The 57,671-nt window shown below is 63.4% G+C and carries 52 protein-coding genes (1 of these 52 running past the window's edge); 33 read left to right on the top strand and 19 right to left on the bottom strand.

Translation table 11 applies throughout. From position 1 onward, the window contains the following. Positions 1–201: 201 nt before the first annotated feature. Both L981_RS00050 and L981_RS34935 read right to left on the bottom strand, forming a co-directional pair. Positions 202–2,139 carry a tetratricopeptide repeat protein gene (locus L981_RS00050; protein ID WP_156133925.1) on the bottom strand — a complete coding sequence of 646 codons (1,938 nt, stop codon included), beginning with the start codon at positions 2,137–2,139 and terminating at the stop codon, positions 202–204. Between the two features lie 111 nt (positions 2,140–2,250). After that, positions 2,251–2,406, bottom strand: a complete 156-nt coding sequence (locus L981_RS34935) for a hypothetical protein (RefSeq protein ID WP_090299729.1) — start codon at positions 2,404–2,406, stop codon at positions 2,251–2,253. Positions 2,407–2,699: 293 nt separating this feature from the next. On the opposite strand from L981_RS34935, the gene L981_RS00055 reads away from it, so the two are divergent. From L981_RS00055 to L981_RS00070, 4 genes are all read left to right on the top strand, one after another. Further along, on the top strand, positions 2,700–4,001 hold the full coding sequence (locus L981_RS00055) for an MFS transporter (RefSeq protein WP_043610753.1): 1,302 nt from the start codon (positions 2,700–2,702) through the stop codon (positions 3,999–4,001). Further along, positions 3,988–4,176, top strand: coding sequence for a DUF1192 domain-containing protein (locus tag L981_RS00060; RefSeq protein ID WP_043610601.1), 189 nt, complete (start codon positions 3,988–3,990; stop codon positions 4,174–4,176). The genes L981_RS00055 and L981_RS00060 overlap by 14 nt, the downstream gene beginning before the upstream one ends. A gap of 354 nt (positions 4,177–4,530) precedes the next feature. After that, on the top strand, positions 4,531–5,049 hold the full coding sequence (locus L981_RS00065) for a DUF1465 family protein (protein ID WP_043610604.1): 519 nt from the start codon (positions 4,531–4,533) through the stop codon (positions 5,047–5,049). 125 nt (positions 5,050–5,174) lie between these two features. Then, positions 5,175–5,828, top strand: coding sequence for a hypothetical protein (locus L981_RS00070; protein ID WP_043610607.1), 654 nt, complete (start codon positions 5,175–5,177; stop codon positions 5,826–5,828). Positions 5,829–5,933: 105 nt separating this feature from the next. On the opposite strand, the gene rpmE is transcribed toward L981_RS00070, so the two are convergent. Further along, entirely contained in the window at positions 5,934–6,155 is a 222-nt protein-coding gene (gene rpmE, locus L981_RS00075) for a 50S ribosomal protein L31 (protein ID WP_034806140.1), read from the bottom strand. Between the two features lie 206 nt (positions 6,156–6,361). On the opposite strand from rpmE, the gene L981_RS00080 reads away from it, so the two are divergent. Both L981_RS00080 and L981_RS00085 read left to right on the top strand, forming a co-directional pair. Next, positions 6,362–8,164: an ABC transporter transmembrane domain-containing protein gene (locus L981_RS00080; RefSeq protein WP_043610608.1), complete on the top strand. Its 1,803-nt coding sequence runs from the start codon at positions 6,362–6,364 to the stop codon at positions 8,162–8,164. Positions 8,165–8,300: 136 nt separating this feature from the next. Beyond that, positions 8,301–9,293 carry a tripartite tricarboxylate transporter substrate binding protein gene (locus L981_RS00085; RefSeq protein ID WP_043610610.1) on the top strand — a complete coding sequence of 331 codons (993 nt, stop codon included), beginning with the start codon at positions 8,301–8,303 and terminating at the stop codon, positions 9,291–9,293. A gap of 97 nt (positions 9,294–9,390) precedes the next feature. Here L981_RS00085 and L981_RS00090 read toward each other — a convergent pair whose 3' ends face one another. The 6 genes from L981_RS00090 to L981_RS00115 form a co-directional block, all read right to left on the bottom strand. After that, entirely contained in the window at positions 9,391–11,037 is a 1,647-nt protein-coding gene (locus L981_RS00090) for an FAD-binding dehydrogenase (RefSeq protein WP_043610614.1), read from the bottom strand. 162 nt (positions 11,038–11,199) lie between these two features. Further along, positions 11,200–12,231 carry a peptidoglycan -binding protein gene (locus L981_RS00095; protein WP_043610615.1) on the bottom strand — a complete coding sequence of 344 codons (1,032 nt, stop codon included), beginning with the start codon at positions 12,229–12,231 and terminating at the stop codon, positions 11,200–11,202. A 3-nt stretch (positions 12,232–12,234) separates the two neighbouring features. Next, the gene (locus L981_RS00100) at positions 12,235–13,332 is read right to left on the bottom strand and encodes a MotA/TolQ/ExbB proton channel family protein (protein ID WP_043610616.1); all 1,098 of its coding nucleotides are present in this window, start codon (positions 13,330–13,332) and stop codon (positions 12,235–12,237) included. Positions 13,333–13,584: 252 nt separating this feature from the next. Continuing rightward, positions 13,585–14,385 (bottom strand): inositol monophosphatase family protein, encoded by an 801-nt coding sequence (locus L981_RS00105; protein WP_034806132.1) that lies wholly within the window; start codon positions 14,383–14,385, stop codon positions 13,585–13,587. Positions 14,386–14,655: 270 nt separating this feature from the next. Then, positions 14,656–15,795, bottom strand: a complete 1,140-nt coding sequence (locus L981_RS00110) for a tetratricopeptide repeat protein (RefSeq protein ID WP_043610619.1) — start codon at positions 15,793–15,795, stop codon at positions 14,656–14,658. A gap of 9 nt (positions 15,796–15,804) precedes the next feature. Continuing rightward, positions 15,805–16,452 (bottom strand): thiamine phosphate synthase, encoded by a 648-nt coding sequence (locus L981_RS00115; RefSeq protein ID WP_043610620.1) that lies wholly within the window; start codon positions 16,450–16,452, stop codon positions 15,805–15,807. Positions 16,453–16,558: 106 nt separating this feature from the next. Between L981_RS00115 and L981_RS00120 the strand changes: the two genes are divergently transcribed. Together L981_RS00120 and L981_RS00125 are read left to right on the top strand one after the other, a co-directional pair. Continuing rightward, positions 16,559–17,338 (top strand): sulfite exporter TauE/SafE family protein, encoded by a 780-nt coding sequence (locus L981_RS00120; protein ID WP_043610622.1) that lies wholly within the window; start codon positions 16,559–16,561, stop codon positions 17,336–17,338. A gap of 100 nt (positions 17,339–17,438) precedes the next feature. Continuing rightward, on the top strand, positions 17,439–17,699 hold the full coding sequence (locus tag L981_RS00125) for a helix-turn-helix transcriptional regulator (protein WP_034806124.1): 261 nt from the start codon (positions 17,439–17,441) through the stop codon (positions 17,697–17,699). Between the two features lie 155 nt (positions 17,700–17,854). Here L981_RS00125 and L981_RS33555 read toward each other — a convergent pair whose 3' ends face one another. Further along, positions 17,855–18,028, bottom strand: a complete 174-nt coding sequence (locus tag L981_RS33555) for a YdcH family protein (RefSeq protein ID WP_034806123.1) — start codon at positions 18,026–18,028, stop codon at positions 17,855–17,857. A 213-nt stretch (positions 18,029–18,241) separates the two neighbouring features. Between L981_RS33555 and L981_RS00135 the strand changes: the two genes are divergently transcribed. The 7 genes from L981_RS00135 (at position 18,242) to L981_RS00165 (ending at position 22,574) form a co-directional block, all read left to right on the top strand. Beyond that, positions 18,242–18,445 carry a YdcH family protein gene (locus L981_RS00135; protein ID WP_034806122.1) on the top strand — a complete coding sequence of 68 codons (204 nt, stop codon included), beginning with the start codon at positions 18,242–18,244 and terminating at the stop codon, positions 18,443–18,445. A gap of 53 nt (positions 18,446–18,498) precedes the next feature. Continuing rightward, positions 18,499–18,963 (top strand): 5-(carboxyamino)imidazole ribonucleotide mutase, encoded by a 465-nt coding sequence (gene purE / locus L981_RS00140; RefSeq protein ID WP_034806641.1) that lies wholly within the window; start codon positions 18,499–18,501, stop codon positions 18,961–18,963. Beyond that, on the top strand, positions 18,960–20,015 hold the full coding sequence (locus L981_RS00145) for a 5-(carboxyamino)imidazole ribonucleotide synthase (RefSeq protein WP_043610625.1): 1,056 nt from the start codon (positions 18,960–18,962) through the stop codon (positions 20,013–20,015). Before purE ends, L981_RS00145 begins: the two co-directional genes overlap by 4 nt. Before the next feature lie 171 nt (positions 20,016–20,186). Next, positions 20,187–20,312: a type B 50S ribosomal protein L36 gene (gene ykgO, locus L981_RS00150; RefSeq protein ID WP_034806120.1), complete on the top strand. Its 126-nt coding sequence runs from the start codon at positions 20,187–20,189 to the stop codon at positions 20,310–20,312. Positions 20,313–20,390: 78 nt separating this feature from the next. Next, positions 20,391–21,005: a tetratricopeptide repeat protein gene (locus L981_RS00155; RefSeq protein ID WP_043610627.1), complete on the top strand. Its 615-nt coding sequence runs from the start codon at positions 20,391–20,393 to the stop codon at positions 21,003–21,005. A 199-nt stretch (positions 21,006–21,204) separates the two neighbouring features. Next, positions 21,205–21,564: a hypothetical protein gene (locus tag L981_RS00160; protein WP_156133927.1), complete on the top strand. Its 360-nt coding sequence runs from the start codon at positions 21,205–21,207 to the stop codon at positions 21,562–21,564. Positions 21,565–21,569: 5 nt separating this feature from the next. Then, positions 21,570–22,574: an alpha/beta fold hydrolase gene (locus tag L981_RS00165; protein ID WP_052201490.1), complete on the top strand. Its 1,005-nt coding sequence runs from the start codon at positions 21,570–21,572 to the stop codon at positions 22,572–22,574. A gap of 148 nt (positions 22,575–22,722) precedes the next feature. On the opposite strand, the gene pyk is transcribed toward L981_RS00165, so the two are convergent. Together pyk and L981_RS00175 are read right to left on the bottom strand one after the other, a co-directional pair. Continuing rightward, entirely contained in the window at positions 22,723–24,162 is a 1,440-nt protein-coding gene (pyk, locus tag L981_RS00170) for a pyruvate kinase (RefSeq protein WP_043610631.1), read from the bottom strand. Continuing rightward, positions 24,162–24,638 (bottom strand): DUF1036 domain-containing protein, encoded by a 477-nt coding sequence (locus L981_RS00175; protein ID WP_051659725.1) that lies wholly within the window; start codon positions 24,636–24,638, stop codon positions 24,162–24,164. Before L981_RS00175 ends, pyk begins: the two co-directional genes overlap by 1 nt. Positions 24,639–24,830: 192 nt before the next feature. Here L981_RS00175 and L981_RS00180 point away from each other — a divergent pair, with 192 nt between their 5' ends. The 3 genes from L981_RS00180 to L981_RS00190 all read left to right on the top strand — a co-directional run bounded on the left by L981_RS00180 (position 24,831) and on the right by L981_RS00190 (position 26,441). Next, positions 24,831–25,640: an N-formylglutamate amidohydrolase gene (locus tag L981_RS00180; RefSeq protein ID WP_043610632.1), complete on the top strand. Its 810-nt coding sequence runs from the start codon at positions 24,831–24,833 to the stop codon at positions 25,638–25,640. Further along, on the top strand, positions 25,637–25,945 hold the full coding sequence (locus L981_RS00185; protein ID WP_043610634.1) for a DUF1244 domain-containing protein: 309 nt from the start codon (positions 25,637–25,639) through the stop codon (positions 25,943–25,945). Before L981_RS00180 ends, L981_RS00185 begins: the two co-directional genes overlap by 4 nt. Positions 25,946–26,177: 232 nt before the next feature. After that, positions 26,178–26,441, top strand: coding sequence for a DUF2312 domain-containing protein (locus L981_RS00190; RefSeq protein ID WP_034806111.1), 264 nt, complete (start codon positions 26,178–26,180; stop codon positions 26,439–26,441). Positions 26,442–26,607: 166 nt separating this feature from the next. Here L981_RS00190 and L981_RS00195 read toward each other — a convergent pair whose 3' ends face one another. Together L981_RS00195 and L981_RS00200 are read right to left on the bottom strand one after the other, a co-directional pair. Then, positions 26,608–28,464 carry a DUF882 domain-containing protein gene (locus L981_RS00195; protein ID WP_043610637.1) on the bottom strand — a complete coding sequence of 619 codons (1,857 nt, stop codon included), beginning with the start codon at positions 28,462–28,464 and terminating at the stop codon, positions 26,608–26,610. A 180-nt stretch (positions 28,465–28,644) separates the two neighbouring features. Further along, positions 28,645–30,189, bottom strand: a complete 1,545-nt coding sequence (locus L981_RS00200) for a sigma-54 dependent transcriptional regulator (protein WP_043610639.1) — start codon at positions 30,187–30,189, stop codon at positions 28,645–28,647. A gap of 188 nt (positions 30,190–30,377) precedes the next feature. On the opposite strand from L981_RS00200, the gene L981_RS00205 reads away from it, so the two are divergent. Genes L981_RS00205 through L981_RS00215 form a run of 3 tightly spaced genes read left to right on the top strand, consistent with a single transcriptional unit; the run spans position 30,378 to position 34,117 of the window. After that, complete coding sequence (locus L981_RS00205) at positions 30,378–32,237, top strand: M3 family oligoendopeptidase (RefSeq protein ID WP_043610641.1); 1,860 nt, start codon at positions 30,378–30,380, stop codon at positions 32,235–32,237. A 45-nt stretch (positions 32,238–32,282) separates the two neighbouring features. Then, positions 32,283–33,482 carry an aminodeoxychorismate synthase component I gene (locus L981_RS00210; protein ID WP_052201491.1) on the top strand — a complete coding sequence of 400 codons (1,200 nt, stop codon included), beginning with the start codon at positions 32,283–32,285 and terminating at the stop codon, positions 33,480–33,482. Beyond that, entirely contained in the window at positions 33,479–34,117 is a 639-nt protein-coding gene (locus tag L981_RS00215) for an aminotransferase class IV family protein (protein WP_043610643.1), read from the top strand. Before L981_RS00210 ends, L981_RS00215 begins: the two co-directional genes overlap by 4 nt. Here the strand turns inward: L981_RS00215 and L981_RS00220 are convergent. After that, the gene (locus tag L981_RS00220) at positions 34,082–35,032 is read right to left on the bottom strand and encodes a sensor domain-containing diguanylate cyclase (RefSeq protein ID WP_043610644.1); all 951 of its coding nucleotides are present in this window, start codon (positions 35,030–35,032) and stop codon (positions 34,082–34,084) included. The genes L981_RS00215 and L981_RS00220 overlap by 36 nt on opposite strands. Positions 35,033–35,185: 153 nt before the next feature. On the opposite strand from L981_RS00220, the gene L981_RS00225 reads away from it, so the two are divergent. The 8 genes from L981_RS00225 to L981_RS00260 all read left to right on the top strand — a co-directional run bounded on the left by L981_RS00225 (position 35,186) and on the right by L981_RS00260 (position 44,731). Then, the gene (locus L981_RS00225) at positions 35,186–36,064 is read left to right on the top strand and encodes a DUF3445 domain-containing protein (protein ID WP_043610757.1); all 879 of its coding nucleotides are present in this window, start codon (positions 35,186–35,188) and stop codon (positions 36,062–36,064) included. A 192-nt stretch (positions 36,065–36,256) separates the two neighbouring features. Then, entirely contained in the window at positions 36,257–37,708 is a 1,452-nt protein-coding gene (locus L981_RS00230) for a homospermidine synthase (protein ID WP_043610646.1), read from the top strand. A 173-nt stretch (positions 37,709–37,881) separates the two neighbouring features. Then, positions 37,882–38,253 (top strand): outer membrane lipoprotein Omp10, encoded by a 372-nt coding sequence (omp10, locus tag L981_RS00235; RefSeq protein WP_043610649.1) that lies wholly within the window; start codon positions 37,882–37,884, stop codon positions 38,251–38,253. 230 nt (positions 38,254–38,483) lie between these two features. Further along, entirely contained in the window at positions 38,484–40,361 is a 1,878-nt protein-coding gene (locus L981_RS00240) for a bifunctional UDP-sugar hydrolase/5'-nucleotidase (protein ID WP_043610650.1), read from the top strand. 123 nt (positions 40,362–40,484) lie between these two features. After that, a complete protein-coding gene (gene hemH / locus L981_RS00245; RefSeq protein WP_043610759.1) occupies positions 40,485–41,522 on the top strand; it encodes a ferrochelatase in 1,038 nt (345 codons plus the stop codon). Between the two features lie 196 nt (positions 41,523–41,718). After that, a complete protein-coding gene (locus L981_RS00250) occupies positions 41,719–42,714 on the top strand; it encodes an SPFH domain-containing protein (protein ID WP_156133928.1) in 996 nt (331 codons plus the stop codon). Between the two features lie 3 nt (positions 42,715–42,717). Next, positions 42,718–43,188, top strand: coding sequence for an NfeD family protein (locus L981_RS00255; RefSeq protein ID WP_043610654.1), 471 nt, complete (start codon positions 42,718–42,720; stop codon positions 43,186–43,188). A gap of 94 nt (positions 43,189–43,282) precedes the next feature. Beyond that, a complete protein-coding gene (locus tag L981_RS00260) occupies positions 43,283–44,731 on the top strand; it encodes an outer membrane beta-barrel protein (RefSeq protein ID WP_043610657.1) in 1,449 nt (482 codons plus the stop codon). A gap of 75 nt (positions 44,732–44,806) precedes the next feature. Here L981_RS00260 and galU read toward each other — a convergent pair whose 3' ends face one another. Continuing rightward, on the bottom strand, positions 44,807–45,694 hold the full coding sequence (gene galU, locus L981_RS00265) for a UTP--glucose-1-phosphate uridylyltransferase GalU (RefSeq protein ID WP_043610659.1): 888 nt from the start codon (positions 45,692–45,694) through the stop codon (positions 44,807–44,809). Positions 45,695–46,092: 398 nt separating this feature from the next. On the opposite strand from galU, the gene L981_RS00270 reads away from it, so the two are divergent. Together L981_RS00270 and L981_RS00275 are read left to right on the top strand one after the other, a co-directional pair. Further along, on the top strand, positions 46,093–47,313 hold the full coding sequence (locus tag L981_RS00270) for a lytic murein transglycosylase (protein WP_043610661.1): 1,221 nt from the start codon (positions 46,093–46,095) through the stop codon (positions 47,311–47,313). Between the two features lie 136 nt (positions 47,314–47,449). Beyond that, on the top strand, positions 47,450–48,700 hold the full coding sequence (locus L981_RS00275; protein ID WP_052201492.1) for a DUF459 domain-containing protein: 1,251 nt from the start codon (positions 47,450–47,452) through the stop codon (positions 48,698–48,700). 87 nt (positions 48,701–48,787) lie between these two features. Here the strand turns inward: L981_RS00275 and L981_RS00280 are convergent, their stop codons facing one another. Both L981_RS00280 and gltB read right to left on the bottom strand, forming a co-directional pair. Further along, the gene (locus L981_RS00280; RefSeq protein WP_043610662.1) at positions 48,788–50,245 is read right to left on the bottom strand and encodes a glutamate synthase subunit beta; all 1,458 of its coding nucleotides are present in this window, start codon (positions 50,243–50,245) and stop codon (positions 48,788–48,790) included. A 108-nt stretch (positions 50,246–50,353) separates the two neighbouring features. After that, positions 50,354–55,078 carry a glutamate synthase large subunit gene (gene gltB / locus L981_RS00285; RefSeq protein ID WP_043610663.1) on the bottom strand — a complete coding sequence of 1,575 codons (4,725 nt, stop codon included), beginning with the start codon at positions 55,076–55,078 and terminating at the stop codon, positions 50,354–50,356. Positions 55,079–55,632: 554 nt separating this feature from the next. Here gltB and L981_RS00290 point away from each other — a divergent pair. After that, the gene (locus L981_RS00290) at positions 55,633–56,679 is read left to right on the top strand and encodes a low specificity L-threonine aldolase (protein WP_043610666.1); all 1,047 of its coding nucleotides are present in this window, start codon (positions 55,633–55,635) and stop codon (positions 56,677–56,679) included. 9 nt (positions 56,680–56,688) lie between these two features. Here L981_RS00290 and L981_RS00295 read toward each other — a convergent pair whose 3' ends face one another. Next, positions 56,689–57,546: a LysR family transcriptional regulator gene (locus L981_RS00295; protein ID WP_043610668.1), complete on the bottom strand. Its 858-nt coding sequence runs from the start codon at positions 57,544–57,546 to the stop codon at positions 56,689–56,691. A gap of 95 nt (positions 57,547–57,641) precedes the next feature. Between L981_RS00295 and L981_RS00300 the strand changes: the two genes are divergently transcribed. Beyond that, a protein-coding gene (locus tag L981_RS00300; protein ID WP_043610670.1) for a bile acid:sodium symporter family protein crosses the window boundary here: on the top strand, positions 57,642–57,671 show its 5' portion. Its footprint extends 963 nt past the window's final position; the window shows 30 of its 993 coding nt (coding positions 1–30); its start codon is at positions 57,642–57,644; its stop codon lies off the right edge, out of view.

A 57,671-nucleotide genomic window follows, 5' to 3' on the forward strand; every position in this document is an offset into this window, starting at 1 on the left:
CGAGCGAACTGGTGACCCGTGCCCGCCTCTCCTTCGAAGGAGCGTTTACCGCGGTCGTGATGGTGGCGACAGCCATGCTGTTTGTGACCGGAGCGGCCATCTGGTGGCTGACCGCCGGGCGCGTCAGCGCCCCTCAGGGATCCCGCCAGGGTCACCACTAAGCAAGTGCGAGCCGCCGGATGGCAACGACTGTCCGGCGGTTCAGCGCAATCCGGCCTCGCATTTTGCGATCGCCTCGACCATCGCCTGGAAACGGACATGGTGGCGAACGGCGTCGAGGTCTGAATCCTGCTTGAACCAGAGCAACTGGTAGCAGGAGCTCTGCGGCAGCAAGGTCTCGAGAAGATCGAGCGCCGCGTCGATATCGCCGAGGATGCAATAGACACAGGCCGTGTTGTAACGGGCGACCACGTCATCGGGATCGATCGCCAGCGCCCGCGCTGCCCATTCGCGCGCACGGTCGGCCTCGCCCATATGGGCAAGCGCCAGCGCGCCGCGATGGGCCGGGCCCGAGTTTTCCGGATTGAGCTCCAGCGCCCGCTCCGCCCGGGCAATGCCGATGCGCGCCCACTGCTTGCGTTCGCTGTCGCGGCCGAGCGTGCGATAGGCGCTCATCAGGTGGATCGGCGACAGGTAATCGTCCGGCCGGATGTCGGCGGCACGCTTGAAGAACTGGATCGCCATTTCGAACGCGCCCTGCATGAACAGGAAGCGGCCATAATGGAAGTTCGCCTCGTAGAGCCCGGCATCGAGCGTCAGCGCCTGCTCGAAGGCGGCAACCGCCTCCTCGCATTGGCCGTCCTGGTGAAGCACCAGACCACGGGATGCATGGGCCTCCGCGAGGTCTGGATCGAGCGCCAGCGCCCTGTCTGTGATGGACAGGATGCTTTGCAGCGGAAACTCGTCCTCGTGCCAGTCACGCAGCGCCGACTCGCAATCGGCGATGCCGGCATAGGCGCGGGCAAAATCCGGATCGAGTTCCACCGCCTTCATGAACATGCGCCGCGCGAGCAGGAGATAGGAGCGCGTCCAGGCATGCGAAAACTGCCGGCCGCGCAGATAGTAGGTGTAGGCCTCGACGCTTGTCGTCGGGTCGCTCTCGATCGCCCGCCTTTCTGCCGGCAACAGCTTGATCTTCAGCTGGTCGACGATCGCATGGGTGATTTCGTCCTGGATGGCGAAGATGTCGGTCAGGTCCCGGTCGTAGCGATCGGCCCAGAGATGCGTGCCGGTCAGCGCATCGATCAACTGGCCGGTGATGCGCACCCGCGCGCCCGCCTTGCGTACGCTGCCTTCGAGGATGTAGCGGACGCCGAGTTCCTGGGCCACCTGCTTCACCTTCACCGATCGCCCCTTGTAGGTGAACACCGTGTTGCGGGCGACGACGTGCAGCTTCGATATCTTCGAAAGATCGGTGATGATGTCTTCGGTGATGCCGTCGGAGAAGTACTCCTGCTCCGGATCGTGGCTCATATTGGTGAAGGGCAGTACGCCGACCGAGAGCCCGTAGCCATCGTCGAGCACCACCGGACACGATCCGTTCGGCGCCGACGCGACCTTGGTCGGTGCACCGAGCGCCACCGAATAGACATGCACGCCGGCGGCGATGTTCTTCAGCGTGTGTTCGCCCTTGTCGATGAAGCCGACATCCAGGCGCGCGCCGACATGGTCGCGCACGGAAGCCGAGACGGCGATGCCGGAGGGTTCGGCCAGGCCTTCGAGGCGCGCCGCGACATTGACGCCATCCCCGAAGATGTCGCCATCTTCGACGATGATGTCACCGAGATGCACGCCGATCCTGAGTTCGATGCGTTTGAGCGGCGAAACGCTTTCATTGCGCAGCAGCATGCCACGCTGGATATCGACGGCGCAGGCGACCGCGTGCACGACGCTTGCGAATTCGACGAGGATGCCATCGCCGGTGAGCTTGACGATGCGTCCCTTGTGACGGGTGATCTTCGGATCGACGAGTTCGCTCTTGTGCCGTTTCATCGCGGCCAACGTACCGGTCTCGTCAGCGCCGATCAGGCGACTGTACCCCACGACATCGGCAGCGAGAATGGCAGCAAGCCGGCGTTCCAAGAAACCCTCGAAGTCATCTCCCGAATGAGGCTCGCACTTTAGCGCTTTCTTTCCCATCTGTCCTGCGCCCTTTTCTGGTTGAAACGACAGGTTTCGCAACCAAGGTAGCGGTGAGCCGCAGGCGATGGAGTTCCAAAGGTAACGGGGAGTTGCGGCGCGGCGGCTGCGTCAGGGACGGATCAACACTGTCACCATCATCATCACGATGGCGAAGACCGCGATCTTCCAGAAATCGCGACGGCGGCGCAGCCCCGGAATGCCGATCGGCCAGAGGAGCTGAATGGCCATGATCAGAAGCAGAAAAAGGGCGATCGCCTTCTGCATGTTGCCCTCGTCTACCGGGAGGCTGCCTCGACCGGTGAAGCGTTCGCAACACCGGCACTCTTCGTCGCACGCAGCACCGCCTCCCCCGAGGACTAGCGATACGTTGCGCCTAGCAAAAAGGGCTAGTGTTTCCGCGGGCGATTTGCAATGACCGGCCGCCGCATGTTGCGTCATTCGTCTCCGATCGAAGGACAAAACCTGCGGCAACGCCAGGCGCTGCAATCACAAACCGGCTGGCAATTCACGAGGCACCGCCCTAACTTGCTGACGGCAGAACGAATTTCGGATGAATGATGAGAAAGAACCTGCTCCCTGTCGCCGCCCTCCTGCTCGGCACGCTGTTTCTCTTTCTGGGCAATGGTCTGCAGGGGCTGCTTCTTCCGGTGCGCGGCACCGCTGAAGGTTATCCCACCACCATCCTCGGCCTGATCGGCACATCCTGGGCTGCCGGCTTCGTGCTCGGCTGCTTCTTTGCGCCCACCGTCGTCAAGCGCATCGGCCACGTGCGCGCCTTCAGCGTCTTTGCATCGCTGATCGCGATCGTCGCGCTGCTCACCGGCATCCTGATCGACCCGACCTGGTGGCTGATCCTGAGGGCCTTGACCGGCTTTTCCACGGCCGGCACCTCGATGATCATCGAAAGCTGGCTGAACGAGCGCGCCACCAACGAGAGCCGCGGCGTCATCTTCTCGCTCTATATCGCCATCACGCTCTTCGGCGTCGTCGGCGGCCAGATGATGATCCCCTTCGGCGATACGTCGACCAGCATCTTCTTCATGATCTGCGGCATTCTCTACTGCGTCGCCATGCTGCCGACGCTTATGTCCAAGGCCGCCTCGCCGCAACCGTTGAAGAAGGTGAGCCTCGACCTGCGCGGCCTCTACAAAAACTCGCCGGTTTCCTTCCTCGGCATCCTGCTCGTCGGCATCGCCAACGGCGCCTTCGGCACGCTCGGCGCCGTCTTCGGCCGCCAGGCGGGACTTTCCGACAGCACCGTGGCGGCCATGATGAGCGTGGCGATCTTTGCCGGCGCCGTCATGCAGTTGCCGGCCGGTCGCCTCTCCGACCGCATCGACCGGCGCTACGTTCTCGCCGCGCTTGCCGGCATCGGCGCCCTTGCCGGGCTCCTCATCTTCCTGATCGAGCCGAGCCAGGTCTGGATCGTGCTGACGCTGATCGCGATCTACGGCGCTGCGGCCAACGCGCTCTACCCGATCGCCGTGTCGCACGCCAACGACTTCGCGACGGCCGAAGACTTCGTCAAGGTGTCCGGCGGCCTGCTGCTGCTCTACGGCATCGGCACCATCATCGGCCCGACGATCGGCGGCCCGGTCATGACCGCGGCAGGCCCCTACGGCCTGTTCATGATCACCGCCTGCGCCCATATCCTGATCACGGCCTATGCCATCATCCGCAGCCGGATGCGCGCACCGGTTCCGGTCTCCGACCGCGACGCCTTCTCGCCGGTCAATGCCGGTGCGCCGACGACCCCGGAAAGCCTGCAGCTTTCGCCGCGCGCAGCCCCGTTCGAAGAAGCACACAACGAACCGGACAAGCGTCCGGAATGGGAGGATCAGTCGGATGAGCCTGTTTGACGACGACCGGCCGCAGAAGAAGGTGGCCCATGAAATCGGCAGCGATCTCGCGCTGCTGTCCGTCGATGAGCTGACGCAGCGCATCGCGCTTCTCACCGAAGAGATCACTCGGCTGGAGGCGGAGCGGACACGCAAATCCGCCAGCCGCTCGGCCGCCGAGAACCTGTTTCGCTGATCCGGCGGCGTAAGGTCGCACCGCAGCAAAACGGAGCGCGTTTAACGCGGCATTAAGCATTATCTGCGATTGTCAGGGCATCCGGAGCTTTCCGGTTTCAGACAATTTCTCCGACTGGCGAATGGGTCTGATTTTTCTCCCTGTTTTACCTTGAGAGCCGCTTTCCGCGGCTCTTTTTTTGTTTTGGCATAGGTTTATCTAAAGAACTGTGGAGATTAACCCTTTCTTAAGAATGCCCTTGCGCGAAATGCGCTATCGGATCATTCTTCAAGCATAGAGACGGGCAAGGATTTATTTCCCATAACCGTCCCCTACCTGACTGTCGTGATGCGTTTGAACCAGGGAAAACAGGTCATGTCCGAGAGAGGATTGAATACGGTCAGTTTCGCAGGACACGCGGCGTCCTCGGCACAATTCAAGACACTCTATTCGGAAGGCATGGGACTGGTCGAAGAAACGGCCACCTATCTTGACGGACCCGGCCGCGCTGCTTCCAAGGTCCTGCCGCGCATGGCGTCGGTGCTCTATGCAGCCGAATCCATGCGACTGACCACCCGCCTGATGCAGATGGCCTCCTGGCTGCTGCTGCAGCGCGCCGTCAACAACGGCGAGATGAGCCGCGACCAGGTGATGTCGGAAAAGAGCAAGGTTCGCCTCGACAGCTTCAACGTCGACAAGTCCGCTCCGGGCTGGGCCGAGCTGCCGGAATCCTTCCGCGACCTGATCGAGCGGTCGCTGCGCCTGCAGAACCGCGTCGCCCTGCTCGACCGCGAAATCTATCGCCCGCACGAAGCGGCCGCGATCGTTCCGGACAACCAGAACGGCGTCAAGGCGCAGATCAAGCTGCTGCAGACGGCCTTCGGAACCAACTGACGCCGCGCAAAAAACAAATCTGAGAAACCAAGCCCGCCGTAACAGCAATTGCCGGCGGGTTTTTCTTTGCGACCGGCAGCGGCGGCGGCCGCCCGTCGTCATCGGCAAACAGCGACTTATCGGACATGATCCTCACCGAAGCCGACTTGGCTCCCTTCCGCGACGCGAACGGGCTTGCACATCTGGAACCGCTTCCCGGGTTCCTCGAGAGCGCTGCGGCGCTACTCAGCCCCGGACGCGTCGTCCTGCCAAGCCAGATGCTGACCCCGACCCGCAAAGCCTTCGAGACCGAATGGAACGCCTTCGATTCCAGCAGGGCGCGAGAGACGCTCCAGGCGATCCCCGTCCTTGCCTTCCGACGACACGTCCCTTTTCTCAACCCAGCCGTGGAATGGCGCGGACTGGTCCATCAGTGCTCCGGATTCTATTGCCAGCAGATGAGGATGATCGCGACGCGTCTGAGGCCGAGGCCGGCGATCGCTGCGCATTTGAACGCCATCGTCCGAAAACACTATGACGCGGACGCCGGTTTCCTTCATCCCGACAATCTGCGCGCATCGCAGGTCGTGTCTTACGTCGAAACTCTGGCACGCCTGGGCCTCGACTGCGACGTTTCCTGGAGAAACCTCACCGAGGGCGCTTATCCGATCGACGCCACGCAAAAGCATCTCGATCTTCTGACGGAAGAGGCGTTGCCACTTGCGGAAATCGCCGACTGGTCGGATCAGGAACCGCGACATAACGCCGTCATCCTGCTCCTTGCCTGGAACAGCGACTGAGCGCCGCTGCCCGCAGCGCCGCGCCCGGCGTATCTCCCAAAACCAAGACAGCAAAAAGCCCGGGCCAATGACCCGGGCTTTTTGAAATGCCGAAGAGGCGTTCGATTAGAGGCCGAGGCCTTCGAAGCGCTTCTTGAACTTGGAGACGCGGCCGCCGCGGTCCATGAGCTGCTGGTTGCCGCCCGTCCAAGCCGGGTGCGACTTGGGGTCGATTTCCAGGTTCATGGTGGCGCCTTCAGAACCCCAGGTCGAGCGGGTTTCGTATTCGGTGCCGTCAGTCATGACTACCTTGATGACGTGGTAATCGGGATGGATGTCTGCCTTCATAACGATCTTCCTAGAGTTCCAGGGTCCAATTGTCGCAAGGCATTGCGACTTCGAGACCGAACACGTAAATGAAGCCGCGTACCGGCTGAACGGCCACGGCTTCCCAATTCGATGCCGTGCCTATACATCAAGGTCTGCGGGATAACAAGTGCCGCACGGAAGACTCATGGGCAATCCCTTCCTCCGTGTTTGGCGAAAGGGGTCAAGTGTCGTCAAGAGAAAACCAGGCGCCAACGCGCAAATCCATTCGCCCGCTCGCCACGCTGCTTCCCTATCTCGCGCGCTATCGTCATCTGGTCGTCGGCGCCAGCATTTCGCTGATCCTTGCCGCCGTAACCACGCTGGCGCTGCCGCTCGCCGTCAGGCGGATGGTCGACAACGGCTTCTCCAGTCCCGATAGCGGCTTCATCAACACCTACTTCGCGATGCTGATGATGCTCGCCATCGTGCTCGCGCTGGCGAGTGCGGCGCGCTACTACTTCGTGATCACGCTCGGCGAACGCATCGTCGCCGACCTGAGGCGCAGCGTTTTCGACCGCGTCACCCGCCTTTCCGCCTCCTTCTTCGACGTCAACCAGTCCGGCGAGATCGTCTCGCGACTGACCGCCGATACGACGCAGGTGAAATCCGCAGTCGGCGCCACCGCCTCGGTCGCGCTGCGCAACCTGATCCTGTGTCTCGGCGCCATCGGCATGATGGTCTATACCAGCCCCAAGCTGTCGAGCCTGGTTCTGATCGCTATCCCGATCATCGTCTTCCCGCTCGTCGGCTTTGGCCGTTCCGTGCGCCGCCGCTCGCGCCAGGCGCAGGATACGCTGGCTGCCGCCTCGGCCTATGCCGGCGAGGCGATCGCCGCATCGCGCACCGTGCAGGCCTTCAACGGCGAAGGGCTTGCCAACAGCCACTTCGGAGCCGCCGTCGAGGATGCCTATGGCGCGGCGCGCGCGGCGATCAAGGCGCGCTCGGTGCTCACCGCTTTCGCCATCACCATGGTGTTCGGCAGCGTTGTCGCCGTTCTCTGGTTCGGCGCGCACGACGTGCTCTCGGGCAATCTCTCCGCCGGCACGCTCAGCCAGTTCCTGCTGTACTCGGTCTTTGCCGCAGGCAGCCTCGGCTCGCTCTCGGAAGTCTGGGGCGAGCTTTCGCAGGCAGCCGGCGCTGCCGAGCGGCTGAACGAACTTCTGACCGAAGTCCCCGAGATCCAGGCGCCGGAAAATCCGGTCGCCATGCCGGTGCCGGCAACCGGCGCCATCACCTTCGACGACGTTCATTTCGCCTACCCGTCGCGGCCCGACTACAAGAGCCTCAATGGCCTCAGCTTCAACATCGCGCCCGGCGAGACCGTTGCGATCGTCGGGCCGTCCGGCGCCGGCAAGAGCACCGTCTTCTCCATGCTGCTTCGCTTCTACGACCCCGCCAAGGGCGCGGTGAGCGTCGACGGTGTCGACATTCGCACCGTCGACCCCAAGGATCTGCGCGACCGGATTGCGATCGTGCCGCAGGACGTGACGATCTTCGCTTCGTCCGTGCATGACAACATCGCCTTCGGCATGCCGAATGCCAGCCGCGAGGCGGTGCGCGCCGCCGCCGTCGCCGCGCAGGCGGACGAGTTCATCGGCAGGCTCGACAAAGGCTACGACACCTATGTCGGCGAGCGGGGCGTCACGCTGTCCGGCGGCCAGCGCCAGCGCATCGCCATTGCCCGCGCCATCCTCAAGAACGCACCGGTGCTGCTTCTTGACGAAGCAACCTCTGCCCTCGACGCCGAGAGCGAGACGCTGGTCCAGAAGGCGCTCGACAGCCTGCTGCACGAGCGCTCTACCATCATCATCGCCCACCGCCTGGCGACCGTGCTGAAGGCCGATCGCATCCTGGTGCTGGATCATGGCCGCATCGTCGAAGAAGGAACCCACGCCTCCCTCATCCGCCAGGGCGGGCTCTACGCCAAGCTGGCGCGGCTGCAGTTCAACCATGGCGCCGAGGCCCTGTTCGTCAACGCGCAGAGCTGAACGCACCGCACGGCGCGAAAAGCGTCCTCCGATTTGCCGTAAAGCGGTTGCCGACGGAAGGCCGAGCCCTATTGTTATGGGGCCGGCCGAGGAGGCCGGTATCGCTTTCTGCTGAATTGATCGGGAGGACTACCGCATGGCATTTTCGCACCTGACCCGGCGTGCCACTCTGGCGCTGGGCCTGATGGCGCTGACGGCGCTGCCCCTTGGCTCGACGGCACTGGCTGAGGGCTTTCCCGACCGGCCGATAACGCTCGTCGTTCCCTTTGCCGCCGGCGGTTCCACCGACGTGGTTGCCCGCATCGTCGCGCAGAAAATGTCGGAGGACCTCGGCGAGCAGGTGATCGTCCAGAACGTCGCCGGCGCCGGTGGCAATCTCGGCGCAGACAATGTCGCCCGCGCCGATCCGGATGGTTATACGATCCTGATGGGCACGGTCGCCACCCACGCGCTCAATCCGCTGATCCTGAAGACCAAGCCCTATGATCCCGAGAAGGACTTCGCGCCGATCTCCCTGCTCGTGGTCGTGCCCAACGTGCTCGTCGTCAACCCGGAACTCCCTGCCAAGAACGTCGCGGAACTGCTGGCGCTCCTGAAGGCCAAGCCCGACGAGTATAGCTACGCGTCTTCCGGCAACGGCACGCCGCTGCACCTCTCCGGCGAACTCTTCAAGAAGATGGCCGGCGTCAGCATGCAGCACATCCCCTACAAGGGCGCAGGCCCGGCGCTGAACGACGTCATCGGCAACCAGGTGCCGATCATGTTCGACAACCTCCCCTCCTCCTCCAGCCACATCAAGGCGGGAACGCTGAGGGCGCTCGCGGTGACCACGGCGGAACGGACACCGTCCTTCCCGGATGTGCCGACGGTCGCCGAGGCCGGCATTCCGGGCTACGAGACCTACACCTGGAATGCGCTCTTTGCCCCGGCCAACACGCCTCAGCCGGTCGTCGCTCGCCTCAACGAGGCGGCCAACAAGGCGCTGAAGGATCCCGCCGTCGTCGAACGCATGAAGGAATTTAGCGCCACGATCGTTGGCTCGACCCCGGAAGAGCTGCAAGCCCATGTGAAGGCGGAACTGGCGAAGTGGACGCCGGTCGTGCGTGACGCCAACGTGCAGATGGATTGACGAGCAGGCCGAGCGGAGCCGTCATCGGGCTGCCGCCACCTCTCCCCGCCCGCGGGGAGAGGGCTAGGGTGAGGGGCCGCCTCAGCTAACAACCACGTCACGCCCCGGCAGCACCCCGCCCCGCAGCCCGCCCGGAAAAGATGCAGCCGCCGAGGAAGGTGCCCTCAAGCGCATTGTAGCCATGCATGCCGCCGCCGCCGAAGCCGGCGACTTCGCCGGCAGCGTAGAGACCGGGCACCGGCTCGCCCGATTGCTCCAGCACCTGGCCTGACAGGTTGGTTTGGAGCCCGCCGAGCGTCTTGCGCGTCAGGATATGCAGGCGGACGGCAATCAGCGGTCCGGCCTTGGGATCGAGCAGCCGATGCGGTTTGGCGGTGCGCAGCAGCCGATCACCGCGATAGGCGCGTGCGCCGCGGATCGCGGTCACCTGCGCGTCCTTGGAGAAAGCGTTGGTGATTTCCCGGTCGCGCGCTTCGATCTGCTGCCGCAGATGCTCCAGCGACAGCCGGTTCTCGCCGGTCAGCGCATTCATCGCCGGCACCAGGTCGTCGAGCCGATCACGCACGATGAAGTCTTCGCCCTTGTCCATGAACGCCTGGACCGGCCCTGGCGGGTTCTTGCCGAGCCGCTTTAACAGAAGGGCGACGCTCTTGCCGGTGAGATCGGGATTCTGCTCCGAACCGGAAAGCGCAAATTCCTTCTTGATGATCGCCCGCGTCAGCACGAACCAGCTGTAGTCATGGCCGCTGTCGCGGATCGCCTTCAACGTGCCGAGCGTATCGAAACCGGGCATGGCCGGTGCCGGAAAGCGGTTGCCGTCGGCGTCGCACCAGAAGGACGAAGGCCCCGGCAGGATGCGGATGCCATGGTCCGGCCAGATCGGATCGAAGTTCTTCAACCCCTCGGTATAGTGCCACATGCGATCCGCATTGATGACGGCGCCGCGCGCCTGGCTGGCGATCTCGAGCATGCGACCGTCGACATGATGGGGTACGCCCGCGACCATCGTCGCCGGCGGCTGGCCGAGGCGCTTGCGCGGCCAGTTGCGGCGGACCAGATCGTGGTTTCCGCCGATACCGCCTGACGTGACGACGACCGCGCCCGCCGAAATCTCGAAATCGCCGACCATCTCGCGCGAACTGCGTTCGCCGCGCCCGACCGGATCGTCCTTGAGCAGCGCACCGCGCGCGCCCGTCACGCGGCCGTCGGTGGTCACGAGCTCATCGACCCGGTGGCGGAAACGGAAGCGCACGAGACCGCGGCTTTCCGCCTCCCGCGTCAGCCGGATGAACGGTTCGAGCACCGCCGGGCCGGTGCCCCAGGTGACGTGAAAGCGCGGCACCGAATTGCCGTGGCCGTGGGCAAGGCCACCGCCGCGCTCCGCCCAGCCGACCACAGGAAACCAGCGCATGCCGAGCGAGTGCAGCCAGGAGCGTTTCTCGCCCGCGGCAAAATCGAGATAGGCTTCCGCCCAGAGCCGCGGCCAGTGATCCTCAGGACGGTCGAACTGCGACGAGCCCGCCCAGTCCTGCCGGGCAAGCTCGCGGGTGTCGCGGATACCCATGCGGCGCTGTTCGGGGCTGTCGACGAAAAACAGACCGCCCAGCGACCAGAAGGCCTGTCCGCCGAGGTTCTGCTCCCCCTCCTGGTCGAGCACGATGACCCTGCGCCCAAGTGCTGCCGCCTCCGCTGCGGCGACAAGCCCGGCAAGGCCCGCGCCGATAACCAATACATCGCAATCCATGAAATGCTCTCCCCCTCGCATCCCATCCGGCACCCCACGCCCTGACACGCAAAAGTTGCCGCAGCCATCGAAATGGCTGCAGCAACTGTTACGCGTACGTCAAGGTCAATTCAAGGGCCGGACTGGCGTCACCGACGACGGGACGCTCGCGGGGCCGAAAGCTTACTTCTCGGTCAGCTTGAGCTCGATGCGGCGGTTCTGCGCCCGCGCTTCCGGGCTTTCGCCCGGCGCGATCGGCTGGTACTCGCCAAAGCCTGCAGCAACCAGGCGGTCCGCCGGTACGCCCTTCGAGATCAGGAACTTGACCACCGAGGTCGCGCGCGCCGACGAGAGCTCCCAGTTGTCGGCAAAACGCCCGGCGCCGGAAAGCTGCACATTGTCGGTGTGGCCATCGACACGCAGCACCCAGTTGATTTCGGCGGGGATTTCCTTGGCGAGATCGAGCAGTGCGGTGGCGAGCTTGGCCATTTCCGCCTGCCCCGCCGGATTGAGGTCGTTGCCGCCGGACGGGAACAGCACCTCCGACTGGAAGACGAAGCGGTCGCCGACGATGCGGATGTTTTCGCGGTCGGAGAGAATTTCCCGAAGGCGTCCGAAGAAGTCCGAACGGTAGCGATTAAGTTCCTGCACCCGCTGGGCCAGCGCCACGTTCAGCCGCCGGCCGAGATCGGCGATCTTGGTCTGCGACTGCTGGTCCTTGGCTTCCGATGCCTGAAGCGCCACCTCGATGGCGGCAATCTGGCTGCGGAGCGCCGCGATCTGCTGGTTCAGGAGTTCGATCTGGCTCATCGCCCGCGCGCTGACTTCGCGCTCGGTCTCAAGCTCAGAGCCGAGACGGCCGATCTTCTGGTTGGCGGCGTCCGAGCTGCCAGCACCCTGGTCGAGCAGGGCCTGAAGCCGCGAGCGTTCGCCCTCGGAGGTGGCGAGCGACGCCTGCAGATTGGCAAGGGAATCCTCGAGATCCTGCTTGCCGCTCTTTTCGAGCGCAAGAAGCTGGGTCAACTCGTTGATCTGGCTGTTCAGTCGCGTGAGTACCTCGTCCTTGCCGCTGATCTCACGGCTGAGCAGGAACTGTGCGAGGACGAAGACGGTCAGCAGGAACATGATCGACAGCAGCAGCGTCGACAGCGCGTCGACGAAGCCCGGCCAATAGTCGATCGTGCGCTGAGAGCGGCCTTTTCGCGCGAGCGCCATGGATCATTCCCCTCCGGTCTCTTCCACGCGCGCCTTGGCCGGCACGGCCGGCTTGTCATGCGCAGACGAGCGGTCGGAGATGCCGACACGCGACGCCAGCTTGTCGAGCGTCTTGCGCATCGCCTTGGCTTCGTCCTGCTGGGCTTCGATCCAGTCCCGCAGCATCTGCTGCTCGCCGCGCATGTTCTTGACCAGCCCCTGAATACCTTCGGCGAGGCTTGCCATGGCGGCGGTCGTGCGCTGGTTCGCGCCGCCCTCATGGTTGAGGCGGACGAGCTGGTCGGTGAGCCTCTTCAGCTCCTCGACCGGCGCGCCGGCGGGCAGGTCGAGCGCCGGCGAAAGCTCCGAGCCAACATCGGTCACGGAGGAGAGCCAGTTTTCAAGCTCGGTGTAGAAACGGTTCTGCGCCCGCCCGGCCTGCAGATCGAGAAAGCCGAGGATCAGCGAACCGGAAAGGCCGAAAAGCGACGTCGAAAACGCCGTGCCCATGCCGGTGAGCGGTGCCGACAGGCCGTTCTTCAGTGCCGAGAGAATGTCTTCCGTCGTACCCGATCCGGCATCCAGGGACTGGATGACCGTATTGATCGAGCCGATCGTTCCAAGCAGACCCCAGAAGGTGCCGAGCAGGCCGAGAAACACCAGAAGCCCGGTCAGGTAACGCGAAATGTCGCGCGATTCGTCGAGGCGGGTGGCGATGGAATCGAGGATCGACCGCAGCGCCGTGGTCGAGATCGCCGTCTGGCGACCGCCGATCAGGGCCCGCATCGGCGCGAGCAGCACAGGATCACGCCCGACCTTGTCGGCGCTGCCGGCGGCACGAAACGAATTGAACCAGCGCACTTCGGGACGCAAACCCAGCACGTGGTTGAAGACGAGCAGGATGCCGATCAGCAGGACGCCGAGGATCAGGCCGTTGAGGCCAGGATTGGCGAGAAAGGCATTCTGCGCCTGGCGGAAGAGGATCGCACCCACGAAGCCGACGATGATGAGAAAGACCACCATCGTCCAGAAATAGTGCATGGGGCTCGAGAGCTTATGCGGGTTGTAGCCGTCTTCCATGCCTTCCCGACCGTTCCATCCGGACAGATGCAGTTTCGTCATGGGTATGAGTATCTCCGCTTCACTTGACGGAACGGCGCCGCGCCGGCCCGGAGCCTATCGCATAATTCCTGAAACCGAAATCGATTCAAGGGCCAATTTGTGCATGCAGCCGCGATCGCGTCGCGGCCTGCAGGTCGCCAGTTAGGCACGGGCCTGTGGCAGTGTCGTGTTGCTCCGCCCAGCTTCGCACCAAAAACAAAGCCCCCGATGCGGGCTGCGCGTCGGAGGCTTTGAAACGAAAGGGATGGCGACTTACTTCGTCGGCACCGGGCGGTGAACGACTTCCGTCAGCGCCTTGACGATGTATTCGTTGCCGCAGATGACCGAACCGTCATCGACCGGGCGGGCGCCGCCGTTGATATCGTGCGTCCAGCCACCGGCTTCGCGAATGAGAAGCACGCCGGCGGCGATGTCCCAGGCGGCAAGGTCGCGCTCCCAGTAGCCGTCGAAACGGCCGGCAGCGACATAGGCAAGGTCGAGTGCAGCCGACCCCATGCGGCGGATGCCGGCGACTTCGCCCATCACGTGACGCAGTTCGATCAGGTACTTGCCGTGGTTGCCGCGGCCGAGATGCGGCGTGCCGGTGGCGATCACGGCATCGGAAAGATGCTTGCGCGCAGCAACGCGCAGACGACGGTCGTTGAGGAAGGCGCCACCGCCGCGCTCGGCCGTGTAGAGTTCATCGGTCGCCGGATTGAAGACGACAGCGCCGACGATCTCGCCCTGGCGCTCCAGTGCGATCGAAACGGCGAAATGCGGGATGCCGTGCAGGAAGTTGGTGGTGCCGTCGAGCGGATCGACGATCCAGCGATGGGCGCCGTCGGTGCCGATGATCTCTTCGCCTTCCTCGCCGAGGAAGCCATAGGTCGGACGAGCCTTCAGGAGTTCTTCGCGGATGAGCTTTTCGGCCTTGCGGTCGGCCTGCGAAACATAGTCGCCGGGTCCCTTGAGCGAGACCTGCAGGTTCTGGACTTCGCCGAAATCGCGGGACAACGACTTGCCCGCCTTGAAGGCGGCCTGAACCATGACATTGAGAAGTGCTGAACGGGCCATTTGGCGATCCCTTGAAAACGAAGGCCGATCGAACGCGTTCGATCGGACGTTGAACCTGCTTGACGAAACATAGGCGCATCGCCGGCCCCAAGGGCAAGCTGCAAACCGTGTTCCGTCGTCAAAAAACCGAGTGAAGTCTCACTCCGCTCGCGCATTGCAGCCACTGTCGTGGCGCCACGAGCAAAACCGCGGCTTCAGAACCACAAAAGCCCTGCGAGTTCAAGCGAAATAGCATGTTTGCCGGCCGGCGGCGACGGGATTCCGCCGCGCTCAGCTCCGGCGATACCTGTTGGCCGCACTCAGCGCCTGCTTCTGCTGCTCTTCGTTCAGGCCGAGGTAGAAGTCCTCGAGCGCATCGTCCTTGAGACCGGCGCGGCGCGACAGCACATACCATTTCGCCGCCTCGACCGGGTTGGGCCGCGTGCCGATGGCATTGACATAGAGATGCGAGAGCCGGTTCTGCGCCACCACGTTGCCGCCCTCGGCCGCCCGGCGCATCCAGCCGAAGCCGTCCTCCAGGTTCCGATCACCGGCAATGCCTTCGATCATCCAGATGGCGATGTCCAGCTGGGCTGTGTCGAAGCCCGCCCGCGCCGCACGGATCAGCCATTCGCGGGCACGCGCCCGCTTGCTTTCCTCGATGCCGTCGACATTGACCAGGATCTGCGACAACGCATATTGCGCGTCCGCAATGCCCTGCTCGGCCGACTTCTCGTAATAGGGCATCGCCAGCTTCAATCCCTTCGGTCCGGGATTGTCGGCAACGAGCGTTTGCCCATAGTTGAACTGCGCCGAGCCGTTGCCGAGATCGGCCGACTTCTTCATCAGCTCTTCGGACTTCTTCCGGTCACGCTTGGCGTAGCGCCCCTCCATCAGGATCAGGGCATATTTGAACATCGCCGCCGGATCGCCTTTTTCCGCCGCCTGGCCATACCAGAAGGCAGCCTGCTGCGGGTTGCGCACGACGCCAAGCCCCTGCTGCAGGATTTCGGCAATCAGCGTCTGCGCCGCCGGATCGCCGAGCTGCGCCCGCGGCAGCGCCAGATCCATCGCGGTCAGGTAATAGCCGCGCTGGAACGCGCCATAGGCCTCGTCGACCTTGCCGGCGAAGGGTTTTTCGGCCGGTAGCGCCGGCAATTCCGCACCCATGCGATCGAAAACGCCCACGCCCCCGGACGGCGCCGTACCGTCTCCCGGCTTCTTTCCCGGGGCCGCGTTCGACTTGTCGCCGGTCTCTGCCCCTTCGGGCATCGCCGCGCCGTTGAAGGGTGTGATGCGGCCGCGTTTTTCGACGCCGGCATCACCGCCGTCGCTCGGCTGCTCCTGCGCATGCGCCGGCAGCGCCAGCGCAACGGCCAGGGCGACAAGGGAAAGACCCCTACTCAATCTGGAAGACGGACGGTTCAACATCGAAACGTCTTAATCTTCAAACCGTGGCGCTTTTTCGTCAAGCAACGCGTTGACCGCGGCAACGACGGAGGGCGCCTGTCCCGGCTCACCGAAGACGGCCAGACGAAGCGCCACGAACTCGGCGCCGGTCTCCGCCACGGCAAGCGCCGATTGCGGATCGGTGCCGCCCATGACGATGCAAGGGATCTCGATCATCGACGCCCACCATTCGGCAAGCGCCAGGTTCTTCGAATGCGCCTCCGGCTTGATGTCGCCATCGGTCTTGCCGAAGAACACGTAGTCCGGACGCACTTCGCCGATCTCCAGCGCATGGTGGCGGTCGGCCGCGTTGCCACCGCCGACGATCAGCTTCGGCGTGTGCTTCTCGACCGCCTCGCCGAGCACCTCGGCATTGCCGGTAACATGCAGACCATCCGCCTTGGCGCGACCAGCCACGCGCGAGTCGCCCGCGATCAGCGCTGCGGCGCCCGCCTCCTGGATGACCGGAACCAGGCGCTCGGCATGCTTCTGGAACTCGGCGTCGTCGAGCCCGTATTGCGGCACGATCACCGAGGCGACGTCGCCACCCTTGAGCGCGTCGGCGAGCACCTTGGCACGTTCCGCCGCATCGGGCATGTCGGGCGCGATCAGCACCAGGCGGCAGCGTTCTGTTGTCATGCTCAGATATCCATTTCCGGCTGTACCGCGTAAGCCGCGAAACCAGCGCTCGATTTCATTTCCGAAAACCGATAGACGGAGACTGCAAAAGGATCAACAGCCACCCATGCTTCCGGATCTCGACTTCTACCTTATCGCCATCCCGGCCGTTCTGCTTGTCGGCCTCAGCAAAGGCGGCATGGGAGAAGCCCTTTCGCTCATGGGCGTGCCGATCCTGTCGATGGCGGTGTCGCCCGTCCAGGCCGCGGCCCTGCTCCTGCCGATCCTGATCGCGATGGACCTTGTATCGCTCTGGATGTGGCGCAAGCATGGCGACCGCAAGACGCTTTTCATGCTTTTGCCCGGCGCCATTGCCGGCATCCTCATCGGCTGGGCGACCTCCGCCTATGTCTCGCGTGATCTGCTCCGCCTGATCATCGGCCTGATCACCGTGCTCTTCGTGCTTCGCTACGTCTACAACATCTGGCGCATGCGCCTCGGCATCACCATCGCGCCGAAGACGCAGCGGGCCGGCCCGGCAGCGCTTTGGGGCTCGTTCGCCGGCTATGGCAGCTTCGTGGCGCATGCCGGCGGCCCGCCCTTCCAGATCTATGCGCTGCCGCTGCAACTCGATCCGCGCGAATATACCGGCACGATCGTGCGCTTCTTCGCGATCCTCAACGCAGTGAAGCTCATTCCCTATTTCGCGCTCGGGCAACTGGATCTCAGCAACCTGAAAATCTCGGCGACGCTCTTCCCGCTGGCGATCGTCGCAACGGTGTGCGGCGCCTTTATCGTTCGCCGCATGAAGCCGCAGATCTTCTACCCCTTCATGTATACCATGGCCTTCATTGCGGGCTCGAAGTTGCTGTGGGACGGTATCGTCGGGCTGGTTGCGGCCGGCTGAACCGCCACCCAAGTATTACGGAAATATTGCAAAGCAAAATTAGCATTTCGCATCGCACAAAATTCTTGCTGCCTTGCAAGATTTCGCCTAACGTCCGCCTATGACGATCGCGGACCCTTTCGATGCCATTGCGGACCCGAACCGGCGCCACCTGCTGGAGGAGTTGCGGCGCGCGCCGAAAACCGTCAACGAACTGGCCGAGGGCCTGCCGATCAGCCGCCCGGCCGTATCGCAGCACCTGAAGGCCCTGCTGGACTGTAACCTGGTCTCGGTATCGGCGAGCGGCACCCGGCGGATCTATGCGATCAACCGGCCGGGTTTCGACCGCCTCAATCTCTGGCTCGACCAGTTCTGGTCTTAAGCTTGGAAGCGACGGCCCGGAAACAAGAGGACCGGGCGTCAGGCCCGGTCCAAAAATCCGTATATTCCACTGTGGGGGATTGGTTCTAAACCTTGTTGCGCCTACTCAGAGGGGAGATGGCGCTTCCCGATGGTTCTGGGAAATACCGTTGATAATCAGTGAGTCGAGGAGCGAAGCCTTTCGATTTCGTCCTTGATGCGCAGCTTCCTTCGCTTGATATCGGTAATCAGTTCGTCTTCCACTGACGGCTGATTCATCGCTACGTGGAGCTCCTGCTCCAGGGCGCCATGTTTTTTCTCAAGCGTTGCAAGATGAGCCTCAACAGTCATTTGGCAGTCCCTTCCTTTTGCTTGCATCCGGCACGCAAATGCCGGATGTTTCATGGTTGTAACCTTACTACTGTGCCACGCCATTTTTCATTTGTCGAAGGCGAAATGATGACGACGGATAACTTCCCGTTACCGCCCAAGATGTGATAGAGCGGCGCATGAAATTCCGGTTCGAGGAGGACTTCGCAACCGGGCTGATGGGGATCGCTTTGCATGCCGGACCAGGACCAGGCCGAACTCAGACTGACCGCCGCGCGGCTGAGGCAGGAACATGAAGACTATGATGCTGCCATCAACGCCATGATCGAGACCGGCTGCGACGCGCTCAGAGTCCAGCGCATGAAGAAGAAGAAGCTGGCGATCAAGGACAAGATCAGCAAGATCGAAGACCAGATCATTCCCGATATCATTGCCTGAAGCAGAACAGGACAGACGTGATCGACACCACGACCCCACCCGTCGCCATCATCATGGGAAGCCAGTCGGACTGGGAGACGATGAAGAACGCCGCCGATACGCTCGACGCGCTCGACATTCCCTATGAGGCACGCATCGTTTCGGCCCATCGCACGCCCGATCGGCTGGTCAGCTTCGCCAAGGGCGCCCGCGACGAGGGCTTCAAGGTCATCATCGCCGGTGCCGGAGGTGCTGCGCACCTGCCCGGCATGTGTGCCTCGATGACGCCGCTGCCGGTCTTCGGCGTCCCCGTGCAGTCGAAGGCCCTTTCCGGCCAGGACAGCCTGCTGTCGATCGTCCAGATGCCGGCCGGCATCCCGGTCGGCACGCTCGCGATCGGCCGCGCCGGCGCCGTCAATGCAGCACTCCTTGCCGCAGCCGTGCTTGCGCTTGGCGACGAGGACCTCGCAGACCGCCTCGACGACTGGCGTGAACAGCAGACCATTGCCGTTGCCGAGTATCCGGTGGACGAGGCATGACCACCATCGGCATTATCGGCGGCGGCCAGCTCGGCCGCATGCTGGCGATGGCAGCCGCCCGACTGAACTTCCGCACCGTCATCCTCGAGCCGCAGGTCGACTGTCCGGCGGCCCAGGTCGCAAACGACCAGATCGTCGCGGCCTATGACGACGAAGCCGCGCTCGGCGAGCTTGCCGCCGTCAGCGACATCATCACCTACGAATTCGAGAACGTGCCGGTCGGGGCCGCCGAGCGGCTTGCCGCGAAACGTCCCGTCTTCCCGCCGCCGAAGGCGCTGGAAGTCGCCCAGGACCGCCTCACCGAAAAGCAGTTCATCAACGGCTGCGGCATTGCCACGGCACGCTTCCATGCCGTCGACAGCCAGGCCGACCTCGAAGCGGCGCTTGCCGATTTCGGCGGAACCGGCGTCCTGAAAACCCGCCGCCTCGGCTATGACGGCAAGGGACAGCGCGTCTTCCGCTCGACGGCAGACAGCCCGGCCGGCGCTTTTGCGGCACTCGGCGGCGTACCGCTGATCCTCGAAAGCTTCGTGCCCTTCGAGCGCGAAATCTCGATCATCGCCGCCCGTGCGTCCAACGGCGCCGTTGCCTGTTTCGATCCGGCGGAAAACGTGCACCGCAACGGCATCCTCCACACTTCGACGGTCCCGGCGGAGATCGGCGCTGCGACGGGCGAAGCGGCACGGGTCGCCGCCAAAGCCATCCTCGATGCGCTCGGCTATGTCGGCGTCATCGGTGTCGAGTTCTTCGTGCTCGCCGACGGCAGCCTGATCGTCAACGAAATGGCGCCGCGCGTGCACAATTCCGGCCACTGGACGGAAGCCGCCTGCGTCGTCTCGCAGTTCGAGCAGCATATCCGTGCCGTCACCGGACTGCCGCTCGGCAATCCGCGTCGCCATTCGGACTGCGTCATGCAAAACCTGATCGGCGACGACCTCGACGCGGTCCCCGCATGGCTTGCGGAGGATGACGTGCTGGTGCACCTCTACGGCAAGACCGAGGCCCGCACTGGGCGCAAAATGGGCCACGTCACGCGGCTCGTCCGCGGCTGAGAGCCATAGAAATGCGGGGCAAGACGCCAAAATGGGGCGTCTTGTGGTTGACACACCAGGGGTGACACGGTATTTGCCATCCCACCTTAAAGGAGCGCGCTCACGGGCGCGCTTTTGATTGTTAGAGATACCGGGCGAATTTTCATTCCCCGAAACCTGCGGATCAGGAAAATGAAGATCAAGAATTCGCTCAAGTCGCTCAAGACCCGCCACCGCGAAAACCGTCTGGTTCGTCGCAAGGGCCGCATCTACATCATCAACAAGTCCAACCCGCGCTTCAAGGCTCGTCAGGGCTGAGACCCGTCAGGGGACTTGGGAACGGCGCTCAGGCGATGTCCCAGAATTGATTTTGAAGTTATTCCGTGGCGAGCTAACATGCTCGCCATGCGAGTTTTTAGACCCTTGATTCTGGCGTGTTCCGCCCTGCTCGCCACCTCCACGGGAGCTGGCAACTTCTCCTTCGCGGCGGAAGCCTCGACGCAAACGGAAGCAACCAGTCTCACCACCCCGAAGCAACGCCTCGACACCCTGTTCGCCGACCTGAAAAAGGAACGCGACCCTGACAAGGCGCGCGAGCTTTCCAACCAGATCCGCATGGAGTGGCAGGATTCCGGCAGCGCCACGGTCAACCTGCTGATGCAATGGGCCGACAAGGCGATCTCCGACAACAAGCAGCCGGCCGCTCTCGATATCCTCGACCAGGTTATCGCCCTTGCGCCCAACTATGTCGAAGGCTGGAATCGCCGCGCGACCTTGCACTATACGATGGGCAACTACCGGAAATCGATGGCCGACATCAACCGCGTGCTGTCGATCGAGCCCCGCCACTTCGGCGCGCTTGCCGGCATGGCGGCAATCCTCGGCGCCTCCGGCAAGGATGAACTTGCCATGCGTGCCTGGGAACAGTTCCTGGACATTTATCCCGCCGATCGCAAGGCGCAGGAACAACTGGGCGAACTTGCCGAAAAACTCGCCGGCAGCAAGACCTGACAACGCGCGACCCGGTCGATTGCCTAGCCCGTCAACGCTCCTCCCCTCCGACAGAACGTCGCTTCTGAAGATCGCGGCAGCGGCGCGCCGTTTCGTCGAGCCCATCTGGGAGGAATGGCATCGCCATGCCGGAGCCGACCGCCCAGCGATCGCCGCGCAAGGCACCTGCGGTCGCACGAGCCTCTTCCTGCAGCGCGTCTTGAACACTCAAGGCTTCGGCGCCGAATGGGTCTGCGGTACGCCGCGCAGCGGGCCGTTGGGGCCTGAAAACGGACCGTTCGGCTTCCGCTGGGGGAAGACCTGGCAAAGCCATGCCTGGGTCGAATGCGGGAATTTCATCATCGACATCACAGCCGATCAATTCGGCGCGCCTCCGGTGCTCGTTGTCGACCGCATGGACAGCCGCTACAACAAAGACAACCGGGATGCGGCGCTGCCAGAGTTCGTGCTGGCCCGCAAGCGCGCCGTGGACGACATCTGGCCGCGATGGCAAAGGATAAACCTCGGCGGCCTCAAGGGTTCGGCACGCCTTGAAAGACGGGCGCCGGAAGACAATTAGAAACGATGTTCCCAGTCACGCTCCTGTTCCTTGCACTGATACTCGCCGGCGTCGCCTACAGCCTCTGGCACGCGCGTGGCTTCGCCCGGCGCTTTCCCAATGTCGGCGAACTGATCGATATCGGCGGCTACCGCATGAACAGCGTGCACCTGCCGGCCGGCGGGCAGGCCGACCTCCTGCCGGTCGTCTTCATTCATGGCGCGAGCGGCAACCTGCTCGACCAGTTGCATGCTTTCGCAACCGCGCTTGATGGTCGCGCCGAGATGCTGTTCGTCGATCGGCCGGGCCATGGCTATTCCGAGCGCGGCGGGCCGGAAAACGACCTGCCCGGTGGCCAGGCGGATGCGATCGCAAGGCTGATGGACAAGCGCGGCGTCGGTCGCGCGGTGATCGTCGGCCACTCCTTCGGCGGCGCGATTGCGGCGAGCTTCGCGCTCAATCATCCGGACAAGACCGCCGGCCTCCTCCTGCTAGCGCCAGCCACCCACCCCTGGCCCGGCGGCATCGACTGGTACTACCGCCTGACGGCCCTGCCCTTCGTCGGCTGGCTCTTTGCCCATACGCTGGTAACGCCACTGGGACAGCGACGCATCGAGGGCGGTACGCACTCGATCTTTTCGCCCAACCCGCGGCCGGCCGACTACATCGACAAGACCGGCCCGCATCTGGTGCTGCGTCCCTCGACCTTCCTCAGCAACGCTCGCGATATCGCCAATCTGCACGGCTATCTGACCGCCACTGCGCCCCGCTACCGAGACATCGCCGCACCGACCGTGATCATCACCGGCGACAGCGACGGGATCGTTCTTGCCGATATCCACTCGCGCGGGCTGGTGCGCGATATTCCCGGCGCCGAACTGCACTGGATCGGCAATCTCGGCCACAAGCCCGACTATGTGGTCACCGACGTCGTCGTTGCCGCGGTCGAGAAACTGGCCGGCAAGCCCGGCGATCTCGAAGCGGCAGTCAAGCGCGCCGAAGAAAGGCTCGCCGCCGCCAAGTCGCTTTGATCACGCCAGGCCATCCGTTGGGGATCTGGCCGGTTTTGCCGGGACGCCCGTCATCCCACGACCTGCCCCATCATCAACAAAACACGAGACCCCAGGAGCGGGATCATCGCTCCTGGGGTCTCGTTGCAGTCCGAAAAAGATGACGGCGTCAGACGCCGCTCATGCCGTCCGAGCCGATATAGGCGATGCGCAGCATGTTGGTCGCGCCGGGGGTGCCGAGCGGCACGCCGGCCGAGATGATGATGCGTTCGCCCGGCTTGCCGAAGCCTTCCGAGGCTACGATGCGGCAGGCGCGGTTGACCATGTCGTCGAGGTCGGTCGCATCCTCGGTGACCACGCAGTGCAGGCCCCAGACGACCGAAAGGCGGCGCGCCGTCTGCACGATCGGCGACAGAGCGATGATCGGCACCTGCGGCCGCTCGCGGGCGGCGCGCAGACCCGTTGTGCCCGACGAGGTGTAGCAGACGATGGCAGAGAGCCGCAGCGTCTCGGCGATCTGGTGGGCAGCGAGCGAAATCGCGTCGGCGCCGGTTGCTTCCGGCGGCGTGCGCTGCGCGTAGATGATGCTGGAATAATGCGGGTCGCGCTCGACGTTGCTGGCGATCGACGCCATGGTCGAGACGGCTTCCACCGGATATTCGCCCGAGGCCGATTCTGCCGAAAGCATGACAGCATCAGCACCTTCGAACACGGCCGTCGCGACGTCGGAGACTTCGGCGCGGGTCGGGACCGGAGCCGAGATCATCGATTCCAGCATCTGGGTGGCGACCACCACCGGCTTGCCGGCGCGGCGACAAGCGCGCGTCAGCTGCTTCTGCAGGCCGGGCACCGATTCCAGCGGCATCTCGACGCCGAGGTCGCCGCGCGCGACCATCAGCGCGTCCGAGAGTTCGATGATCTCGTCGATGCGGTCGAGCGCCTGGGGCTTTTCGATCTTCGACATCAGGCCAACGCGGCCGCGCGCGATCTTGCGAACTTCGGCCAGGTCTTCCGGGCGCTGCACGAAGGAGAGCGCCACCCAGTCGAATTCACCGGTCGCCAGAACGGCGTCGAGGTCGGCGCGGTCCTTGTCGGTCAGCACGCCGACGGCGAGCAGCGTATCAGGCAGGCTGACGCCCTTGCGGTCGGAAATCCTGGTGCCGGCGACAACGGTCGTGACGATGCTCTTGCCGTCGGTCTTCTCGGCCTTCAGGTGCAGCTTGCCGTCGTCGATCAGCAGGCGATGGCCAGGCTTGACCGCTTCGAGGATCTCCGGATGGGGCAGATAGACGCGGGTGTTGTCGCCAGGCTCGTCCTTGTTGTCGAGCGTGAAGGTCTGGCCGACCTTGAGATCGACCTTGCCTTCGGCGAACTTGCCGACGCGCAGCTTCGGTCCCTGTAGGTCACCGAGAATGCCGATCGGCCGGCCGCAGCGCGCTTCGACCGAGCGGATGCGCTGCACCAGCGTGCGCATCACGTCGTGGCTCGCATGGCTCATGTTGATGCGGAACAGATCGGCCCCGGCCTCGTGCAGCTTCTGGATCATCTGCTCGTCCGAAGACGCCGGTCCGAGCGTTGCGAGGATTTTGACTTTTCTGTTCCGCTTCATCAATTCTGGCTTTCCTGCGTGCCGGACGGATCCGAAAGCTGAACCATCCAGCTTCCCTGCCGCCCCGTGTCGTACTCTTTGAATCCCATGCGCTGGAAGCCGCGGGCGAAGCAGTCCTGCACGCCCGTGATTTTGAATTCGTTCTCGGCAACGCACATGTTGACGTCACCGGTCCAGCGACCGCCACGGGCCGCATCTTCCGCGTAAAGATAATAATAACGTGACTGAAGCTCGCCCTCGATCAGGGTCGCGCAGGTGTTGGCAGGCACCTGCCACCAGCCTTCCGTCATCCAGCCATCCTTGGCCCGGTAGCCGATGGCTACGCCGACCAGTGTCTGGGTGCCGTTGCACACGCGAAAGTCGGCGCGTGCGTCGCTGGCGAAAAGAAATGAGCTTGATGTTGCCAGGAGAAACAGGAGGATGCCTCCCAGTGTCGTCAGCCCCGGCTTCGCTTTGGAAAAAGGATATCTGGACACGGTTTCCGATGGAACTCCGTTTTGATTTGCGTGGCACTTTCTTGCGACGGGCAGCCCCGAAAGTCAACGCAACTCTAATCGATTACAATCGGTAAATTGCTTTCGGATTTCGTTAAACAGTTGCGTTTTTCTTGCGATTGACGCCCACGCGTGCGATCAGCGAGACGGGGCGCTGAAACGGACTGGAACGGCATGCAACACTATTCTCCCTATGAGATTATCGAAGCCAAGCCCACAACCGGGCTCGTGCTCCTTGCCGATCACGCCATGAACCGGCTGCCTGCCGAATATGGCAGTCTCGGCCTTCCCGCCGCGGCCTTCGAGCGGCACATCGCCTACGATATCGGTGTCGAAGCGCTCGTGCGGCGCCTGTCGGGGATGCTCGATGCGCCGGCCGTTCTTGGCTGCTTCTCGCGGCTGCTGATCGATCCCAATCGCGGTGAGGACGACCCGACGTTGATCATGCGGATTTCCGACGGAGCGATCATTCCGGGAAACCACCCCATCACCGAGAAGGAGTGGGAAAACCGGCTGAACCGGTTCCATCGCCCCTATCACCGCGCCGTCTCCGAGACCATCGGCCGAAGCGCGGAGGCGCATGGCGCAGCACCGCTGGTCATCTCAATCCATTCCTACACGCCGGCCTGGAAAGGCGTCGCCCGTCCCTGGCACGCCGCCGTGCTCTGGGACAGCGACGGCCGCGCCGTGCTGCCGCTGATCGACAGGCTCGAGGCGCCGGGCGATATCGTCGTCGGCAACAATGAACCCTATGACGGCGCGTTGCGCGGCGATACGATGTTCAGGCATTGCATGGTGCCGGGCATCGCGCACGCCCTGATCGAGGTGCGGCAGGACCTGATCGCCGACGCTGAAGGCGTTGCCGCCTGGGCAGAGCGGCTGGCGCCGATCCTGGCAAGCCTGAACGCCATGCCCGAGCTGCATCGCTACGAGCGGCACATCTCGCGCACCGGCGCCTATGATGAAGAGGACGAGCGACCATGACCGAACTGACCCCGGAGCAACAGACCGCCTTCGAGGCCGCCGCCTTTCGCCGGCTGGTCAACCACCTGCGCGAACGCAACGATGTCCAGAACATCGACCTGATGAACCTCGCCGGCTTCTGCCGCAACTGTCTGTCCAACTGGTATCGCGACGCCGCCGAACAGGCGGGCGTTCCGCTTGCCAAGGAGGAATCGCGCGAGATCATCTACGGCATGCCCTATGAGGAATGGCGCGAGCGCAACCAGAGGGAAGCATCGGCCGAGCAAAAGGCGGCGTTCGAGCTCAACCGGCCCAAGGCGGAATGACGAAAGGCGTATGCGGGCTTCCACCCGCACTTCGCTCGAACGCGTGAGCCGCTTGAAAATGATGGCTGGATCGCGCCGACACAAACCGTCGTGATCAAGGGATTAGGGTCTTTTCGCCCGCCTCTGCCACGGAAATGACCGCGTTGTTGCGCAATCACCCTTGACCTTGGCGGCCGTTCGCGGCACGTCACGGCACCCAAGAAATTCCATTCCCCCTATCAAGGAGAAGACCATGTCGGATGCTCACGGCGTCGCACGCGACCAGCTTCGTGCTTTCATCGAACGGATCGAACGCCTGGAAGAAGAAAAGAAGACCATCGCCGACGACATCAAGGACGTCTACGGCGAAGCCAAGTCCACCGGCTTCGACGCCAAGATCCTGCGCAAGGTCATTTCGATCCGCAAGCAGGATCACGACGAGCGCATGGAGCAGGAAGCGATCCTCGACACCTACCTCCAGGCGCTCGGCATGGTGCCGGCAGCCGACGAGGAATAAGCAGGACTTTTAGGGGCCGCCGTCAGGCGGCCTTCGCCTGCCGCGCGTGAACGCCGCAGTAGAGACGCCCATGCATCCGGAGCCGGCGTAAGATGAAGGCAGACGACAGACACGAAAAAGCCCGCCAGGTCGGCGGGCTTTTTCGTGTCTGGTGCTTGGTGGAAGCTCAGTTGGTGCTGAACTTCTTCACTTCCATGAAGTTGACGGCATTGCCGCTGAAGCGGGCCGTGTCGACGTTTGGTCCGGCGCTGCTGGAGAAGCCGGCCGCATAGACCGTCGTCGGGGCAGTCCGCAGGGACTTGCTGACGAAGCGCGGCGCCTTCACCGGCTTGGAAAGCGTTGCGACGCGGCCGGTCGAAAGCGCCCATTCGGAGATGATCTTCTGGGTCAGCTTCGGTTCGGCGCGCACCGACGAGCGGGTCGCGGCATCGGCGTCGTTCTTCTTCGGTCGGCCGCCCTTGGCCGGCGCTTCCGCCTGCGTGTCGAAGGCGCTGTCGAAGATCGCGGCACGTGCATTGGTGCCCGACTGCGGCGCGTAGGCTGCCATCTCGATCGGCTGCGGCTGGGCGACGGGCTGGCGCTCAGCCGGCGTCGGCTGGGCCAGCGCCACACGGGTCTTGGCTTCGGCCGCCACATCACGCGGCGGTTCTGCGGATGCCACGACCGGGCGCTCCGCGAAGGAGGGGATCACGACCTGCGCATCGGCAACGGCGGCAAGGGCAGCGTCGCCCGCGGGCCGCATGGCCGGAACCGGCACGAAACCGAGCGCCTGCATGTCCGGTTCGGCATCGGCGGATGCGACGAGCGTGTTCATGTCGCGGCGGTCAAGCATTTGCGGGACCGGAACCTTCATCGAACCGAGGTCGGCAAATTCGCTCGGCGTTTCCGAGGTTGGCGGCAGGGCTGCGGCAAGCGCTTCCTGGGCCGGGTTCTTCTCCGGCGCCACGAGAGCCACGGCTACACCAGCATCGGCAGGCGCCTGCTTGAAGGCGGGCCGCACGGCCGGAACCGGCGCATTGATGTTCTGTTCGGCAGCAACCGTCGGCTCGGCGGCTACAGAACCGGCAACACCGGGCAGCGCTTCCTGAGCGGCGGGCGCAGCAGCCGTCTGCACCTTGGCAGCGGGCGCAGCACCACCTTCGTCATCGGTACCGGGGCCGGCTGCGATTGCCGAGGGTTCTTCATCCTCGTCGCCGCCACCGCCAAACAGCATGGCAAACAGGTTGCCGCGACGCTTGCCGCTGGCCGTATCGCCCGGACCGGTATCGCCACCGCCAGCGACCTGGATCGCCGAGGCCCCGACGCGACGCTTATAGTCGGCAACCGCCTGGTCATAACCCGGAAGCGGCTTGCCATCGGACGGCAAATGCATGGTCTTGCCGTCGGGGAAGAGGCGTGCCAGTTCGGCGCGGCTCATGCGCGGCCAGGCGCGAACGCCACCGACGTCCATGTGAACGAAAGGCGAGCCAGATGTCGGGTAATAGCCGACGCCGCCCACCTGGAACTTCACGCCGATTTCACGCAGCGTCTTCAGCTTCACATCCGGCAGATAGAAGTCCATCGCCTTGCCGAGCATGTGCTGACTCTTCTTGGCGACACCCTTCGAGCGCGAACGCAGCATGCCGTTGGTCGCCGGCGAACGATAGGCCGAAACGACGTGGATGTAATCGCGCGAGCCGCTCTTCTGGTAGACTTCCCAGACGAGATCGAGCAGGCGCGGATCCATCTTCGTCGGCTCGTTACGGCGCCAGTCGCGCAGGAAGCGGTTGATTTCCTGCAGGCCCTTGGCGTCATAGCGGCCATTGCGCTTGAAGGTGATCTGCGCCTTTTCCTGGGTATGAATGAAATAGAGCTTCAGTGTCCGGGTCTGGCCTGCGGCCTCCACGGGAGGAGCAAAACCAGGCGTCACGAGGGCAGCCGCAAGAGCAACGGATGTCAGAACCTGCGGCACCCGGCGGGTGACCGCCGCGCAGACTCTAGCTAAGGAGCCGAGCGGCTTCTTAAAACCGAACAAATTTGGCATTCAATCCCCGTCCGACGGACAACCGTGCTTCGCTGTCTCAGATGACTGTCAAATAAGGTGACAGCATGGCAAATTTGCCACAGTCGTCACCGCCCCTTATAATATAGTGAATACTTCACTAACAAGGTCTAAACGGCGGTGACTGAATAGCACGGCTAATGAATCGTGAATGCGTCGATTTTATGCCGCCTCTCTCAAGGGGTTATCGGGATCGATGCCATAATCCTTCAGCTTGCGGTAGAGGGTAGACCGACCGATACCGAGCTTGCGGGCCACCTGGCTCATCTGGCCGCGGTAGAATTTCAGCGCAAAACGAATCAGTTCCTCCTCGACTTCCGCAAGCTTGCGCACGTCTCCGCCCTCGTCGACGCTGGCGATCGCGTTCTCCATGCGTGCGTCGCCGGAGGCCTCCGCCTCCATGGATTTCGCCGCACTCGCAAAGTCCGGGTAGACGCTCGACACGGTCTCGCCGCCAGCCGCGGCCCGCTCCGGACCAGCCTCGCCCCAGGAGAAACCGGCGCGATCGGAAACCACGTAGCCGGGGATCTGGGTGGCGATCTGCGGGAAATCCTTCACCGTCAGCTCGTTGCCCTCGGCAAGCACGACGGCGCGGAAGATCGCGTTTTCGAGCTGGCGGATATTGCCCGGCCAGTCATAGGCGGTCAGAAGCGCCAGCGCGCCGCTCGACACCGTCAGCGGCTGGTTCAACCGCTGCTCGGCGGCGAAGCGCTCGACGAAGGAGCGCACCAGCACCGGGATATCTTCCTTGCGCCGGCGGAGCGCCGGGATGGTGATCGGGAAAACGTTGAGGCGATAGTAAAGATCCTCGCGGAACCGCCCTTCGCGCACTTCGTTGATCAGGTCCTTGTTGGTGGCCGAGATCAGCCGGACATTGACCTTCTGCGGATGGCGTGCGCCGATCGTCTCGACCTCGCCCTGCTGGACCGCGCGCAGAAGCTTCACCTGGACTTCCAGCGGCAGGTCGCCGATCTCGTCGAGGAACAGGGTTCCCCCGTCAGCATCGACGAACTTGCCCGTATGCTTTTCGGTCGCGCCGGTAAAGGCGCCCTTCTCGTGGCCGAAGAGGATGCTCTCGACCAGATTGTGCGGGATGGCGCCACAGTTGACGGTAATGAAGGGCTTGCCCACCCGGTCGCTTGCCGACTGGATGGCGCGCGCCACCATTTCCTTGCCGACGCCGCTCTCGCCTTCGAGCACGATCGGAATGTTCGACTGCGCGGCGCGGCGCGCAAGGTCGATCACCCGGATCATCGCCGGGCTTGCAGAGACGATGTCGTCGAAGCCGACGGCGCCACCGCGCGGACGGCGCGAGGTTTTGACCTTGCCGTCACGGCTCGCCATCTTCAGCGCGTTACCGATCGCCACAGACAACCGCTCCGGAGAGACCGGCTTGACCAGGAAGTCGAAGGCTCCGGCCTGCATCGCGTGCACCACGGTCTCGATGCCGCCCTGTCCGGTCTGGACGATGACGGGCGTATCGACGCCGCGCTCGGCCAGCGCTTCGAGGAAGCCGTGGCCGTTCATTTCCGGCATCAGGAGATCGAGCAGGATGACATTGATCATGCCGCCCTTGCGCTCCAGCAGCTCCAGACCGCTGCGGCCGTTATCGGCGAGATGTGCCACATGACCGAGACGCTCGATCATGTTCGTCAGCAACCGGCGCTGCACCGGATCGTCATCAATGACCAGAATGTGTGATGTCACGGAAGCCTCCTGCTCTGGACACGCGGTACTCTTTGGCCAACCTCATGTGCCAAATCACGTCAGGCATCTGTGCCATAAAGGGCTGAACATCATGTTTTGAGAAATGCTTGCATTTTATCCATTGCCGGCGATAGCAATGGGGCCCATATCGCTTGCCTCTTCCTGTCACGAACGAGAGAAATCCGACGATGACCTTCCGCCCCTTCGCCCCCGAGCAATTTGTTGTCCGCGCCGCCGCCGGCCAGAGCCATGGCGCCGCTGCCGACCTCGGTGACCTGCCCTCCTGGCGGCTGGAGGATCTTTATCCCTCCGCGTCCTCGGATGCGTTTCGCAACGATATGAAGAAGGCCGATGCCGACGCGATCGCCTTCGAGGCCAAGTGGAAGGGCAAGCTGGCCGACGCGGCGACGAAGAGCGGCGACGCCGGCATCGGCGCCGCCGTACGGGAATTCGAGGCGCTCGAAGACATCATGGGGCGCATCGCCTCCTTCGCCGGACTCACCTATTTCTCCGACACGTCGAAGCCAGAAAACGGCAAGCTTTACGGCGACGTGCAGTCGAAGCTCACCGACATGTCGGCGCATCTCCTGTTCTTCTCCTTGGAGCTGAACCGGATCGACGACGCGATCCTCGACAAGGCGCTCGAAACAGATGCGCTCGCCGCCCATTACAAGCCCTGGCTGACCGACCTGCGCATGGACAAGCCCTACCAGCTCGACGACAAGCTGGAGCAGCTTTTCCTGGAAAAATCGATGACGGGCGCAGCCGCCTTCAACCGGCTGTTCGACGAGACGATGGCAAGCCTCACCTTCACGGTCGACGGTGAAACGCTGCCGCTCGAGGTCACCCTGAACCTGCTGCAGGACCCGTCGAGCGATGTTCGCAAGAAGGCGGCGATGGCGCTGGCCGAAACCTTCAAGGCCAACATCCGCACCTTCACGCTGATCACCAATACGCTCGCCAAGGACAAGGAAATCTCCGACCGCTGGCGCGGCTTCAAGGATATCGCCGACAGCCGGCATCTGGCCAACCGCGTCGAGCGCGAGGTCGTGGACGCGCTCGCTGAAGCGGTCAAATCCGCCTATCCGCGCCTGTCGCACCGCTACTATTCGCTGAAGGCCAAGTGGCTCGGCATGGAACAGATGGATTTCTGGGACCGCAACGCGCCGTTGCCGGAAACGCCGAATGCGCTGATCTCCTGGGACGAAGCCAAGGACACGGTGCTCTCCGCCTATAATGCCTTCGCTCCGGAAATGGCCGATATCGCCCGCCGCTTCTTCGACGAGCGCTGGATCGACGCACCGGTGCGCCCCGGCAAGGCGCCGGGCGCCTTCGCCCACCCGACGGTACCGTCGGCCCACCCCTATGTGCTCGTCAACTACATGGGCAAGCCGCGCGACGTGATGACGCTCGCCCACGAACTCGGCCATGGCGTGCATCAGGTGCTCGCCGGCGGTCAGGGCGCGCTGATGGCCTCGACCCCGCTGACGCTCGCCGAAACCGCGTCCGTCTTCGGCGAGATGCTGACCTTCCGTGCGCTGCTCGACCAGACGAAGGACAAGCGCGAGCGCAAGGCCATGCTGTCGCAGAAGGTCGAGGACATGATCAACACGGTCGTGCGCCAGATCGCCTTCTACGAATTCGAGCGCAAGGTGCACACCGCGCGCAAGGAAGGCGAGCTGACGGCTGACGATATCGGCAAGCTGTGGCTGTCGGTACAGAACGAGAGCCTGGGCCCGGCCATCCGGATTTCCGAGGGCTACGAGACCTACTGGGCCTATATCCCGCACTTCATCCATTCGCCTTTCTACGTTTATGCCTATGCCTTCGGCGACTGCCTGGTGAACTCGCTCTACGCGGTCTACCAGAACGCCGAACAGGGCTTCCAGGACAAGTACTTCGAGCTTCTGAAGGCCGGCGGCACCAAGCACCATTCCGAACTGCTCGCCCCCTTCGGCCTCGATGCCACCGATCCGTCGTTCTGGGCACAGGGACTGTCGATGATCGAAGGGCTCATCGACGAACTCGAGGCGCTTGATAAGGCCTGATCCGGGCACAGGTCCGGATCACGGCGCGATCGACAAGACGACTTTATGAGCGACACCGCACCCTATGTGCTGTTCCGGGATGACAGCGAAAACCGCACCACGGTTTTCGCATCGCCCTCGCGCGTCATAACCGCCCGCACGAAGGCCGAATTTGTCCGCGGTCTTGCCGAGCTTGAACGCGCACACATATCAGGCAAGTGGATCGCCGGTTTCATGTCCTATGAGGCCGGCCATCTCTTCGAAGAGAAGCTCGAAGGCTTTGCCGAGGAAAATCGCAAGACGCCGCTGATGTCCTTCGGCATCTTCGATGCGCCGAGCGAGGACCATCCCCTCGCCGAGCCGCAGCGGCGCACCGAGAACGAACCCTTCCTGAGCGAACCCCGCGCCGGCTGGGATTTCGAGACCTACCGCGAGCGTTTCGACCGCCTGCACCAGCATCTGCGGCAGGGCGATTGTTACCAGGCAAACCTGACGATGCCGATCCGCGCCCGCTGGTCCGGCGACCCGCGGGCCGCCTTCTGGTCGCTGATCGACCGGCAGCCAGTCAAATACGGCGCGCTCGTCGCCCTCGACGGTCCGGTCCTTCTATCGCGCTCACCGGAGCTCTTCTTCCGCGTCGATGCGGACGGCTGGATCGAGACCCACCCGATGAAGGGCACGGCCAAGCGCGGCGCGTCGGCGGCCGAAGACGCCGAGATCATCGCCGCCATGCGCGCCGACGAAAAGACCCAGGCCGAAAACCGGATGATCGTCGATCTCCTGCGCAACGATATCTCGCGCATCACCGAGGTCGGCACGCTCAGCGTCCCGAAACTCTTCGACATCGAGACCTATCCGACGGTGCACCAGATGGTGAGCCATGTCCGGGCGAAGCTCCTGCCCAACATCACCCTCAAGGACGTCTTCGCAGCACTCTTCCCCTGCGGCTCGATTACCGGGGCGCCGAAGATGCGCGCGATGGAAATCCTGCACGACCTGGAAGACGGGCCCCGCGACGCCTATTGCGGCGCGATCGGCTTCATCGCCCCGAACGGCGTGATGCGGTTCAGCGTCGCGATCCGGACGATCTCGCTCTTTGATAATGGCGATGCCGTCTTCAATGTCGGCGGCGGCATCGTCTTCGACAGCACCGCCCAATCCGAATACGAGGAATGCCTGTTGAAGGCCCGCTTCGCCGTCGGCGACGATAGGATCGCGCTCGGCGAAGGCGATGTCGCGCCCGCCGGCAATGCGGTCATCCGATGACGGATTTCTCGCTGATCGAAACCCTGCGCTACGAGCCCCAAGTCGGCTTCGTCCGCTTGCGCCTGCATCTTGCCCGGTTGGTCCGCTCCGCCCGCCGTCTCGGCATCGCGGGTTCAGATGGCGCGCAGGCCGCGCTGCTTGCGGCGGTCGATGCGGCCGCCGGCAATGCTGGAACCGCGCTTCGGGTGCGCCTCGAGCTGTTCCCGAACGGCCATATCGAGGTGAAGACCGCTCCCTTTGTGCCGCTACCCGAAGATACGGTCTGGCGGGCGCGGATTGCCACCGTCAGGCTCAAGTCGAACGATCCGCTGCTACGCTACAAGACCAGTCGCCGCGCCACCTATGAGGCAGCCCGCAGCGAGTTTGCGGCGAGCGAGGCGGACGAGGTTCTGCTTCTGAACGAGAGGGACGAGGTCTGCGAAGGCACGATCACCTCCGTCTTCCTCGACGACGGCAGCGGCATCCTGAAGACGCCACCGATCGCCTGCGGCCTACTTGCCGGCGTGCTGCGTACCGAGCTCATCTGCCAGCGCCGTGCGCGGGTCGCGCGGTTCTCGCTTGACGACCTTGCCCGCGGCAACCTTTATCTCGGCAATTCGCTACGGGGCCTGATCCGGGTGAACCTCCTGGTCTGAGCCGGGAAGCGTGTAGCGCCGGACGCGATCGCGGCCGTCGCGCTTGGCAAGATAGAGCGCCTGGTCGGCGCGCGCATAGAGATCGCTGACGCTGTCGCCGTCGCGATATTCCGCAACGCCGACAGAACAGGTGTAGAAGAACTCCGGAATGTTCTCGAGCGGTCGCGAGCTTCTGACCCGTTCGAGCAGGCGGTCGAGGATGCGATTACCTTCGCTGATGGTCGTATCCGGCAGGATCAGCATGAATTCCTCGCCGCCGATCCGTCCGAAACAATCCGAACGGCGAACGAATTCCTGCATCTGCCGGGCGAAATCGAGCAGCACCTCGTCGCCGCGCTGGTGCCCGTGGCGGTCGTTGATCGCCTTGAAATAATCGATGTCGATGATCGCGACGCAGCCCCACATATGCGGGTTCTCGGCGCAATTGGCGATGAATTCGGTGAGCCGGCCCATCGTGTAGCGACGGTTGGGAACGCTCGTCAGCTCATCCACCTGGGCGGCCCGAAGCGCGAAGTCGCGGTCCTGCCTGAGCTCGCGCTCTTCCGCATGGATGGCCGTCACGTCGACGGCGATGCACAGCATGCAGCCATCCGCGTCCACCGTCTCCGTCATCCACATCCAGCGACCGTCATGCAGGTCGGTTTCCATGGCGCGGAACGGAACCTTGCCACGCCGATGCATCGTCGAGGCGATCCAGGCATCAATGTCTTCGGTCTTGAGGATCGTTCCGTGGCCGGCAGCGTGGTTCCGGCGCATGATTTCCTCCCAAGTCGGGCTCTCATCCGGGCCGACGTGGTAGGCTGCGCGGAATGCCGGATTGGCAAACCGCAGGCGATCATGCTGGTCGTAGAGCGCGATCAGCACGGGTGTTTTGCTCTGTAAGGCCGCAAGAGCCTTGAGATGACTACCGGTCACGGTCTGTCACGCCTCCGGGTCGGACAACTATCAATTATGGCGCGAAGCGGATGCTTCTAGCGAAGCTATAGCACGAACAGCTTGTGGCAAGCGTTTCATCGTGCGAAACGATAGGGATATGGTTAAATCACAGCCTTGGTGCGGCCGCTGAGCATGAAGCATACGCCTTACGACGGTTCTTCAAAACCTTTCACCATCGGCCTTGCCCAGCTCGACCCCGATCGCTGGATCGAGCCGGACGAACAGCTGCAGCACTACCTCTGCGAAAAGAAGCGGCTGCTTGCGCAAGCGCGCGGTACCGTGTTCGCCGCCGCTGACGGAACGCAGGACGCTCAGCGCGAACTGCTCGACGTTCTGCTCGACTACCTGCCGGTCGCCTACCCGGAGATCTACCGCCGCGACGGCGACCGCATGATCGTCGGCGGCGAGCCCCTGCCGCTCGACGGCGATGAGCCGCTGGCCGTTTCGGGCTCACTGGTCCAGGACGATCTTGCCATCATGCAGAAGACCGACGATGGCTGGCGCCTCAACGCCGCCTATGTCGCCTTTCCCTCCTCCTGGTCGCTCGCCGAAAAATACGGCCGCACCATGAACGAGATCCATGGCCCCGTCCCGGGCTTCGAGCATGGCACCCGCAATGCCGAGCTGATTGCCCGCATGTTCGACAATCTGCCGCCGGGCCGTTTCGTCGAGCGCTTCAACTGGGCGGTCAATGTCGACGGCGCGCTGCACCTGCCGAAATCGAAGTCCGAGGGCATTGCCGCCAGTGCCATCGAGATGACCGAGGAGCGCACCTTCATCCGCATCGAACGGCAGACGCTGCGCAAGCTGCCTGTGACCGGAGCGCTGGTCTTCACCATCCGCATCTATTCGGACCCGCTGGCGATGCTGCGCAAGCGGCCGGATGCCGCAGCGCTGGCCGCATCCTTCGTCGAACAGCTGCGCGCCCTGACCTTGCCGCAGGCCGCCTACAAGGGGCTTGTCAGCAAGCGGGACGGCCTGATTGCTTCACTGCTGACGATCGCCGGTTAAGCACACTCTCAAATAGCGGTTGACCGGCCGGCTCTTTATTGTGACAGCAATCTATGCTCTACAGCGCCGCGTGCCCCACGGGCACAGCGGCCGTTTCGGCACACTCGTACGAGCCAGACAGCGGCCACAGCCGCTTCCTCATGCTTAGTCACCCACCGCCACAGGGAAAGTTTTCTCAGGAGTAAGACAAAAATGGCAGATACCACCTATCCGGTTTACGGCGAGATCACCGGTCCGATCGTCATGATCGGTTTCGGCTCGATCGGTCGCGGCACCTTGCCGCTGATCGAGCGCCACTTCAAATACGACAAGAACCGGTTGATCGTGGTCGAGCCCCGTGAGGATGCTGCCGACAACGAGATCTTCGAACGCCACGGCGTTCGTCACGTTCGCGCGCATGTGACCAAGGACAACTACAAGGAACTGCTGAAGCCGCTCCTGACCGAAGGCGAAGGCCAGGGCTTCTGCGTCAACCTGTCGGTCGACACCGGCTCGGTCGATCTGATGAGGATGTGCCGCAAGCTCGACGTTCTCTACATCGACACGGTCGTCGAGCCGTGGCTCGGCTTCTATTTCGACAGCGAAATGGACAATTCCGAGCGCACCAACTATGCGCTGCGCGAAACCCTGCGCAAGGAAAAGGAAAAGAACCCGGGCGGCACGACCGCGGTTTCCACCTGCGGCGCCAATCCGGGCATGGTCTCCTGGTTCGTCAAGCAGGGCCTCCTCAACCTCGCCAAGGACCTCGGCGTAAAGTTCGAAGAGCCGCATCAGGACGACCGCGAAGGCTGGGCCAAGCTGATGAAGAAGGTCGGCGTCAAGGGCGTGCACATCGCCGAGCGCGACACCCAGCGCACCAAGAACCCGAAGCCGTTCAACACCTTCTGGAACACCTGGTCGGTCGAAGGCTTCATCTCCGAGGGCTTGCAGCCAGCCGAACTCGGCTGGGGCACCCATGAAAACTGGATGCCGAAGAACGCCAAGAAGCACAAGAAGGGCTGCAAGGCGGCGATCTACCTGGAGCAGCCGGGCGCCAACACCCGCGTGCGCAGCTGGTGCCCGACCCCCGGCCCGCAGTATGGCTTCCTCGTGACCCACAACGAAGCGATCTCGATCGCCGACTTCTTCACGGTTCGCGACAAGGACGGCGAAGTCACCTATCGCCCGACCTGCCACTACGCCTACCATCCGGCCAACGACGCGGTTCTGTCGCTGCACGAAATGTTCGGCAACGGCGGCAACGCCCAGCCGGTGCACCACGTCCTTGACGAAAAGGAACTGGTCGACGGCGTCGACGAACTCGGCGTGCTGCTCTACGGCCACGACAAGAACGCCTACTGGTTCGGTTCGCGCCTGTCGCTTGAAGAAACCCGCCGCATCGCGCCTTACCAGAACGCCACCGGCCTGCAGGTGACCTCGGCGGTTCTCGCGGGCATGGTCTGGGCAATCGAGAACCCGAAGTCCGGCATCGTCGAAGCCGACGAGATGGACTACAAGCGGTGCCTCGAAGTGCAGCTGCAGTACCTCGGCCCGGTCGAAGGTCACTACACCGACTGGACCCCGCTCGACGGTCGCCCGGGCCTGTTCCCGGAAGACATCGACACCAAGGATCCGTGGCAGTTCAAGAACATCCTCGTTCGCTAAGCTGCTGAGACGTAAGCGCATCCGGCCCGGGACACGCACGTGCCCCGGGCCTTTTCATCTCTGGCGGAAAAGCCCGAGCCTGCAGCCTGCCACTCTTGCTTTCAACTCATGATCGCGGCATGGTCTGCCGGAATGAAACAATCCGCTCGACCCAAACGCGGGGGAAATCGCCCATGAAGCCATTCGCCGTTCTGACCCTAATCGCAACCGCGGCGGCGCTTGCCTCCTGCCAGTCGTCGCCACGGATCATCGATGACGGTGGACAGCCGGCACGCCAGGCATCAGGCGTCGAGGGCTCCTGGGTGGACCCGAACGGTATCGTCTCGACATTTGCCGGCGGCACGTTCTCCACGCGCACGACCGACACCAATCAGCTGCTCGCCTCGGGCAACTACGTCAAGACGAGCCCGACCCTTGTCGAGATCAACATGACCTCGCTGGTGCGCAACACCCAGTCCAAGGTCGCCTGCGCTCTTGTCACCCAGAACCAGCTCAATTGCACGACCGATGCCGGTGCGCAGTTCTCGCTGGCGCGACGCGGCTAATACAGCAAACCGGAAACAACAAAAGCCTCCACCCGGAGGCTTTTTTCGTTTCAGCGCCACGACTTAACCTTAACGGTAAACCCGACAACCGGGGCGTGGTTTTAGCGCTTGAAGTCGCCTCCAAGTGATGAAAACATCCGCCCCGGCAAAGCCACCCCGATCGTGGGGACCGGATCCTCTTGGTGGGTGCGGATGCGGTCGGACGACAACCGGCAAAACAGGAGAACATCATGATCAGACACGTGCGGACCGGCCTGATGACCGCGTCCATTCTTGCCCTCTCCTCGGGCGCAGCCTTCGCCGATTATGAATTGAACATCCTGCATATCAACGACCTTCATTCGCGCATCGAATCGATCAACAAGTTCGATTCCACCTGCTCGGCAGAAGAGGAAGGCAAGAACGAGTGCTTCGGCGGCGTCGCGCGCCTGAAAGCGCTGATCGACCAGAAGCGCCAGGACCTCTCAGGCAAGAACGTGCTGCTCTTGAACGCCGGCGACAACTTCCAGGGCTCGCTGTTCTTCACCACCTACAAGGGCCTGGCGGAAGCCGAATTCCTCAACCTGATGAAGTTCGACGCGATGACCGTCGGCAACCATGAATTCGACGAGAGCGAAGACGGCCTTGCCGGCTTCCTCGACAAGATCGCCTTCCCTGTTGTCACCGCCAACGTGCTGCCGAGCGTCAAGTCGAAGATCGGCGATCGCATCAAGCCGTCGCTCGTGCTCGACGTCGGCGGCCAGAAGGTCGGCATCGTCGGCGCGGTTGCCAACGACACGCCGGAACTCTCCTCCCCCGGCCCGGACATCCTGATCGGTGACGACGTCGCCACCACCACGGCAGCCGTCGAGGAACTGAAGAAGCAGGGCGTCGACAAGATCATCGCGCTCACCCATGTCGGCTATCCGCGCGACCTCGCGGCCATCGCCAAGATCCCGGATGTCGACGTCGTCGTCGGCGGCCACTCGCACAGCCTGCTCTCCAACACCGATGCGAAGGCCGAGGGACCTTACCCGACGATGGTCGACAACCCCGGCGGCTACAAGGTTCCGGTGGTCCAGGCCGGCTCCTACACCAAGTATCTCGGCGACCTCGTCGTCACCTTCGACGACAAGGGCGTGGTCAAATCTGCCAAGGGCGACCCGATCCTCGTCGACAGCTCGGTCAAGCCGGATGGGTCCGTGCTTGCCCGCGTCGCCGAACTCGGCAAGCCGATCGAAGAGCTGCGCTCGAAGATCATCGCCAAGACCGAAGCGCCGATCGACGGCTCGCGTGAGAATTGCCGCGCCAAAGAGTGCGAGATGGGCAGCCTGCTTACCGACGCCATGCTCGACCGCGTAAAGGGCCAGGGCGTGACCATCGCCATCACCAACGGTGGCGGTCTGCGCGCGTCCATCGATGCCGGCGACGTTTCGATGGGCGAAGCCATCACCGTGCTGCCGTTCCAGAACACCGTTGCGACCTTCCAGATCAAGGGCGACGGCATTCGTGCAGCCCTTGAAAACGGCCTCAGCAAGCTCGAGGAAGCCGGCGGCCGTTTCCCGCAGGTGGCCGGCATGAAGTTCTCCTTCGACAAGTCGAAGCCGGTCGGCAGCCGCGTCGTCTCGGTCGAGGTGAAGGAAGGCGAGGCCTATGTCCCGCTCGATCCGGCCAAGACCTATTCGCTCGTCACCAACAACTACATGCGCAATGGCGGCGACGGCTACGACGTCTTCAAGACGCAGGGTGAAAACGCCTACGACTACGGTCCGGGCCTCGAAACCGTGCTTGCCGACTACCTCGCCGCCCACCAGCCGTTCAAGCCCTATACCGACGGCCGCATCACCGAGGTCGCTTCGGCCGCAGGCGCTGCGACGACCGAACAGCCGGCAACCGAAGCAAAGCCGGCGGCCGACGCCACGGCAGCCCAGCCGGCAACAAGCGCTGGCGGCACCGCGGCAGCGAGCGGCCCGCAGAAGCATGTGATCGCCAAGGGCGACACGCTCTGGGACCTCGCCAAGGCCTTCTACGGCGAAGGCGCACTCTGGAAGAAGATCTCCGACGCCAACGGCAAGCCGGCGCCGCGCGCCCTGCATGTCGGCAAGGAACTGGAGATTCCGGCAAAGTAAGACAATTTGCCTCTCTTTTCAGGGCCGGCGCGGGCTTCCCCGCGCCGGCTTTTCTTTTTAGAAGGACTGGAAACCGAAGGAACGAAAGCGGCGTCCCGATACGGGGACCCGACGAGGATGAAGATGACCGATCAGCTTGCCGTGACCACTCCTGCCAACCACCCTTCCGTCAAATCCGGAAAGGTCGGCATCCTGCTGGTCAATCTCGGCACCCCCGACGGCACCGACTACACCTCGATGCGCCGCTACCTGAAGGAGTTTCTGACCGACCGCCGGGTGATCGAATGGTCGCGGCTGTTCTGGTACCCGATCCTGTTCGGCATCGTGCTCAACACCCGCCCCGGCAAGGTCGGCAAGGCCTATGAGACGATCTGGAACAAGGACCTGAACGAAAGCTACCTGCGGACCTACACCCGCAACCAGTCCGAACTGATGGCCAAGTCCTTCGCCGACCAGCCCAACGTGATCGTCGACTGGGGCATGCGCTACGGCCAGCCGTCGATCGCATCGCGCATGGACGCGCTGCAGAAGGCCGGCTGCGAACGCATTCTCGTCTTCCCGCTCTATCCACAATATGCCGCCGCCACCACGGCCACCGTCAACGACAAGGCCTTCGAGGCGCTTCTGAAGATGCGCTGGCAGCCAGCGCTGCGCACCGTTCCGCCTTACCACGACGACCCCGTCTACATCGACGCGCTGGCGACGTCGATCGAGCGTCACCTGGCGACGCTCGACTGGGAGCCGGAAGTGGTGCTCACCTCCTTCCACGGCATTCCGAAGAGCTACTTCGACAAGGGCGACCCCTACTACTGCCAGTGCCAGAAGACCGCGCGGCTGCTGCGCGAAAAGCTCGGCTGGGCGAAGGACAAGCTTCAGGTCACCTTCCAGTCGCGCTTCGGGCCTGAGGAATGGTTGCAACCCTACACCGACAAGACGGTCGAAAAGCTCGCCCAGGATGGCGTCAAGCGCATCGCCGTGCTCAATCCCGGCTTCGTCTCCGACTGTCTGGAAACGCTGGAAGAGATCGCCGAGCAGGCGGCCGAGAGCTTCCACCACAATGGCGGCGAGAAGTTCACCCACATCCCCTGTCTGAACGACAGCGCCGAAGGCATGGCCGTGCTCGAACACGTCGTGCGCCGGGAGCTTGCCGGCTGGCTTTGAGCCTCCCGCCAGCCCACTTGAAAACGGCACGCCGATCACCACCTCAGGATGAAGGAGCCGCGCGCTCGCCCACCGGCGAGTGCGCCTTTCTAACATTTTGAATTTACGCGCAATCCGCGGAAAACCGATTCCGAATGGAAACGGAATACGCTAGACTGCAGCCACAGGTCGAGATTGCAATTTAAGGGGGTATATCTTGGGCGGAATGGATATCGTCGTCATTGGCTTCGTGGTGCTTATCATCCTGGTCCTCTTCATGGGGATCAAGACGGTCCCCCAGGGCTACCGCTATACGATCGAACGCTTTGGCCGGTACACGAAAACGCTTGAGCCTGGTCTCAACCTGATCGTTCCCTTCATCGACCGGATCGGCGCGAAGATGAACGTGATGGAACAGGTGCTCGACGTACCGACCCAGGAAGTCATCACCAAGGACAATGCCAGCGTCTCGGCCGATGCCGTCGCCTTCTATCAGATCCTGAACGCGGCGCAGGCCGCCTACCAGGTCGCGCATCTGGAAAACGCCATCCTGAACCTGACGATGACGAACATCCGCTCGGTCATGGGCTCGATGGATCTCGACGAACTCTTGTCCAACCGCGATACGATCAATGACAGGCTGCTGCACGTCGTCGACGAGGCCGCCAGCCCCTGGGGCATCAAGATCACCCGCGTCGAGATCAAGGACATCGCGCCGCCGAAGGACCTGGTCGATGCCATGGCGCGGCAGATGAAGGCCGAGCGCGAAAAGCGCGCCCAGGTGCTGGAAGCCGAAGGTGCCAGAAACGCCCAGATCCTGCGCGCCGAAGGCGCCAAGCAGTCGGCGATCCTGCAGGCCGAAGGCCAGCGTGAAGCAGCCTTCCGCGACGCCGAGGCGCGCGAACGTCTGGCGGAAGCCGAGGCGAAGGCGACCAAGATGGTCTCCGAGGCCATTGCGGCCGGCGACGTGCAGGCGATCAACTACTTCGTCGCGCAGAAGTATACCGAAGCGCTCGCTTCGATCGGCACCGCCAACAACCAGAAGATCGTGCTGATGCCGATGGAAGCCTCGGCGCTGATCGGTTCGCTCGGCGGCATCGGCGCCATCGCCAAGGAAGTGTTCGGCAACGGCGACACCACGCCGGCGAGACCGCGCCAGTCGACGCCGCGCACCACGCCGGCCTTCCCGGCCGATCCCTCGCAAGGGAAGTAACCCATGATCGAACGCGCCATTCAAGAACTCGGGCCCTGGAGCTGGTGGGTTCTGGGCTTCGTGCTTCTGGCAGCCGAGCTCGTCGCGCCCGGCGTGTTCCTGATCTGGATCGGCGTCGCGGCCCTTGTCGTCGGCATCCTGTCCCTCCTCCTTTGGGAGGTCGGTTTCTGGATTTGGCAGGTTCAGCTGGTGCTTTTTGCACTGCTGTCGGTGGCGGCCGTTCTGCTCGGCCGCCGCTTCGCTCTCTCCACCTCCGAGACATCCGACGAGCCGCTGTTGAACCAGCGCGCCGAAAGCCTCGTCGGCCGCACGGCGGTGTTAGAGAAGCCGATCGCCGAGGGCCGAGGGCGGATCCGGCTCGACGACACGTTCTGGATCGTCGAGGGGCCGGACCTGCCGGCCGGCACGCGGGTGCGCGTCGTTTCCACCAACGGCCGCAACCTGACCGTCGAAGGCGTAACCGCAAGCGGCTGATGCCACGACGTTTTTTCCGCTTGGAAACGATTGCTTAACCACGTCGCTTTACGATTGCGAAAGGATTGCAATCAGGCTCGTGGACAAACGGCATATGGTGCCAGGCACATCTCGCTCGACCAAAGGAGACGCGCGGCGTTCAGCCTCGCTGGCGTTACTGCTGGCTGGCACGGCGCTGCTTGTCCCGGCGTCCCTGAACGCCCAGACCGCCACCACCGCGCCGGCGACGACCTATACTGCCGGCACGGCACCGTCAGCCGTCCCGGCCACGACACCCGCGATCACCGATCCGCAGACGACCGGCGCCGTCAGCGCCGACGATCTGACACCGGCTTCAAACGAGGATTACCTCCGCCTGAACCAGCGCGAGCCGACGCTCGACGGCCTGCGGCTGCGGGCCTATGACCCCGAATACGATCGCGCAGCGGGCATTCGCCTCGGCACCTTCACGCTGCGCCCTGAAATCAGCGAGACCATCAATCACGAATGGCGCAAGGACGGCGACACCAAGACCAACCGCGGCTATCTCGAAACAGGAATTCGCGGCACCTTGACGTCGGACTGGTCGCGGCATCAGCTGATCGTCACCGGCGAAGGCGTACTGCAGAACAACATCTCCGGCGAGGGCGAGGAAGAGCCGCGCGCCAATGTCGATGCCGAATTGCGCCTCGATCTCTGGGACGAAACGATCGCCCGTCTGCGTGCCGGCTATAGCTTCGAGCGCGAAGACGCCGACGACCCGAACGCGATTTCGAACGCCAAGGACCAGTCCGCCGTCAACACCTACCGCCTTGGCGCCGCCATCGAGCGCGACTTCGGCCTGATCCGCGGCTCGGTCGGCATCGATTTCGACCGGCGCACCTATGGCGATGTCGAACTCGAAAACGGCACGAACCTGTCGGTCAAGTATCGAAACCGCAACACCGGCATGCTGACGGCCCGCGTCGGCTACGAACTGTCGCCGGCGCTGATCCCGTTCATCGAGGGCTCCGTCGGCAAGTCGCTCTACGACCTGCGCCAGGACCCGCTCGGCTTCGAACGTTCCTACCAGACCTATGCCGGACGCGGCGGTATCGAGCTCGACCTCGGCGAGAAGCTCTATGGCGAGCTCGGCCTCGGCTACGAGACCTACAATTTCGAGGATGGCCGACTTGGCGATCTCAGCGGCCTTTCGGTCGATGGCCGTCTCAACTGGTCGCCGCAACGCGGTACCGACGTGCTCTTCGCCGTTTCGACCGACCTCAACCCGTCGACGACGCCGGGTGATGCCGGCTCGATCGACTACAACTTCACCAACATCATCACCCACCAGATGCGCTCGGACCTGGTCGCGCGACTGACGAACAACCTGACGCTCCGCAACTACCCTTCGAACGCCCGTTCGTCGGACGAGACCACCTGGCGCACCGGCGCCGGCCTCACCTACGACATCAACCGCTACCTGGCGCTGACGGGCGATGTCAGCTACGAGCGTACCACCCGCGATCAGGGCGACACCACCGACATCACTCGTGTCGGCGTCGGGTTGACGCTCCGCCGCTGAGGCAATCCGATCATCAGATAAAAAAAGCCGCGCCCGATGGGCGCGGCCTTTCTGCCTTCGAGAAGAGAAAGCCGATTACTTCAGGCTGCCGAGCAGGCTCTTCAGCGGGCCTTCGACGGTCGGACGGATATCGCCACGCTCGAGCGCGAAGGCGACGTTTGCCAGGATGAAGCCGTCCTTGGCGCCACAGTCGTAGGTATCGCCACGGAAGTGGTAAGCGGCGAACTGCTGGTTGTCGGAAAGCTTGAGCATGCCGTCGGTCAGCTGGATCTCGTTGCCCGCACCGCGCTCCTGCTTTTCGAGAATCGGGAAGATCTCCGGCTGCAGGATGTAGCGGCCGTTGATGAAGAAGTTCGAGGGAGCCGTACCCGGTGCCGGCTTCTCGACCATCTTGGTGATCTTGAAACCTTCGCCGACCTTATCGCCGACGCCGACAATACCGTACTTGTGCGCCTGGTCCGGCGCGCATTCCTCAACGGCGATGACGTTGCCGCCGCTCTGTTCGTAGAGCTCGACCATGCCCTTCAGGCAGCCCTTTTCACCCTTCATGATCATGTCGGGCAGAAGCAGCGCAAACGGCTCGTTGCCGACGAGATCACGGGCGCACCAGACCGCGTGGCCAAGGCCAAGCGGCGCCTGCTGGCGGGTAAAGCTGGTGGTGCCGGCCTTCGGCAGGATGCCGTCGAGAAGGGCGATCTCGGCCTTCTTGTTGCGCTCGCGCAGCGTCTGGTCGAGCTCGACCTGGATGTCGAAATAGTCCTCGATGACGGCCTTGCTGCGGCCGGTCACGAAGATCAGATGCTCGATACCGGCTTCCAGCGCCTCGTCGACCACATATTGAATGACCGGCTTGTCCACCACCGTCAGCATTTCCTTCGGCACGGCCTTGGTCGCCGGCAGGAAACGGGTGCCCAGTCCTGCGACCGGGAACACGGCTTTGCGGACTTTACGCTTGTCGGTCATCGATACCTCCTTGAAAGGATTTCACTCATAACTCTTGCCGAATGGTCCCGGACGTCAATCCGTCCCGAACCATACAGCGCTCCGTAATGGAGCCGCAATCTCTATGCCGTCAGCTGAACACAGCATGAACCGACGAAACAAATGCATATGCGAACTCCACGACCAAGGCTTGACATTTTCTGTGGCCGAAGACGCCACCACATTTTCATGGTAAAGGGTTTGTTGACCACGTTTCTGTAGATTCGTTGCAATCCGGCAATGCAACAAGCGCGGCCGGATCCGAACCAGGAGCCGCCGACGACTGCCCCCACCGTCGAGGCTGGCCCCAGACTGCCACCTTGCGGAGTGATTCGGGCCATGACGGCCGAAACTCCGCAGAGAAACGGAACCGACAGCTGATGATCAGAAACCGCAGGACGTTTTTCCGTCATATCGCAGCCGCCCTCGTCCTATCCGCCGCCACCCTCGGCACCTCCCCCGCGCGCGCCGATACCGGGTTCCAGAACTGGATCAACGAGTTTTACGCGACCGCCGCCCAGGCAGGCATCACCAAGGCAACCTACCGCCAGGCCTTTGCCGGCGTGAAGTCGCCCGACCAGACCGTGATCGACAAGGCCAACTACCAGCCGGAGTTCAAGCACAAGATCTGGGAATATATCGATTCCCGCGTGAACCCCTACACCAAGCGCGTCGGCCAGGAGATGGCGACCAAGCACGCCCGCACGCTGAACGCGCTGGAGAAACACTTCGGCGTCGACAAGACCATTCTGCTCGCCATCTGGTCGATGGAGTCCAACTACGGCGCCGTGCTGGAAAAGGACGACCGCCTGCACTACGTGCCGCGCGCGCTCGCCACCCTTGCCTATGCGGATCCGAAGCGGTCGAACTATGCCAAGAAGCAGCTGATCGCCGCGCTGAAGATCCTGCAGAAGGGCGATATCACCCCGCGTGAGCTGACCGGCTCCTGGGCGGGCGCAATGGGCCACACCCAGTTCATCCCCACGAGCTACCTGCTCTATGCGGTCGACGCAGACGGGAACGGTCACCGCGACATCTGGAATTCCGTGCCGGACGCGCTGGCAACCGCCGCCAACCTTCTGAAGAAGAATGGCTGGCAGCCGGGCGAGACCTGGGGCTACGAGGTCGCGCCGCCGGCCAATGCCGCGAAATATTCGGGCCAGACGAAGACGCTCAAGGAATGGGCGTCGCTCGGTTTCATCCGGCCGAACGGCAAGGGCTTCCGCAATGGCAGCACGCGCGCCGAACTCAAATTGCCGAGCGGTGGCCAGGGCCCGGGCTTCCTGATGACCAAGAACTTCTTCGTCATCAAGCGCTACAACGCGTCGGACAGCTACGCGCTCGGCGTCGGCCTGCTTGCCGACCAGATCGCCGGCTACCAGGGGATGCAACAGCGCTGGCCGCGCCCGGACGGATCGCTTGATATCAGCGAGAAGTTCGAGTTGCAGAACCGGCTGAAGGAGCTTGGCTACTACAGCGGCGAAGTCGACGGCAACTTCGGCTCCGGCTCTAAGGCCGCGATCCAGGCGTTCCAGTCGAAGAACGGGCTGGCGCCGGATGGAGAGCCGACCCAGATGCTGCTGCGGGCGCTGCGCAACTAGCAGGCTCGAAACGGTTTCACGATCTGCGTATCCGTGAGATAAAAGACCGAAAAGGCGCGCTGCATTCCCTGCGGCGCGCTGATCCGTGACAGCGGCCAGGCGCCGCCGGAACACGTATGAACGGGCAGAAAAGCAGATGACGAGCAAGCGCAGCAGGCAACAGGGCCGGACGCCGTTCGGGATTGCGACGATCATGATCGCGCTTGCGGCCATGCTCACCGTCAGCCTGTTCGCCAGCTTTGCCGAGGCGCAGGAGCGGGTGCAGCGGCGCAACCTGTTCCAGATGCTCTTTGGCGGACTGAGCCGCGAGCGGCCGGTCTATGAGGACCGGGACTATTTTCCCGAACAGCCGCGCCCGAAGCGCCAGCGCCAGCCGCAACAGCGCCAGAAGGGCCTGGGTCAACAGAAGCAGAAGCCGAAACCTGCCGACACCGCTGCCCCGGCGCCCGTGGTGGTGGAAAAGGCGCCGGATGCCAAGAAGGTGCTCGTCGTCGGCGACTTCATGGCCGGTAGCCTTGGCGACGGCCTGAAGACCGCCTTCGAGATGACGCCCGGCATCACCATCGAGACACGCGCGAACGGCTCGTCCGGTCTCGTGCGCGAGGACTATTTCAATTGGCCCGGCACGCTGCCGGGCTATGTCGGCGAAGTGAAGCCGTCGGTCATCATCATCAGCCTGGGCGCCAATGACCGACAGCAGATGCAGATCGGCAGCACCAAGGAGAAGTTCCGCTCCGACCTTTGGACGGAAGAATATCGCAAGCGCGTCAACGCGCTGGCAGCCCTTGCGCGCAAGGAAAAGCTGCCGGTTCTCTGGGTCGGCATGCCACCATTCCAGTCGGCCGCCATGACCGCCGACATGGTCACCTTCAACGGCATCTACCGCGAGGAAATCGAGAAGGTCGGTGGCCAGTTCGTCGACATCTGGGACGGTTTCGTCGACGAGGGCGGCAAGTTCGTGCTGACCGGGTCCGACATCAACGGCCAGCAGGTGCGCCTGCGCGGCGCCGACGGCGTCAACCTGACCAAGGCGGGCAAGCGCAAGCTCGCCTTCTATGTGGAGAAGGACATCCGCCGGCTGCTCGGCGATGCCGCCGCGACCGACAAGAACGTACCGGGCGCCGACGAACTCAAGGACCTTGTGGTGACCGCACCGCTCGGCAACGAGGATATCGTCAAGACCCAGCCGATCGGGCTGACCGATCCGGCTCTCGACGGCGCCGCATCCCTGCTCGGCAGCGCAGCACCGGACAAGGGCAACGGCAAGAGCCCGCGCGACCTGCTGGTGGGCAAGGGCGACGTCGCCGCCGCCCCGGTCGGCCGCGTCGATGACTTCCGCTTGTCGAAACCGAGCACGGTGATCAGCAACCCGGTGATCCGCAACTAGATCGACGAACACTCGGCCTTCTGGCCCGGCCACAAAAAAAGCCCCGCATCGCTGCGGGGCTTTTTTCATGCTTGGGAGTGAACTTGCTTAGCGCGGCAGGGTGGTCGAACCCATCAGCGCCTCGTCGATCGCGCGCGCCGCCTGGCGGCCTTCGCGGATCGCCCAGACGACGAGCGACTGGCCGCGGCGCACGTCGCCGGCGGTCCAAAGCTTGTCGACCGAGGTCTTGTAGTCACGCTCGTTGGCAACGACGTTGGTCGAGCCGCGGCGGTCGGTGTTGAGCGTCAGCTTGTCGCCGAGGTCCTTGATCACGCTGTTGGTGAAGGGACCGCTGAAACCGATGGCGATGAAAGCGAGATCGGCCTTGATGATGAACTCCGTGCCGGCGACCGGCTTGCGGCGATCATCCACCTGGCAGCACTTCACGCCGGTGAGATTACCGTCCTCGTCGCCGATGAATTCGAGCGTCGCCACCTGGAACTCGCGGATCGCACCTTCGGCCTGGCTGGAGGAGGTGCGCATCTTGGTTGCCCAGAACGGCCAGACGGCAAGCTTGTCTTCCTTTTCCGGCGGCTGCGGGCGGATGTCGAGCTGGGTCACCTTGACCGCGCCCTGGCGGAAAGCGGTGCCGACGCAGTCGGACGCGGTATCGCCACCGCCGACGACGACGATGTGCTTGCCGCCGGCAAGGATCGGCTGCGACGGCCAGCCGACGCTGTCGATGTTCTCGCGACCGACGCGGCGGTTCTGCTGCACCAGATAGGGCATCGCGTCATGAACGCCGGCGAACTGGACGCCCGGGATGCCCGCATCACGCGGGGTCTCGGAGCCGCCGCAGTAGAGCACGGCGTCGTGATCGTCGAGCAGGCGCTGCATCGGGACATCGACGCCGACATTGATGCCGCAATGGAAAGTGACCCCTTCGCCGCGCATCTGATCGACGCGGCGATCAATGAAGTTCTTTTCCATCTTGAAGTCCGGGATACCGTAGCGCAGCAGGCCGCCGGGCTTGGTTTCGCGTTCGTAGACGTGAACCTCATGGCCGGCACGGGCAAGCTGCTGGGCCGATGCCATGCCGGCAGGACCCGAGCCGATGACCGCGACCTTCTTGCCGGTCTTGGTGACGGCCGGCTGCGGCACGATGTAGCCCATCTCATAGGCCTTGTCGGCGATCGCCTGCTCGACGGTCTTGATCGCGACCGGCGTGTCTTCAAGGTTCAGCGTGCAGGCTTCCTCGCACGGCGCCGGGCAGACGCGACCGGTGAATTCCGGGAAGTTGTTGGTCGAATGCAGGTTGCGGATCGCCTCGTCCCAGTTGCCGTTGTAGACGAGGTCGTTCCAGTCCGGGATCTGGTTGTGCACCGGGCAGCCGGTCGGGCCGTGGCAATAGGGGATGCCACAGTCCATGCAGCGTGCGGCCTGCTTCTGCACTTCCGGTTCTGACATCGGAATGGTGAATTCGCGAAAATGGCGGATGCGGTCGGACGCCGGCTGGTACTTTGCCACTTGCCGGTCGATCTCGAGAAATCCAGTTACCTTACCCATCGTTTCATCCTGAAAGCTTTGCGTCTGAACAGGCGCTTTTGACAAGCGCGCGTGAAGGGCCCCCGAACCGATCTGCAATGAACCGGGAGCCTTGGTCACCGGGGCCTCCTATTCAGCCGCCTCTGCCATTTTCATGCGTTCCATATCCTCAAGCGCACGGCGGTATTCGACCGGCATGACCTTGCGGAATTTCGGCCGGTAATCCGTCCAGTGGTCGAGGATCTCCTTCGCCCGGGGCGAACCCGTGTGGTGAAGGTGATTGGAGATGAGCTGGTAAAGCCGCTCCTCGTCATGGCGCGTCATGTCGCCCGACACGTCCACCATGCCCTTGTGCATGATGTCGCCGCCGTGGTGGTGCAGCTTCTCCAGCATGTCGTCCTCTTCCGGAACCGGCTGCAGCTCGACCATCGCCATGTTGCAGCGACGGGCGAAATCGCCTTCCTCGTCGAGCACATAGGCAACACCGCCCGACATGCCGGCCGCGAAGTTGCGGCCCGTTCCGCCGAGCACGACGACGACGCCGCCGGTCATGTATTCGCAGCCGTGGTCACCCACGCCTTCGACGACCGCGACCGCGCCGGAGTTGCGCACGGCGAAACGTTCGCCGGCCACCCCGTTGAAGTAGCACTCGCCCGAGATCGCGCCGTAAAGCACGGTGTTGCCGACGATGATCGATTCTTGCGGAACGATCGTCGCGTTCTCCGGCGGCCGGACGATGATGCGACCGCCCGAGAGACCCTTGCCGACATAGTCGTTGCCGTCGCCAACGAGATCGAAGGTGATGCCGCGTGCGAGGAACGCGCCGAAGGACTGGCCGGCCGTGCCCTTGAGGGTCACGTGGATGGTGTCGTCCTTCAGGCCCTTGTGGCCCCAGCGCTTGGCAAGGGCACCCGCGAGCATCGCGCCGGCCGAACGGTCGACGTTCTTGATTTCGGCTTCGATCTTGACCGGAGCCTTGGTTTCGAGCGCGACCGCCGCTTCCTTGATCAGCTTGCGATCGAGAACATCGTCGATCGGGTGCTGCTGGCGCGTGGTCCAGTAAGTCTCTTCCTTCTTGGCTTCCACCTTGTGGAAGATCTTCGAGAAGTCGAGGCCATTGGCCTTCCAGTGCGCGAGCGCACTATCCTTTTCGAGCAGTTCCGAAGCGCCGACGATTTCGTTGAGCTTCTTGACGCCGAGCGATGCCAGGATCTCGCGCACTTCCTCGGCCACGAAGAAGAAGTAGTTGATGACGTGCTCGGCCGTGCCCTTGAAGCGCTTGCGCAGCACCGGATCCTGGGTCGCAACGCCGACGGGACAGGTGTTGAGGTGGCACTTGCGCATCATGATGCAGCCGGCGGCGATCAGCGGGGCGGTGGCGAAGCCGAACTCGTCGGCACCGAGCAGCGCGCCGATGATGACGTCGCGGCCGGTCTTCAGACCACCGTCGACCTGAAGGGCGACGCGCGAACGCAGGCCGTTCAGTACCAGCGTCTGCTGGGTCTCGGCCAGGCCGATTTCCCAGGGGCTGCCGGCGTGCTTCAGCGAGGTGAGCGGCGAAGCGCCGGTACCGCCGTCGAAGCCCGCGACGGTGATGTGGTCGGCGCGCGCCTTGGCAACGCCGGCGGCAACCGTGCCGACGCCTACTTCCGAGACGAGCTTGACCGAAACGTCGGCTTCCGGATTGACGTTCTTCAGATCGTAGATCAGCTGCGCCAGGTCTTCGATCGAATAGATGTCGTGGTGCGGCGGCGGCGAGATCAGGCCGACGCCCGGGGTCGAGTGCCTGGTCTTGGCAACCGTCGCATCGACCTTGTGGCCGGGCAGCTGCCCGCCTTCGCCGGGCTTGGCCCCTTGCGCCACCTTGATCTGCAGCATGTCGGCATTGACCAGATACTCGGTGGTCACGCCGAAGCGGCCCGACGCGATCTGCTTGATCGCCGAACGTTCCGGGTTCATCGAACCATCGGGCAGCGGCAGGTAGCGGTCGCTTTCCTCGCCCCCTTCGCCGGTGTTCGACTTGCCGCCGATCCGGTTCATGGCGATCGCCAGCGTCGTATGCGCCTCGCGACTGATCGAGCCGAAGGACATGGCCCCGGTCGAGAAGCGCTTGACGATATCGACGGCCGGCTCGACCTCGTCGACCGAGATCGGCTTGCGGCCAAGGGCCTCGGCGCTCTTGATCGTGAACAGGCCACGGATGGTGTTCATGCGCAGCGCCGAGTTGTTCACCATCTCGGCGAACTCGCGGTAGCGGTCCTCTGCGTTGCCGCGAACTGCGTGCTGCAGCGAGGCGATCGCGTCGGGCGTCCAGGCGTGGCTTTCTCCGCGCATGCGGAAGGCATATTCGCCGCCGATGTCGAGCGAGTTGGCGAGAACCGGGTCGGCACCGAAGGCCGCCTTGTGGCGGGCGACGGTTTCGGCGGCGATCTCTTCGAGGCCGATGCCTTCAATCGTCGTCGCCGTGCCGAAGAAGAACTGGTCGACAAGCTTCGACGACAGGCCGACGGCGTCGAAGATCTGCGCGCCGCAATAGGACTGGTAGGTCGAGATGCCCATCTTGGACATGACCTTGAGGATGCCCTTACCGACGGCCTTGATGTAGCGGTAGACCACTTCGCTGCCGTCGACTTCCTTGGGGAACTCGCCGCGCTTGTGCATGTCGGTGAGCGTATCGAAGGCGAGGTAGGGGTTGATCGCCTCGGCGCCGTAGCCGGCGAGCAGGCAGAACTGATGCACTTCGCGCGGTTCGCCGGATTCCAGCACGATGCCGACCGAGGTGCGCAGACCCTTGCGGATCAGGTGGTGGTGCACGGCGGCGGTCGCAAGCAGCGCCGGGATCGCCACGCGGTCCGGACCAACCTGACGGTCCGACAGCACGATGATGTTGTAGCCGCCCTTTACCGCCGCTTCCGCACGCTCGCAGAGCCGGTCGAGCATTTCGGGCATGCCTTCGGCACCGCGCGAAATGTCATAGGTAAAGTCGAGCGTCTTGGTGTCGAAACGATCCTCGGTGTGACCGATCGAACGGATCTTTTCGAGATCGCCATTGGTCAGGATCGGCTGGCGCACTTCAAGACGCTTGGCATGCGCCATGCCCTCGTGGTCGAGGATGTTCGGACGCGGGCCGATGAAGGAGACGAGGCTCATCACCAGCTCTTCGCGGATCGGGTCGATCGGCGGGTTGGTGACCTGCGCAAAGTTCTGCTTGAAATAGGTGTAGAGCAGCTTGCGCTTGTCCGACATCGCCGAGATCGGCGTGTCGGTGCCCATCGAGCCGATTGCTTCCTGGCCGGTCGTCGCCATCGGCGACATCAGGATCTTGGTGTCTTCGAGCGTGTAGCCGAAGGCCTGCTGGCGGTCGATCAGGGACACGTCGCGACGCAGCGCACGCGGCTCCACCGGCTTCAGCTCCTCGAGGATCAGCTGGGTGTCTTCGAGCCACTTGCTGTAGGGGTGCTTCTGCGCGAGCGAGGACTTCACCTCCTCGTCGGAGATGATGCGGCCCTGCTCCATGTCGATCAGGAGCATCTTGCCCGGCTGCAGGCGCCACTTCTTGACGATCTTGTCTTCGTCGACCGGCAGCACGCCGGCTTCCGACGCGAGGATGACGCGGTCGTCCGAGGTGACGATGTAGCGGGCCGGACGCAGACCGTTGCGGTCGAGCGTCGCGCCGACCTGGCGACCGTCGGTAAAGGCGACCGCGGCCGGGCCGTCCCACGGCTCCATCAGCGCCGCATGGTATTCGTAGAACGCCTTTCGCTCAGGCGACATCAGCTGGTTGCCGGCCCAGGCCTCGGGGATCAGCATCATGACGGCGTGCGACAGCGAGTAGCCGCCCTGCACGAGGAATTCGAGCGCGTTGTCGAAGCAGGCGGTGTCCGACTGGCCCTCGTAGGAGATCGGCCAGAGCTTGGAGATGTCGTCGCCGAAGAGCGGCGAGGAAACCGAGGCCTGGCGCGCCGCCATCCAGTTGACGTTGCCGCGCAGCGTGTTGATTTCGCCGTTATGCGCCACCATGCGGTAGGGATGCGCAAGCTTCCACGACGGGAAGGTGTTGGTCGAGAAGCGCTGGTGCACGAGCGCAACCGCGCTTTCGAACCGCGGATCGGACAGGTCCTTGTAATAGGCGCCGACCTGGTAGGCGAGGAACATGCCCTTGTAGACGATCGTCGAGGACGACAGCGACACGGGATAGAAGTTGCTCTCCTCGCCCTTGTATTCGTCATAGATGCGGTTGGAGATCACCTTGCGCAGGGTAAAGAGACGGCGCTCGAACTCCGGGTTCGTTGCAGCATCGCGACCGGCACCGATGAAGATCTGGACATGGCGCGGCTCGGTTGCGGCGATTTCCGGCGCCTTCGACAGCGACGCGTTGTCGACCGGCACGTCGCGGTAGCCGATCAGCACCTGCCCCTCTTCGGTAACGACGTCCTTGATCACCTGCTTGAAGTGTTCGACGAGCGCATCGTCCTGCGGCATGAAGATGTGACCGACGGCATATTCGCCGGCCTTCGGCAGGGTGATGCCTTGCTTCGCCATTTCCTCGCGGAAGAAGCGGTCGGGGATCTGCACGAGGATGCCCGCGCCATCGCCCATCAGCGGGTCGGCGCCGACGGCACCGCGGTGCGTCAGGTTTTCAAGCATGAAGAGGCCGTCGCGCACGATCTGGTGCGACTTCTGGCCCTTCATATGGGCGACGAAGCCGACACCGCAGGCGTCATGTTCGTTGCGCGGATCGTAAAGTCCCTGTTTTCGCGGCAGGCCAGTCGGGAATGCGGGCGTTTTTTCAGCCGTCGCAACGCCGTGTGCGAGGTTGAGCCCAGATTGCTGTGATGGCGAATGATCCGTCATCGTTTTCCCTCCTGTTGAACCCGGCACCGCCGGGCATGGCACCGCCCGCGCATGACTCTTCGTTGCGCGCAAAGGCACGCCGAAAAGCCGGGGCACTCATCGTCTCATGATCCTGATCAGGTCGCAAATAAGCACGGCATCATCAGGCACTGATGTCTGCGACCATCCTGACGGCAGGCGATAACAACCGGATGAAATCCGGCTAATCCTCCCGCTTCGCACGCCTGATGCCACTTTTTTAGGCACTCACGGCGATTGTTCCGGTCCCTAGACCGAAATAGGACAGCAAACCTGTCCTATTTCATGTGCTCTATGCCAGAAACCACCCCCCTCCGCAAGAGGCATATCAGCAAATAATGGAGAAGATTTTGCCGAACATTGCCGGAAATTTCCGGCTTTTATAATTTAATTACGGCATATCGTCGTTTTCTTCATTTTGGTTTCAAACTGGTCTCCTGTTGGCCTTTCGGCCTCTCACCGTGATTGATCCGGCTATAAACTCGGCTAAGGTCGGCAAAAGCCGTCGAAATGACGGTGAAACAGGGTGAGAAGTGATGATTTTTTCGTCTGATAACTGGGCTGGCGCCCATCCCGCGATCGCCGAAAGCCTGATGGCGCATGCCAGCGGCTACGCATCGGCCTATGGCACCAGCGAGCTTGACCGGAAGGTGGAAAAGAAGTTCGCGGAGATTTTCGAAAGGGAGGTCGCAGTCTTCTTCGTCGGCACCGGAACGGCCGCCAATTCGCTGGCGCTGGCAACAGCCAACCGCGCCGGCGGCGTCGCCTTCTGCCATCGCGAGGCCCATGTCATCGCCGACGAATGCGGCGCGCCCGAATTCTTTTCGCATGGCGCCCGATTGAAGCCCGTCGACGGACCGCGGGGCAAGATGGAGGCCTCCCGCCTTGAAGCCGAGATCCGCCGCTTCCCGCTCGACAACGTCCACGGCGGCCAGCCCAGTGCAGTATCGCTGACGCAGGCGACGGAAAGCGGCACGGTCTATTCGCTTGCTGAGATCGAGGCGATCTCGGCCGTCGCCAAGGCGCACAAACTACCGCTGCACATGGACGGTGCGCGCTTTGCCAATGCACTCGTCAGCCTGGGCACGACGCCCGCCGAAATGACCTGGAAGCGCGGCATCGACCTCGTTTCCTTCGGCGGCACCAAGAACGGCTGCTGGTGCGCCGAGGCGCTGGTGCTGTTCGACCTCTCCAAGGCGCATGAGATGCACTTCCTGCGCAAGCGCTCCGCCCAGCTCTTTTCCAAGTCGCGCTTCGTCTCGGCGCAGTTCGACGCCTACTTCGCAGGCGATCTCTGGCTGAACCTCGCCCGTCACGCCAACGCCATGGCCACACGCCTGGCCGAAGGCATTGCCGCCTCCAAGTCGAGCCGGCTTGCCTGGCAGGCCGATGCCAACGAGGTCTTCGCCATCATCAGCAGGGACGTGGCGACGAAGCTGAGGCACGATGGCGCCGTCTTCTACGACTGGCCGGTGCCGCACGATCTTGAGGGCAAGCTTGCCAAGAACGAGGGCCTCTATCGCCTCGTCACCAGCTTTGCGACCAAGGCCGAGGACGTCGACCGCTTCGTCGCCGGCTGCTGAGCCCTTCCCTCAACCCTGCCCTTGCAGGGTCCTCAGATTGGCGAGGATTTCGACCGAGAGTGCTGCACTCAGCTTTCGGTCGACGCCCTTGCTCGGCACCAGCACGAATTCCACGTCTTCGAGCGGCGGCAGGAGGCCGGCGGGGATTTCCTTCAGCCCTGACGGCACCATGCTGCGCGGTTGCACGAGCACGCCCATGCCGGCGCGGGCCGCCGCCGTCAGGCCGCTGAGGCTGCCGCAGGTGCACACGATCCGCCACGGCAGGCGGTTCCGGTCAAGCACTTCGAGCGCGACGCTGCGGGTGATGCTCGGCGGCGGAAAGGCGATCAGCGGCAGCACCTTGTCACGCTTGATCCTTTCGGGATCGCGCGCCAGCCACACCAGCGGCTCACGATAGACGAGCTCGCCCCTGATATCGCCGAGGCGGCGCTTGGCGAGCACGAGGTCTATCTCGCCATTGTCCTGCATCTGGTAGAGCACGCCACTCAGCGCCACGGTCAGTTCGAGGTCGACCGACGGATGGGCGCGGACGAAATCTTCGAGCACCGCCGGCAGCCGGCTCATGACGAAATCCTCGGAGACCCCGAGGCGGAGACGGCCGCGCAAGCTGCTTTCGGCAAACAGCGCCCGCACCTCACCGTCGATCGCCAGCATCGAGCGCGCATGGGCAAGCAGCGCCTGACCGTCCGCCGTCAGCGAAACGCGGTGCGTGTCGCGGGCAACCAGGGTGCGTCCAAGCGAGGCCTCGAGCCGCTGGATATGCTGGCTGACCGTTGATTGCCCGAGCGACAGTTTTTCCGCCGCAAGCGTGAAGCTGCCCATCTGTTCGAGGGCGACGAAACTGCGCAACTGCACGAGATCCAACATGAATCATCTCATTTCGTGATAACTGTTATTCCTTGCATCCTGCTTCACAATGAGCGATCCGGGCAAGACGTTCGTTAACGAGCAAGTGAGCTGATATGCGCCGCTACCTTCCCGATACCTTCACG

This window comes from Ensifer sp. ZNC0028 (assembly GCF_000799055.1).
Taxonomy (GTDB): Bacteria; Pseudomonadota; Alphaproteobacteria; order Rhizobiales; family Rhizobiaceae; genus Ensifer.

Coding starts and splice junctions, on each gene's coding strand:
- L981_RS00050 (WP_156133925.1), bottom strand. CDS start 2,139: ATGGGAAAGAAAGCGCTAAAGTGCGAGCCTCATTCGGGAGATGACTTC.
- L981_RS34935 (WP_090299729.1), bottom strand. CDS start 2,406: ATGCAGAAGGCGATCGCCCTTTTTCTGCTTCTGATCATGGCCATTCAG.
- L981_RS00055 (WP_043610753.1), top strand. CDS start 2,700: ATGAGAAAGAACCTGCTCCCTGTCGCCGCCCTCCTGCTCGGCACGCTG.
- L981_RS00060 (WP_043610601.1), top strand. CDS start 3,988: ATGAGCCTGTTTGACGACGACCGGCCGCAGAAGAAGGTGGCCCATGAA.
- L981_RS00065 (WP_043610604.1), top strand. CDS start 4,531: ATGTCCGAGAGAGGATTGAATACGGTCAGTTTCGCAGGACACGCGGCG.
- L981_RS00070 (WP_043610607.1), top strand. CDS start 5,175: ATGATCCTCACCGAAGCCGACTTGGCTCCCTTCCGCGACGCGAACGGG.
- rpmE (WP_034806140.1), bottom strand. CDS start 6,155: ATGAAGGCAGACATCCATCCCGATTACCACGTCATCAAGGTAGTCATG.
- L981_RS00085 (WP_043610610.1), top strand. CDS start 8,301: ATGGCATTTTCGCACCTGACCCGGCGTGCCACTCTGGCGCTGGGCCTG.
- L981_RS00090 (WP_043610614.1), bottom strand. CDS start 11,037: ATGGATTGCGATGTATTGGTTATCGGCGCGGGCCTTGCCGGGCTTGTC.
- L981_RS00095 (WP_043610615.1), bottom strand. CDS start 12,231: ATGGCGCTCGCGCGAAAAGGCCGCTCTCAGCGCACGATCGACTATTGG.
- L981_RS00100 (WP_043610616.1), bottom strand. CDS start 13,332: ATGACGAAACTGCATCTGTCCGGATGGAACGGTCGGGAAGGCATGGAA.
- L981_RS00105 (WP_034806132.1), bottom strand. CDS start 14,385: ATGGCCCGTTCAGCACTTCTCAATGTCATGGTTCAGGCCGCCTTCAAG.
- L981_RS00110 (WP_043610619.1), bottom strand. CDS start 15,795: ATGTTGAACCGTCCGTCTTCCAGATTGAGTAGGGGTCTTTCCCTTGTC.
- L981_RS00115 (WP_043610620.1), bottom strand. CDS start 16,452: ATGACAACAGAACGCTGCCGCCTGGTGCTGATCGCGCCCGACATGCCC.
- L981_RS00120 (WP_043610622.1), top strand. CDS start 16,559: ATGCTTCCGGATCTCGACTTCTACCTTATCGCCATCCCGGCCGTTCTG.
- L981_RS00125 (WP_034806124.1), top strand. CDS start 17,439: ATGACGATCGCGGACCCTTTCGATGCCATTGCGGACCCGAACCGGCGC.
- L981_RS33555 (WP_034806123.1), bottom strand. CDS start 18,028: ATGACTGTTGAGGCTCATCTTGCAACGCTTGAGAAAAAACATGGCGCC.
- L981_RS00135 (WP_034806122.1), top strand. CDS start 18,242: ATGCCGGACCAGGACCAGGCCGAACTCAGACTGACCGCCGCGCGGCTG.
- purE (WP_034806641.1), top strand. CDS start 18,499: ATGGGAAGCCAGTCGGACTGGGAGACGATGAAGAACGCCGCCGATACG.
- L981_RS00145 (WP_043610625.1), top strand. CDS start 18,960: ATGACCACCATCGGCATTATCGGCGGCGGCCAGCTCGGCCGCATGCTG.
- ykgO (WP_034806120.1), top strand. CDS start 20,187: ATGAAGATCAAGAATTCGCTCAAGTCGCTCAAGACCCGCCACCGCGAA.
- L981_RS00155 (WP_043610627.1), top strand. CDS start 20,391: ATGCTCGCCATGCGAGTTTTTAGACCCTTGATTCTGGCGTGTTCCGCC.
- L981_RS00165 (WP_052201490.1), top strand. CDS start 21,570: ATGTTCCCAGTCACGCTCCTGTTCCTTGCACTGATACTCGCCGGCGTC.
- pyk (WP_043610631.1), bottom strand. CDS start 24,162: ATGAAGCGGAACAGAAAAGTCAAAATCCTCGCAACGCTCGGACCGGCG.
- L981_RS00180 (WP_043610632.1), top strand. CDS start 24,831: ATGCAACACTATTCTCCCTATGAGATTATCGAAGCCAAGCCCACAACC.
- L981_RS00185 (WP_043610634.1), top strand. CDS start 25,637: ATGACCGAACTGACCCCGGAGCAACAGACCGCCTTCGAGGCCGCCGCC.
- L981_RS00190 (WP_034806111.1), top strand. CDS start 26,178: ATGTCGGATGCTCACGGCGTCGCACGCGACCAGCTTCGTGCTTTCATC.
- L981_RS00195 (WP_043610637.1), bottom strand. CDS start 28,464: ATGCCAAATTTGTTCGGTTTTAAGAAGCCGCTCGGCTCCTTAGCTAGA.
- L981_RS00205 (WP_043610641.1), top strand. CDS start 30,378: ATGACCTTCCGCCCCTTCGCCCCCGAGCAATTTGTTGTCCGCGCCGCC.
- L981_RS00210 (WP_052201491.1), top strand. CDS start 32,283: ATGAGCGACACCGCACCCTATGTGCTGTTCCGGGATGACAGCGAAAAC.
- L981_RS00215 (WP_043610643.1), top strand. CDS start 33,479: ATGACGGATTTCTCGCTGATCGAAACCCTGCGCTACGAGCCCCAAGTC.
- L981_RS00225 (WP_043610757.1), top strand. CDS start 35,186: ATGAAGCATACGCCTTACGACGGTTCTTCAAAACCTTTCACCATCGGC.
- L981_RS00230 (WP_043610646.1), top strand. CDS start 36,257: ATGGCAGATACCACCTATCCGGTTTACGGCGAGATCACCGGTCCGATC.
- omp10 (WP_043610649.1), top strand. CDS start 37,882: ATGAAGCCATTCGCCGTTCTGACCCTAATCGCAACCGCGGCGGCGCTT.
- L981_RS00240 (WP_043610650.1), top strand. CDS start 38,484: ATGATCAGACACGTGCGGACCGGCCTGATGACCGCGTCCATTCTTGCC.
- hemH (WP_043610759.1), top strand. CDS start 40,485: ATGACCGATCAGCTTGCCGTGACCACTCCTGCCAACCACCCTTCCGTC.
- L981_RS00255 (WP_043610654.1), top strand. CDS start 42,718: ATGATCGAACGCGCCATTCAAGAACTCGGGCCCTGGAGCTGGTGGGTT.
- L981_RS00260 (WP_043610657.1), top strand. CDS start 43,283: ATGGTGCCAGGCACATCTCGCTCGACCAAAGGAGACGCGCGGCGTTCA.
- galU (WP_043610659.1), bottom strand. CDS start 45,694: ATGACCGACAAGCGTAAAGTCCGCAAAGCCGTGTTCCCGGTCGCAGGA.
- L981_RS00270 (WP_043610661.1), top strand. CDS start 46,093: ATGATCAGAAACCGCAGGACGTTTTTCCGTCATATCGCAGCCGCCCTC.
- L981_RS00275 (WP_052201492.1), top strand. CDS start 47,450: ATGACGAGCAAGCGCAGCAGGCAACAGGGCCGGACGCCGTTCGGGATT.
- L981_RS00280 (WP_043610662.1), bottom strand. CDS start 50,245: ATGGGTAAGGTAACTGGATTTCTCGAGATCGACCGGCAAGTGGCAAAG.
- gltB (WP_043610663.1), bottom strand. CDS start 55,078: ATGACGGATCATTCGCCATCACAGCAATCTGGGCTCAACCTCGCACAC.
- L981_RS00290 (WP_043610666.1), top strand. CDS start 55,633: ATGATTTTTTCGTCTGATAACTGGGCTGGCGCCCATCCCGCGATCGCC.
- L981_RS00295 (WP_043610668.1), bottom strand. CDS start 57,546: ATGTTGGATCTCGTGCAGTTGCGCAGTTTCGTCGCCCTCGAACAGATG.